Source organism: Loktanella fryxellensis (genome assembly GCF_900110065.1).
GTDB lineage: Bacteria > Pseudomonadota > Alphaproteobacteria > Rhodobacterales > Rhodobacteraceae > Loktanella > Loktanella fryxellensis.
Map to the genome: position 1 here is coordinate 1 of NZ_FOCI01000014.1, position 56,781 is coordinate 56,781.

Here is a 56,781-nt window from a genome sequence, read left to right on the forward strand (position 1 = left end):
CTGAAGTCAGGCACGACCCAGTCCAGCCCCGTGAGCCGCAGCAGGCTCTCGACGAAGCCCGTCGTCTGCCGAAGCGCCATCCCGAAAAGCACTTTCATGGTCAGACACGTCTGGATGGCGGCGTCACTGAAGGTCCGCGACCTGCCCCTCTTGCCGGAAGGTTCGGCATCCCAGTTCATCTCGGGATCGAACCAGATCGTCAGTGATCCGCGGCGCTTCAGCGCCGCGTTGTAATCAGCCCAGTTCGTCGTCTTGTAGGTAAGTGATGTCGGTTTGCTCATGCGGGCCAGCTACCACACTGGATTCACAACATGAATCCCTCTCGGATTTGTGCAACAGAGCCGCGGACAGGCCAACTTCTTCCTCCGGCAGGTCCTCTGCACGTTCCACCAATTCGTGGATGGTCCGATCTCGATCCGTCGGGCTCTTGCCATGGATCTTCGGAATCTTGTCCATGGTGTCGGCGTATTGGGAAAGATCCGACTGAGTCAGATCGATCAGAAATCTGGCCGAAATCGCCTGGGTGAAATGACGCAGCACTGATTTCCTCTGCCTGACGTCCTTGGCAATCTTCTTGGCCTCGCCCGCGCACTTCGTCGGCTTGTCCCTGGCAGCAAGATGAGCAGTGATCAGGTCTGCGATACAGTCAATGCGCGCATTCTGCACCGTGCGTCCGACGTTGGCCTCTCGGGGCGTGCCGCCGTGGATAGCGGCGACCCGTGCAACATCAGCCTGATGCATTCCGACAGTTGTCGGCTGAAGAGGCTCTGCCTCGGTGCCCAGATTGACGTGTTCGTAGCACGCTTTCTCATCAAGAAGGCGGAAGGGGCCGGCATTGGCGCGACGGTCCGAGGCCTCGATCGCCATGGCCTGCGCGCGCAGCCGGAGGGCCACGGTGGCACGGACATCGGGCTGCGAGAGGTCATTCCTTCCGATGACCGTCTCTGCCGCATCCTTCACGCCGCGAAGGAAGTCTGGTGACCCGAGTTCAGCCCGCAGGATATCGATCTCCTGGCAGATCGTCAGAAGATGCCCTTCCGTGTAGCCATGTTGCACGAGATCACGGCGATCTTCTTCGATCAGGCAAGCACCGGCACCGCGCGCCGCCACGATACGCAGGGCGACAGACCGGCACTTCTCGGCAAAGTACCGGGTCCGCCACTCTTCGGGTGACGTCGCTTCGGGCTCGAAGTAGCGTTCCTCGTCGATCCGGGTCAGGGCCAGGGCCACTTCCGCCGCAAGGAAACGCTGAGCCTCTGCGTGGGAGATGCGCTCGCTTTTCACGGCAAGGATGAATGCCAAGAATTTTTCGTTTACAATGGCTGCGAGGCGATTTGCCGACGAAAAGTTTGGGGTTCTCAGACTGACCTGTAGGAATCGACCTTTGCCGCACGCCTTCGGTAGCCTCCGGCGCCAGACGTAGACGGCGCCACGGCGGTGGACATGATTGATTCCGTGCATCTTCATCTTCCCATCTTCGGGAGATGCGGATTTGCGCGCGAACGACGGCCTGTATCACACCCGTGTTGCACACCCATGTGATGCACTGGGGAGAAGATCGCCATTCCACGGCGGAATTCACATTAATATCAACACTTCGCGGGGACGCTGGCTGGGGTGGTAGGATTCGAACCTACGGTACACGGTACCAAAAACCGATGCCTTACCGCTTGGCTACACCCCATCAGCACGGCGGTGGATACGCCAAGCATCAGGGGCCTTCAAGCCCCCGTGGGCGCTTTTTTTATCCGGCGCATGGTCCTTGCGAACACGGTGGCAAAGCCCGTTTTCAGGGGCGACGCGGCTAGAGCGGAGAAGCGTGGACAACCTTTGCAAGCGGACCCGGCGCACCGCCGCACGCCACGCCGGACGGGCTGCGTGCAGACATTCGGCGTCACGGTTTCACGGCAGATCCGGTCATGGCCAACGGCACGCAGTCGCCTTGTGCTATCCCACCAGCCGTGATCGCCGGTTCCTGTCCCTGCAACACACTTTACGGTTTTTGGGGATCGCCGACACGACCCCTGCACCTCATGCCTTCAGCAGCCGCAACCCCTTGGTCACGTCGCCGCGCACGGCCAGTCGCAACCCCGGTTCGTCCCCCGCCTTCAACGCCGCCAGGATCAGACGGTGATGCACCGGCGGATCGGTGCGGTTCAGCCGACCATAGAGGGCACGCATCGTCGGCCCCAGCTGCAGCCAGACCGTTTCCGTCAGCGCAAGGATCGCCGGCGCCTGCGCCCGCAGATAGAGCGTGCGGTGAAATTCGAGGTTCATGCGGATGTATCCGCTGGCGTCCTGCCGCACGACCATCTGGCTAACGCCCTGGTTGATCGCCTCCAGCCGGTCGATCAGCGCGAAATGCGCGCGTGGCAGCGCGCGCGACGCCAGTTCCGGTTCCAGCAGCGCACGCAGCGTCGCGAGTTCCTCGATCCGCTCGTTCGACAGCAGCGGCGTGCTGATCCGCCCGGTCGCGGACAGGATCACCGCACCCTCTGCCGCCAGACGTCGCACCGCTTCGCGCGCGGGCGTCATCGAAACGTCGAAATCCTGCGCGATTCCCCGCAGGGTCAGGGTCGTACCGGGGGCGATCTGGCCATGCAGGATCTGGGTGCGCAACGCCTTGAACACCCTGTCGTGTGCCGCCCCCGGTGCGGGTGCGGGACGGGGCCGGATCACCGCCGCCCCCGCGGAGGCATAAGGTCACTCATCGAAGCGGACCCTGTGCAACTGATCGCCGTTATCGCGCAGCCACTGACGGTGGCGGGCATAATCGGGCACCAGCCCGGCGACCACGTTCCAGAAGGCGCTGGAATGGTTCATCTCGGCCAGATGCGCGACCTCGTGGGCGGCGACGTAGTCCAGCACCACGGGTGGCGCCATGATCAGACGCCAGGAATACATCAGTGCCCCCGCCGACGTGCAGGATCCCCAGCGCGAGCGGGTGTCGCGCAGAGTGATCCCCGCATAGCTGCGTCCGATCCGCGCCGCGTACCCGTCGGACGCAGCGACCAGCGCGTCCCGCGCCTGCGCCCGCAACCAGCCGCGCAGCAACGCGGGGCCGCTGCGTTCGGGCACCAGCAGGGTGTCGCCCTCGACCCGGACGCCGCGCCCTGCCCCGGCCACGATCCGCATCTGCTGCCCCCGGAACAGCATGGCACCGCCGACGGCCGCCACCGCCGTGGGCGTCACATCGACCAGATGCCCCCGCAGCCAGTCCTCGCGCTCCTGCAAAAAGGCCAGCGCCTCGCGCTCCGGCGCGCGGGGCGGCATCGTCAGCGTCACGCGGCCATCCAGCCGCGACACCCGCAGGCTCAGCCGCCGCGCCCGTGCGGACCGGCGCAGGTCCACCGCGATCGGGGGGTTGCCAATATACAGATCGCGGGCCATATGCATCCTTTGCCGACGCTGCGGGATTGGTCTTTGACAGTGTCCCGGCCATATGGCAGGGGACGCGAGGCCGCTGCAAGGGTGGCACCGACATATCAGAGGGGGAAACCCATGCCGAAAGAAGAATGGGGCACCAAGCGCCTGTGCCCCGAGACGGGCAAACGCTTCTACGACCTCAACAAGCAGCCCATCGTCAGCCCCTACACGGGCAGCGTCGTGACCATCGAGACCGGCAAGACCCGGACCATGGTCGCCGACCTCGAGGATGCGCAGACCAAGAAGATGAAGATCGCCGACGAGGATGACGATCTGGTCCTCGAGGACGACGACGCCGAGGACGAGGATGTCGATCTGGGCGACGACGTGCTGGAAGACGACGACGACGACACGGTCAGCCTCGACGACATCGGCGACGTGGGCAAATCCGACGACGACTGACCCCCTCTCGGGTCGAGACGAAAAGATGCCACCGGAACGCGATTTCCCGCTTGATCTCGTTCCGGTCGCTGCATAGACAGCGGCACACGACGACGCAGGCGGACACGCAGCGTCACACGGTTCGGGGCCTTAGCTCAGCTGGGAGAGCGCTTGCATGGCATGCAAGAGGTCAGGGGTTCGATCCCCCTAGGCTCCACCAAACCACACCATTCCCGATGCACCGGACAGTTTGCGACGATTGCGTCACAACCCGGTGCAATCGTGCGGTGCGACAGCGGTGACCACATCGTCATGGCCGGGATCGTGGCATGATGGGGCCTGATCACTGCAAGAGGCGCGCACCATGTTCAAGACCATCCTGATGTCCTTCGACGGCTCCGGCCCCTCGGTTGCCGCCCTCGCGGTGGCGCTCGATCTGGCGCAGACCTATGGTGCTGCGCTGCATATCGTGCACGTGACCGATGCGGCGCAGGGCAGCACATCGGCCGACACGGATGTGTTCTTTGCACCTGCCGAGGCGCTGATCCACAAATCGCATGCGGAGGATCTGCAGGAGCAGTCCCAGATCGTGCTGCATCAGGCCCGTGTCATCGTCGGTCGGACAGAGGCGACCAACGTCACGACCACCCTGCTGACCGGCGCCCCGGACGATGCGATTCTGAAACATGCGGATGCCATCGGCGCCGATCTGATCGTGGCGGGCCGTCGCGGTCTGGGCACCTTGCGCGGCCTGTTGATGGGCAGCGTGTCGTCGCGGTTGACCGCCCATGCCCGTTGCCCGGTGATGACCGTCGCCTGACCGGCGACGGTCCCCGCCCGCCCTCAGCGCAACCGCGCCAGCAGGTCCAGCGACGGCTCTCCGGTCACGGGCAGGCCGTTGCGGGATTGATACGCGCTGATCGCGGCGCGGGAATTGGTGCCCAGCACGCCGTCGGCCCCCTGCGTGTCGAACCCCGCCGCCGTCAGCCGCTGCTGCAGCGCCTTGCGCTGGTCGGCGGTCATGCCGTAGCGGTCCGGGGGAAAGCTGCCCTGGATCGGGCCGCCGCCGATGATCCGGTCCGACAGGTGCCCGACCCCGATCGCGTAGCTGTCGGAGTTGTTGTAGCGCTTGATCGCGTTGAAATTCGGACCCACCACGAACACCGGGCCGCCCGCCTGCGGCTGGATCCGGGTGCTGCCCGCGGCGGCACCGGGCGATCCCGCCTCGCCACCCCACGGCTGGCCGCGCCGCCAGCCGGAGCGCGACAGGTAGGCCGCGGTGCTGGCCAGCGCATCGGTCGGATCGTCGGACCAGATGTCGCGGCGACCGTCGCCGGTGAAATCCACGGCATATTCGAGGTATGATGTCGGGATGAACTGGGTGTGCCCCATCGCCCCGGCCCAGCTGCCGGTCATGCGGTCCGGGGTGATGTCGCCGTTCTGCACGATGCGGAGCGCCGCCAACAGCTGCGCCTCGAAGAAGGCACCGCGGCGCCCCTCGTAGGCGAGGGTGGACAGCGCAGAGACGACGGGCACGTTGCCCCTGCGCTCTCCGAACATGCTCTCGAGGCCCCAGACGGCGGTGACGACATGCGCCTCGACGCCGTAGCGGGCCTCGATCGCGGCCAGCGTGTCGCGGTAACGGGCAAAGTTGGCACGCCCCTTCTCCACGCGTTCGTCGGACGCGGCGATGGCGAGGTATTCCTCCAGCGTGCGGGTGAACTCGGTCTGGTTGCGGTCGCGGTCGATCACGTCGGGCAGGAACCCCGCCCCGGCAAAGGCGCGGCTCAGCGTCGCGTCGGAAATGCCCTGCCCGGCGGCACGGCCCCGGAACGACGCCACCCAGGCGTCCCACGCCGGATTGGGGACCGCCTGCATCACCGTCTCGGCCGGACGCGGTGCGGCGCTGGCACGGCCCAGCGACCGGGTGCCGCTGCACGCGGACAACGCCGCTGCCATTGCGCCAAGGGTAAAGATGCGTCGTGTCGCCTGCATGTGCCTGTCCATTTCTTGGATTGCTTTCGGACGATCCTAACGGAAGCTGCCTATCAATCCTAGGTGCCGCAGCCCGGCTGGGTCCCGGGGGGCGTCATTCTGCCGGGACCGTGATCATGCGACAAGCACGGGCGCGGCGGACGAATCGTTGCGGGGGATCGGCCATGTTCCTATTTTGTTCGAAACCGGAACAGGCCACCCCCATGACTACACCCACCGACCCGGCGGTTGATGCCGCGCGCCTCTACCTCGACTTCGACAGCTTCTTTGCGTCCGCTGAACAGCACTTCAATCCCGCCCTGCGCAACAGGCCAGTGGGCGTGGTGCCGCTGGATGCCACGCATACTGGCTGTATTGCCGTCAGCCGTCAGGCCAGGCGGCTGGGCGTGCGGTCCGGCATGACGATCAAGGATGCCCGCGCAATCATCCCCGACATGGCTTTCGTGGTGGCGCGCCACGATGTCTATGTCCGCCTGCACCAGCGCATCCTGTCGGTCATCGACGGCTGCGTCCCCATCGCCCACGTCCGGTCCATCGACGAGGTGGTGTGCCACCTGCTGCCCGCCGAGGCGCAGAATGCGCTGGCGCTGGCGGCCACGATCAAGGCGCGGCTGGCGGCTGCCTTCAGCGAAGGGCTGACCTGTTCCATCGGCATCGGTCCGACGGAACTGCTGGCCAAGATCGCTGCCGAGATGGACAAGCCCGACGGGACCGTGATGCTGCGCACCGCCGATCTGCCGCAGCGGCTCGCGGACCTGCCGCTGGGCGATCTGCCCGGCATTTCGAAGGGGATGCAGGCGCGGCTGGCGGCGGCGGGGGTGCAGGATTTCACCGGGCTGTGGGGGTTGGCGGCAAAGCAGGCGCGGATGATCTGGGGCAGCGTGGAAGGCGAGCGGTTCTGGAACGGGTTGCACGGCCATCATTCTGAGCGGCCCACCACGCAAAAGGGCATGTTCGGCCACAGCCGCATGCTGCCCCGCGACTGGCGCACACCGGACCGCATCGCCATCTGTGCCCGCCTGCTGACCGCCAGCGCCGCCCGCCGACTGCGGCGCGCCGACATGCGCGCCACGCGGCTGACGCTGGGCCTGCGCGGTGGCGGCCATCCGGGCGCGCGCGGGGTGCGACCGCAGGGCGACAGCTGGCACTGGGAGACAGGGTTGCCGCCGACCCGCGACGACCACGGCCTGCTGCTGGCGCTGGCACAGGGGCTGGAGGCGGCGCGCGCGCAGGTCCGGTTCCGCCCGCGCAGCGTCAGCGTCATGCTGCACGGCCTGATCGCGGAAGGTGCGATGATCGCCGACCTGTTCGGCACCGCCCCCGGTGCGGACGGGGCGGCGTCGGACGATGCGGTGCGCGCCCGCTGGGAACGGGTCAGCGACCTGATGGACGCGCTGCGCGCCAGCCACGGGCCGCAGGCGATCACGCTGGGTCCGCCCGCGCAGATGCCGGGTGGCTACCTTGGGGCCAAGATCGCGTTCGGGCGCATCCCGGACGCCGCCGATTTCAGCCACGCCCCGGTGGCCGACGATGCCACGCAGTTCGTCACCGTCTGACAATTGCGTTTCGCGGATGCACCGGGCGGCGTTTGCCGCTAGACCCGCGCCATGATCGATACCACATTCGAAATCTTCGCCACCGCCCCGCCGGGTCTGGAACCGCTGCTGCTGGCGCAGGTACAGGCGGCGGGGTTCGCGGGCGCGCAGGCGGTGCCCGGCGGCGTCACATTTCCCGGCGACTGGCCCGACGTGTGGCGCGCCAACCTGCAGTTGCGCGGTGCGGGCCGCATCCTCGTGCGCTTCGGCAGCTTCCTCGCGTTCCATCTGGCACAACTGGACAAGCGGTCGCGCAAGTTCTCCTGGACCGACACCCTGCGGATCGACGTGCCCGTGCGGGTCGAGGTGACGACGAAGGCCTCCAAGATCTATCACGCGGGTGCTGCCCAGCAGCGGATCGAGACGGCGCTGCGCGAAGAGGCCGGCATCACCATCGCCGCCGACGCGCCCCTGACGCTGAAGGTGCGGATCGACGACAACACGGTCACGCTGTCGGTCGATACGTCCGGCGAAAGCCTGCACAAGCGCGGCCACAAGGAAGCGGTCGGCAAGGCGCCCATGCGCGAGACGCTGGCGTCCCTCTTCCTCGCGCACTGCGGCTACACCGGGACCGAACCCGTCGTCGATCCCATGTGCGGGTCGGGCACCTTCGTCATCGAGGCGGCGGAGATCGCGCGCGGCCTCGCCCCCGGCCGGTCCCGCGATTTCGCGTTCCAGCAGCTGGCGAGTTATGACGCGGCAGCCTTTGCCCGACTGCGGGACGCGATGCCGGGGCGGGACACCGCGCTGCGGTTCTATGGGTCGGACCGCGACACGGGCGCGGTGCGCAACGCGACGGAGAACGCGGCGCGGGCGGGTGTGGGCGATCTGACCACATTCGCCCACCATGCGATCAGCGATCTGGCCCGGCCCGCAGGTCCGCCGGGGCTGATCATGGTGAACCCGCCCTACGGGGCGCGGATCGGCAACCGCAACCTGCTGTTCCCGCTTTATGGCGCGCTGGGGGCCACGCTGAAGGAGCGGTTCCGCGGCTGGCGCGTGGGGCTGGTGACGAGCGAGCCGGGGCTGGCCAAGGCGACCGCCCTGCCCTTTCTGCCCGACCGGCTGAGCGTGCCGCACGGCGGGCTGAAGGTGACGCTCTTCAAGACCGCTCCGCTGTAGCGGTCAGGACCGCTCCGCTGGCGGCAAATGGGCGATGGCCTGTTCCACGATCGCCTCCGGCGTCTGGTCGAGATCGACGATGAAGCCTGCCTCGTCATGGGCCAACTGCTCCAGCGTGTCCAACTGGCTGTCGAGCAGGCTGGCGGGCATGAAATGGCCGGGGCGGTTGCCGACACGCGCCTTTAGCACCGCCCGGTCGCCCGCGAGGTGGACGAAAATCGCGTCCGGCGCGTGCCGCCTGATCCGGTCGCGGTAGCTGCGTTTCAGCGCGGAACAGGCGATCACGTCGCATTGATCCGCCAGTGCCTGCCCCACCAGATCCAGCCAGGGGGCGCGGTCGGCGTCGGTCAGGGGGTCGCCACGGCGCATCTTCTCGACGTTGGCGGGCGGGTGCAGGCCGTCGCCGTCGCGGTAACGCAGCGCCATCTGCCGCGCGAGCAGCTCGGCGATCGTCGACTTGCCGCAACCGGACACGCCCATCACGACGATCTTCGGTGGTGTCTGCATCGGATTCTCCTCTTGGTGCGGACTATCCATTGGGGGTCGCAGCACCGCAAGGCGCGATCAGACCCAGACGCCCAGCCGCGCCGCATGATGGTCGCAGGCAGCGCGCGTGGCGTCGTGCACCGGGCCGTGACGCGGCGCGTCCTGCAAGGTCGCGATCCAGTGCGGCGGCGGGGTGGGATAGCGGCGCTGTCCGTCCCAGCGCAGGGCGGCCAGCACCGCCTGCGCGGGCGGTGGCAAAACCTGTGGGATGGGCAGGTCGTTCAGGATTGCCCAGTTGCCGGACCACAGGCGTCCCACGCTCCACGGGTTGTAGCCGCCGCCGCCCAGCACTATCAGGCGCGGCGACAGGGGGCGGATCATCCGCAGGATGTCCCAGTGCGCGTTATTGGACAGCGACAGACGGGCCTGCGGGTCCTCTTCGACCGCGTCGGCGCCGCATTGCAGCACGATGGCGTCGGGGCGGAAGGCCGTCAGTGCGGGCAGGATCACCCGGTCGCGCGCCAGCGCCATGTCGCAGTCGTTGGCACCGCGCGGCAGTGGCACGTTGAACACGTTGCCCGCGCCATGATCGTCCAGCGCACCGGTGCGGGGCCAGCGACCATCCTCGTGGGTCGAGATCAGCAGCGTGTCCGGATCGTCGCGGAACGCATGGTCCACCCCGTCGCAATGATGCGCGTCGATGTCGAGATAGGCGATCCGCGCCACGCCCGCCCGGCGTAGCGACAGGATGCCAAGCACCGGATCGTTGAGATAGCAGAACCCCCCCGCCCGGTCGGGAAAGCCGTGATGCGTGCCGCCTGCGGGCGTGAACACGGTGCCCGGATCGCGCAGCAGTTCGCCCGCCAGCAGGGTGGCACCGGCAGAGGTGGCGGGGCGGCGGAACATCTCGGGGAACACGGGATTGCTGGCGGTGCCGAGGTGATGGCGCAGGCGGTCAGCGTCCGTGACGGCCTGCACCGCCTCGGCCCGTTGGAGGGCCGCGATATACTCGGGCGTGTGGAACGCGGTCAGTGCGGCAGGCTTGGCGCGGGGTGCGGTGCGGTATTGTCCCGGTGCGATCCAGCCCAGCGCACGGCACAGGTCCATCACCGTGGACACGCGCGGCACCCGCAGCGGGTGGAACGGACCATAGGAGGAATGGCGATAGATTTCCGACCCGATGAAGACCGGGCGGTGCGGGGGCCGAACGGCCTTGCGCGGATCGGGGGGGTGTGGAACCACGGGGTGCATGATGTGGGATGTAAGCGCCTTGACCGACGACACCAGCCCCCCGCCGACAAAGCAGCCGACACAGCAGCTGCCCCCCCGCGCGCAATTGCCGCTGAAGCTGCGCGGCGGCAAGACCGCCGTGCGCGGTCAGTTCGCGGCGCTGTGCTGGCGCAGGGATGCGGATGGCGCGGTGGAGGTGTGTCTGGTCACCGGGCGCAGGTCCGGCCGCTGGATCCTGCCCAAGGGCTGGCCGATGCACAACCAGACCCCCGCCGACGCCGCCGCGACCGAGGCCTGGGAGGAAGCGGGCTTGCGCGGCACGCCCAGCGACCGCTGTCTTGGCGTCTATGCGGACGTCAAGCCGCTGTCGCGGCGCGGCACGCCGGTGGTCGTGCTGGTCTATCCGCTGGAGGTGCACCACGCTGCCGTGATCTGGCCGGAGGTGCGCGAACGCAAGCGGCGCTGGTTCCCGCAGGGACATGCCGCTTCCCGGCTGTCCAATCCCACCCTGCGCCGCATCGTGGAACAGTTCGATCCCGACATGGCATGACTTGCCGACCTGCCGGCGACAGGTCATTGCAACCGGGTGGCCAGACCCTACCTTGGCGCGACGGAGCCTGCCCCCGCCCTGACACCGGACGACACATCTTGATCCGCTACACACTGATCTGCGACGCATCGCACCGCTTCGACAGCTGGTTCCGGTCCGCCGACGCCTATCAGGCGCTGGCGGATGCGGGGCAATTGTCGTGCACGACCTGCGGATCGCCACGGATCGCCAAGGCCGTGATGGCCCCCGCCGTGGCGGCGACCGGCGCGCTGAGCGCACCGGACGTCGCACCGCTGGAGAGGCTGCGCGCCCGGATCGAAGCCGAGAGCGAGGACGTGGGCGGCAATTTCGCCGTCGAGGCGCGGGCGATCCATGCGGGCGACGCCCCGGCCCGCCTGATCCGGGGCGAGGCCACGGGGGCCGAGGTCCGCGATCTGCTGGCCGACGAGATTCCCGTGATGCCGATGCCGCCCAAGCGCAGGACGCACTGACGGGACCTGGACGCGAAGGCAGAGGGGGCCAGCCCCCCGCCTGCGGCGTCCCCCGGGATATTTCTGACCAGAAGAAGCCCCGAAGGAACGCGCGACGGGTCCCGCGTGCCACAGGTCGATGTCCGTGAGGTCGCATGGATTGCCCTTGCGTGCGGTGTGACGTATGGGGCGGCGGACGCGCGACAGGGGAACCACCATGCCCATACTTGTGATGAAATTCGGCGGCACGTCGGTGGCCAACATCGACCGGATCATGCGCGCCTCCAAGCGGGTCGCGCTGGAGGTGGCCAACGGTTACGATGTGATCGTGGTCGTGTCCGCCATGTCCGGCAAGACCAACGAACTGGTCGGCTGGGTGAACGAAACCTCGCCCCTGTATGATGCGCGGGAATACGATGCGGTGACCGCCAGCGGCGAGAACGTGACGGCGGGCCTGATGGCGCTGCGCCTGCAGGAAATGGATATCCCCGCGCGCAGCTGGCAGGGCTGGCAGGTTCCGGTGCAGACCACATCCGCCCACGCCAACGCGCGGATCGAGGCGATCCCGACGCAGAACATCATGGACCGCTTTGCCGCCGGCATGAAGGTCGCTGTCGTCGCGGGCTTTCAGGGCGTCAGCACGGAAGGCCGCATCACCACGCTGGGGCGCGGCGGGTCGGACACCACCGCAGTGGCGTTCGCCGCGGCCTTCGGCGCGGAGCGCTGCGACATCTATACGGACGTGGATGGCGTCTATACCACCGATCCGCGCATCGTGCGCAAGGCGCGCAAGCTGGACCGCATCGCCTTCGAGGAGATGCTGGAGCTGGCCTCATTGGGCGCCAAGGTGCTGCAGACGCGGTCCGTGGAGCTGGCGATGCGGTTCGGCGTCAAGCTGCGGGTGCTGTCGTCGTTCGAGGAACCATCAGACAACGCGGGCACGCTGGTGTGCGCCGAGGAGGACATCATGGAAAGCAATGTCGTGGCCGGTGTGGCCTATTCCCGTGACGAAGCGAAGATGACGCTGATCTCGGTCGCCGACCGGCCCGGCATCGCCGCCGCGATCTTTGGCCCCCTGGCGGCTGCCGGGGTCAACGTGGACATGATCGTGCAGAACATCTCGGAGGAGGGGCGCACCGACATGACCTTCTCCTGCCCGATGGATCAGGTGATGCGCGCGCAGAAGGCGATGGAGGATGCCAAGGCCGACGCATCGATCAATTTCCACGATCTGGTGGTGGACGAGGGCGTGGCCAAGGTCAGCATCGTCGGCATCGGCATGCGCAGCCATGCGGGTGTGGCGGCCAAGATGTTCGCCGTGCTGCGCGACGAGGGCGTGAACATCAAGGTCATCACCACGTCCGAGATCAAGATCAGCGTGCTGATCGACCGCAAGTACATGGAACTGGCCGTGCAGGCGCTGCACGACGCGTTCGATCTGGACAAGGCGAGCTGATCCACCGCAGGACATAATTCCGCCCCGCCGACCTGAGATCCGGCGGCGGATCCAGATGGAGCAGGTGGCACGATGCGCAGACTGGTGGCAGGCCTTGGGCTGGCAATGGGGATCGGACTGGTGGCCCTTGCGCTGCTTCCGGCCCTGCCGGACATCCGGGCCGGCGGGGCAAGTGTCCTGACAGCTGGCCAGCAACCCGGCGTGCTCACGCGCATCGACGGCACCCCCCTGTCACCGCGGTTTCCGGCGCGTGATGCGGACTACGCGCCGCCCGTAGGTTTCACACGGACCATCGCCGCGACCGGGATGGTCTGGCACACCCTGCCGCAGCCGCCGCAATCGGACCGACCGGCGGCCATCGTGCTGCTGCACGGGTCGGGACGCGACGGGCGCGCGATGGTCGACATGTGGCAAGGCATGGCCGCGGATCACGACATTCTGCTGATTGCCCCGGATGCGGCCGATCCGCAGGCGTGGTCCATGCGCGACGAACCTGCGGCCGCACTGATGGCGCTGCTGGACGATGTGGCGCTGACGCATCCCTTCGATCCGGACCGCGTATATCTGTATGGCCATTCGGCGGGTGCGAACCATGCGCTGGCGCTGGCGCCGGATGGTCCGTGGCGTGCGGTCGCAGTCCACGCCGGCGATATCGGGACGGTGCAGCCCACCGGCCCAGCACCCATACCGGTGCGCATTCAGATCGGGACCGACGACCTGTCCTACCCCCTCGACGTGGTGACGCAGGCGGCGGAGCGGCTGGCGGAGGCGGGCCACGACGTCGATCTGCTGGTCATTCCCGGCCATGACCACTGGTTCTACGACATCGGGCCGCGGCTGGCGGCGGATGCGTGGAGCTTTTTCGACCACCCCGGTGCGCAGGCGGACTGATCCTTGCGTCACACCCGACCACGCTGCCCAAAGACCATGCATATCCCCCCAGGCCGCAACCTGCGGTAGTCCGCAGCCATGCGCGGGGTGCATTGCCTCTCCCCTTTGCTGGCGAAACCGCCTAGGACTGGACCCGCAGGACAGGGGGGTGTCATGGCGGACAGGATCGAAAGCGAAAGCCGCAAACTGCTGGGTCGCCTGCGCGTGGCGCTGGCAGAGGGGACCGCAGGACAGGAACGGCTGGACCGCATCGTGGCCCTGATCGCGGCCTCGATGCAGACCGAAGTCTGCTCGATCTATCTGTTCCGCGACGCCGAGACGCTGGAGCTATGCGCGACCGAAGGCCTGCAGGCGGAATCCGTGCACCAGACCCGGATGCGGCTGGGCGAGGGCCTGGTGGGGCGTGTCGCGCGCACCCGGCGTGTCATCAACGCAGCCGATGCGCCGTCTGCCAAGGGGTTCCGCTACATGCCGGAAACCGGCGAGGAGCGCTTCTCGTCGTTCTGCGGCGTGCCGATCCAGCGGCTGGGTGACGCGCTGGGCGTGCTTGTCGTGCAGTCGAAGGATGCACGCACCTTTACCCCGGACGAGGTCTATGCCCTCGAGGTCGTGGCCATGGTGCTGGCAGAGATGACCGAGCTGGGCGCGTTTCTGGGCGAAGGGGCGGCGCTGTCCGCCCGTCACCAGCGGCCCGTGCTGTTCCGGGGCAGCATCGCGCAGGAAGGGGCCAGTTCCGGCCACGTCTATCTGCACGAGCCGCGCGTGGTGGTGACGAACCCGATCTCCGACGATCCCGAGCGGGAGCTGGAGCGGCTGCGCGAGGCGGTCGAGACGTTGCGCCGCACGGTCGACGATCTGCTGAGCGGGCAGAAGGCGCTGTCGCCGGATCAGGTCGAGATATTCGAGGCGTACCGCATGTTCGCCAATTCGCGCAGCTGGATGCGCCGGATGGAGGACGACATCGCCACCGGCCTGACCGCCGAGGCGGCGGTGGAAAAGGAGCAGTCGCTGGCGCGGTCCCGTCTGGGGCAGGCCCCCGACGCCTACATGCGCGAACGGCTGCACGATCTGGACGACCTGTCGAACCGCCTGCTGCGCATCTTGACGGGACAAGGCAAGAACACCGGCGCCGAGATGCCGGAGAACGCGATCCTGATCGCCAAGAACATCGGCCCCGGCGAGTTGCTGGATTACGGCAAGACCCTGCGCGGGATCGTACTGGAAGAAGGATCCGTCGGCAGCCACGCCACCATCGTGGCGCGCGCCTGGGCCATTCCGCTGGTCATCAACGCCAAGGGAATCACGACCGAGGCGCTGAACGGCGACGCGATCCTTGTCGACGGCGAACAGGGTGTGGTCCATCTGCGCCCGGACGACAGCGTCAAGGCCGCGTTCGCCGACAAGCTGGCGATGCAGACGCGCGCGCAGGAACGCTATGCCAGCCTGCGCGACCTGCCCGCCACGGGCACCTGCGGCACGCGCATCGCATTGCAGATGAATGCGGGTCTGATGGCCGACCTGCCATCACTGGCGGGGTCCGGGGCCGAGGGTGTCGGGCTGTTCCGCACGGAGTTGCAGTTCCTGATCCGCAGCCAGATGCCGAAGCGGTTGGAACTGTCCGCGCTTTATGCACGCGTCATGGCGGCGGCGGGGGGCAAGCGGGTCGCGTTCCGCACGCTGGACATCGGGTCCGACAAGGTGCTGCCCTACATGAAGCCCAACGACGAGCCGAACCCCGCGATGGGGTGGCGAGCGCTGCGCGTGGGCCTCGACAAGCCGGGCATCCTGCGGATGCAGTTGCAGGCGCTGGTGCGCGCGGCACAGGGCGCGCCGCTGACGGTCATGTTCCCCTTCGTCACGCTGGAGGCAGAGTTCAGCATCGCCCGCGCCGAGCTGGACAAGGTGCTGGACCGCGAGTGCAAATTGGGCAACCCGGTGCCATCGAAGCTGGAGGTGGGTGCCATGCTGGAGACGCCGTCGCTGGCCTATGCGCCAGACAGCTTCTTTCGCGCGGTCGACTTCATCTCGGTTGGTGGCAACGATCTGAAGCAGTTCTTCTATGCCGCCGACCGCGAGAACGAGCGCGTGCGACGTCGTTACGACATGCTGAACGGCAGCTTTTTGACGTTCCTGTCGCAGGTGGTGGCCCGCTGCGAGACGGCGGGCACGCCGCTGTCGTTCTGCGGCGAGGATGCGGGCCGTCCGCTGGAGGCGCTGGTGCTGGCGGCGATCGGGTTCCGCAGCCTGTCCATGCGGCCCGCATCCGTGGGGCCGGTCAAGCATCTGATCCGTCAGGTGAACCTGATCGAAGCTGGCAAGGCGGTCGCGACGGCGCTGGCGTCAGGCGAACAGGACATCCGCGAGATGATGAACGCCTGGCTGGTGGACAATCACGAGGTGGCGCGCGCCACCACCTGAGCGTTGCCCAGACGGGCGTGGAACAGATCGAGCACCGCATCCTCGCCATGGGTGCGGACCATCTGGCGCAGGCCGAAATGCACATGCGCCATTTCGACGTAATATTGTGTAAAGGCGTAGTTGGTGCCAGCCCCCGCTGCCGCGCCAAGGAGCGGTACGGCCTGCGACGCGAGTTTCTGCGTGAGCACGGTGGCAAACCGGGGGGCCACACGCCCGATCAGCGTATGCACCGCCGCCCCGGACAGGCCCAGCCGCGCCCCGATGAAGGATGTGTCGATCCCATCCGCGGGCTTGCCGTCCACGGGCGCACCCGCACCGAACACCGCCAGCGCCTGCAGGCGCGTTTCGGACGAGGTGGGGTCCTCGCCATACTGCGCGGCAACACCCTGCACCGCGCGAAAGATCATGGTGGTGGCGACGGGCAGTTCCGCCAGCGCCGTGGGCAGGCCGCCGAGGCCGCCCAGCGCGCCGGACAGCGTCGCCATCACCTTGTGCATCCGGTCGGTGTTGACCGCCTGCCCCACTGGGCCACCGCGCGACTTCGCCGCCAGCTCGTAGCTGTTTTCCAGGGCCACCCGCGCCGCGCCGTCGATCTGGGTGCGGACCGCCTTGGGCAGGATCTTCAACGTATCCTCGACCTGACCGCCGACGAAGTTGATCGCCCGCATCAAAAGTCCGTTCGCCCGCCGCTGGCGGTCGGCAAGGGCCGTGATCCGGTCACGGTCGGCATCGGTCAGCGGCGTCAGGTCGGTGATCTTGGCATCAACTGGCATGGGGTCCGACCTGTGGTTGGTATCAGGTTCAACATATGCAGACGTCGGGCGTTTTCAATCCGCTGCGCGTGTCACCGGCCCCACGACACCGTCCCAGCCGTCCTTGCGCAGGGCGATGCCCAGCACCCGGTCCGGATTGGTCGGCGGCGGCATCTGGACGCCCTCCAGCCGCTGGAAACCGAAGCGGCCGTAATAGGGCGCATCGCCCACCAGAAGGATGCGGGGGTGACCGGCCTTGGCCGCCACCTCCAGACAGCGCCAGATCAGCAGGGCGGCGATGCCTTCGCCCTGATGGGTGGGGTGGACGGCGACGGGGCCGAGCAGCACCGCGTCCCGCCCGCCCACCCGCACGGGCCAGTTGCGGATCGCACCGGCGACCTGACCGTAGCTGTCGCGCGCGACGAGGCACAGGTTCGCGATTGGGGGCACGTCGTCGCGCAGGCGGTAGGACGACAGCGCCGTGCGGCCCGGCGCAAAGCAGGTGTCGAACAGGGCCTCCACCTCCCACCAGTCGTCGGGCTTTTCCCGTGCGGTCGTGATATCCATCGGGGAACGGTCTTTCGTCTGGTCCGGCGCGTCTGGCCAAGCTAGCTGTTGCACCGACCGGATGAAAGGGACCACGACCGATGTTCTACCAACCAGATCCACGGACAGGGGCTGGCCACGGCCTGCCGCACAACCCGTTCAACGCGATCGTCACGCCGCGCCCGATCGGCTGGGTTTCAACGCGTGGGGCGGACGGGTCCGACAACCTCGCGCCCTATTCCTTCTTCAACGCCGTCAGCTATTTCCCGCCGCAGGTCATGTTCGCCAGCACCGGGGCCAAACCCGACCGCGACGGCACCAAGGATTCGGTCACCAACATCCGCGAGACGGGCGTGTTCGCTGTGAACGTGGTCAGCCATGCGCTGGCCGACGCGATGAACCACTCCTCCGGCCCGTGGGAGAAGGAGACCGACGAGTTCACGCTGACCGGCCTCGACAAGGGCCAGTGCGAGAGCATCGACTGCGGCTACGTCACCGCCGCACCCGCCACGCTGGAATGCCGCATGACCGAGATCGTGACGCTGAAGGGCGATCACAACATCATGGTCTTGGGCGAGGTGACGGGCATCCGGCTGGCCGACGACTGCATCCACGACGGCATCTTCGACGTGCTGCGGTTCAACCCGGTGTCGCGCCTCGGCTACCGCGACTTCGCGTCCGTGACCGAGGTGTTCAGCCTGAAGCGACCCGGAGAGCGTTAACGGGCGAGCGTTAAGCCGTCCGGTCCGCCCAGCCCGCGAACACCCGCTCCAGCGCGACCACGATGTAGTAGAGGACGATCCCGAGCACCGCGAGGGCGATCAGCACCGCGAACATCAGCGGATAGTCCGAGTTGGTCTTGCCGCTGTCGAACAGCGCCCCGAGGCCGCGACCATGGGGGCTGACGATCTCCATCAGGTTGGTGCCGATGAAGGCCAGCGTGACGCTGACCTTCAGCGCGCCGAAGAATTCCGGCAGGGTCTTGGGCAGGGCGATCTTCCAGAAGATGGTGGCCTGCGACGCACCGAGGCTGCGCAGGATGTCGCGGTATTCGGGTTCCAGCGTGGACAGGCCGATGCTGACCGACACGGCGATGGGGAAGAAGCTGATCATGAAGGCGATCAGCACCGTGTTGAAATCGTGCCAGCCCACGAACATCAGCGCCACGATGGGCACCACCGTCGCCTTTGGCACCGCGTTGAAGCCCACCAGCAGCGGATAGAGCGCGTCGCGCATGGTGCGCGAGAAGCCCATCACCATGCCGAGGGCCACGCCGAAGATCACCGCCAGCATCAGCCCCAGCACGGTGCGCCACAGGGTCTGCCAGCCCATCGTCAGGAACAGCGACCAATAACGCTCGTAGGCCGGGATCAGGTCGGTGGGGCTCGCCATCTTGTAGTTGGGCCAGCCCATGACCCAGACCAGCGCCTCCCACGCGATCAGGAACAGGGCGACAGCGGCCAGCGGGACAAGAACTTGACGCGCCTTCATGCCGCCACCCGCCCTTGGGCCACTTCGATCTGGTGGCGCAGGATGTTCAGCCGTTCGGCGGCGATGGGGGTATAAAGGTCTTCCAGCGTGCGCAGGCCGGTGTCGGGGATGTCCATGACGAACTGCGTCCGCGCGGGACGGCCCGACAGCACGACGACCTGATATGCAAGGAAGATCGATTCGCGCAGATCGTGGGTGATGAGGACGCCGGTGAACGGCTCTTCCGCCTTTACCCGGTGCATGATCTGCCACAGATCCTCTCGCGTGAAGGCATCGAGCGCGCCGAAGGGTTCGTCGAGGATCAGCACCTCCGGCTGGTGGATCAGCGCCCGGCACAGGGACGCGCGCTGCTTCATGCCGCCGGACAGTTCCGACGGCTTCTTGCCCTCGAACCCTTCGAGGCCGACGAGAGCGAGGAGTTTGCGCGCCCGCTCCTCGCCCTGCGCGCGTGACAGCTTGGTCGGCACGATCTCCAGCGGGAGCATCACGTTCTGCAGGATGGTGCGCCATTCAAGCAGCACCGGATTCTGGAACGCCATGCCGACGTTGCTGCGCGGTGCGGTGACCCGCTTGCCGTGCACCCTGACCTCGCCTGCGTCGGGGATCAGCAGCCCCGCCACCAGACGGGTCAGCGTGGATTTCCCGCACCCAGAGGGTCCGACGACGGCGACGAAGCCGCCTTCGGGCACCTGCACGTCAAGCCCGTCCAGCACCGGCAACGGGCCGCTGGCGGTGCGGTAGCTGTGTCGCACCCCCGCAATGTCGATCAGGCTGTCCATGGTCATTGCGTCAGCTTGAAGCCGCCCTCTGGCAGGTAGGCGTCGGTGAAGTAGAGCGCCGCATCGGGGGGTGTCGCGAATTCGTAGGTGGTGGCGATCTGCGCGAGGCTGCTCTGCATGCGGTCCGCGTCGATGCCGCCGAACCCGTTGGCCTGCACCCAGTCCGTGTTCACGTTGTCGCGGATCGACAACTCCAGCCGTTCCTGCTCCAGCGCGGCATCCGCTGCGGGGTTGCGTTCCATCAGCATCGGCATGACGGCGGCGGGGTCGGCGATGGCATCGTTCCAGCCAGCGGCGACGGCGGCGAGGAAGCCTTCGATGACTTCAGGGTTTTCGGCGGCATAGTCCGTGTTCACGATCACCGCGTTGCCATAGAGGTCGACGCCGTAGTCGGCCATCAGCAGCGTCACCAGATCGTCGGCGGGCACGCCGAGGCGGGCGGCGTTCAGGGTCGAGGTGAAGGAGAACCCGGTGATCGCGGCCACGTTGCCTTCGGCCAGCATCGGCTCACGTGTGGGAAAGCCCACGGGTTCGACCGTGATCGCGGCCATGTCGAGGTCGTTTTCCGCGGCAAAGATCGGGAACTGCGCCCATGCGCCGTCGGGCGGCGGCGCGCCAAGCACCTTGCCTTCCAGCGACTTGGGATCGCTGATGCCCAGCGACGTGCGCCCGATGACGGCGAAGGGCGGTTTGTCATAGACCATCATGGCCGCGATCACCGGCGCGCCGGGGTTCTGGTCGAGGAACTTGATCAGACTGTTGATGTCGGCGAATCCCACCGGAAAGGCGCCGGTGGCGACCTTGGGAATCGCCTCGAGCGAGCCGTTGCCCGCCTCGAGCGTCACGTTCAGACCGGCCGCTTCGAAATGGCCGTTGTCGATGGCGGCGAAATAGGGGGCGGCGGGCCCCTCGAACTTCCAGTCCAGCGCGAAAGGCAGGTCGGTCTGGGCGTGCGCCGTGCTGGCCAGCAGCAGGGCGGCGGTGAACATGCGGTAGAACATCGGTGGGGTCCCCGTCAGGTGATGCAGTTGCGACGACTATCGAAGCGTCGCGGCGTTCTGACCAGCGGGAACCCGACTTGCGCGACCCAAAATCGTGCAGGTGCCGCTTTATCGGGCAGTGAAGCCCCCGGCCACCGCTGCCGCCTTGTGATCGCAGGCAGGAATTGTCGCGTCAACGGCAGCGTCTGTGGTTGCGCCGCCGCGCCGCACAGGCCAGAAACGGCGCGTTGCGGAGGCATGGTGCCTCCGGCCCATCCCACGGTCGACCGCCGACCGCCGCCTGTGCCAGAGGATCCCATGAAGACCGTTCAGGACTACATCCGCACGATCCCCGACTTTCCCCATGCGGGGATCATGTTCCGCGACGTGACCACGCTGTTCGCCGACCCGCGCGGGTTCCGCATGGCCATCGACCAGTTGCTGCACCCCTACGCGGGCCAGCCCATCGACCGCGTCGTGGGGCTCGAGGCGCGGGGTTTCATCCTGGGTGGGGCCATCGCGCACCAGCTGTCGGTCGGCTTCGTGCCGATCCGCAAAAAGGGCAAGCTGCCCGCCCGCACCATCGAACAGGCTTACACGCTGGAATACGGCGAGGCCGTGGTCGAGATCCACGACGACGCGCTGCAGCCGGGTGAACGGGTGCTGATGGTCGACGACCTGCTCGCCACCGGCGGCACCGCCGAGGCGGGCATCAAGCTGATCGAGCGGCTGGGGGCGCAGGTCGTGGGCTGCGCGTTCATCATCGACCTGCCGGAGTTGGGCGGGCGGGCCAAGCTGGAAGGGTTGGGCATGGATGTCCACGCCCTGTGCGCCTACGACGGTCACTGACCGGGGATCGCCGGACCGCCCGGTGGCCCGCGGCGGCGCGACCGGATCCGCCCGCGCCGCCGCGATACGGATCACCGACCGCTGCGCCGGTTTTTCCGACATGCCCCCTTCGAGGGTCGCAGCAACAGGCCTACTGACCCGAGTGCGGGATCGACGTGCACCGTCCCGCAGTCCTCTTTTGAACGGTAATGACTAATGATCCGTTAAGTCCGGCAGCACGGCGCCGGGATTCATGATGCCGCGCGGGTCGAGCGCGGTCTTGATCGCCCGCATCATCGCGAGTTTCGCAGGATCGCCGTAGCGCACCAGATCGCCGACCTTGGCCCGCCCGATGCCGTGTTCGGCGCTGACCGACCCGCCCATCGCGTGGGTCAGGTCGTGGACGCAGTCCTTGATCGCGCCGCGCAGGTGCGCATAGGCATCGCGGCTTTGCCCCTGTGCCGGGAACACGTTGTAATGCAGGTTGCCGTCGCCCAGATGGCCGAAGCAGTTGATCCGCACGTCGCCGATCCGCGAAAGCCGCGCCCCCGCCTGTGCGATGAAATCCGGCACCTGCCCCAAGGGCAGCGCGATGTCGTGCGACACGATGGACCCGATGCGGCGGTTACCCTCCGGGATCGTCTCGCGGATGTGCCACATCGCGTCGCGGTCGGGCCCGGACCGGGCGATCACGCCGTCGGTCACGAGGCCCGCATCCGACGCGGCGGCGAAAAGATCCTCGAGCGCCGCATCGGGCGACTGGCCAGCGGTCAAGCCCACGTCGATCAGCACCATCCAGGCAGGCTGGTCCGCAAACGGCGCGCGGAACGCCAAGCCGGCCTCGCGCAGGAAATCGAGGCCCTGGCGGTGCATCAGCTCGAACGCAGAGATGCCGTCGCCGAGGCGGTCCTGCGCCAGCCCCAGTAGGTCGAGCGCCGCACGGGGCGACGGCACGGCCAGCATCGCGGCCCCCACCGCAGCAGGGCGCGGCACGAGGCGCAGCGACGCGGCGGTGATGAGGCCGAGCGTGCCTTCGGCCCCGATCATCAGGTCACGCAGGTCGTAGCCGGTGTTGTCCTTGCGCAAGCGGCTCAGCCCATGCCAGATGCTACCGTCCGGGCGCACCACCTCCAGCCCCAGACATTGCGCGCGGGCGTTGCCATAGCGCAGCACGTTCACGCCCCCCGCATTGGTGGACAGAAGCCCGCCGATCCGCGCAGACCCCTGCGAGGCGAGCGACAGGGCGAACATGCGCCCTGCCCCCTCTGCCGCCGCCTGTACGTCGGTCAGGATCGCGCCGCCTTCGGCGATCAGCACGGATTCGGCGGGATAGACCGCGCGGATCGCGGTCATGCGTTCCAGCGACACGACCAGGGGCGGCACGTCGCCGCCCATCACCTGACCGCCGACCAGACCCGTCCCGCCGCCGTAGGGCACGATGCCGATGCGGCGGTCGTGGCAGAAGGCCACGATCCGGGCGACCGTCGCGGTGTCGCGGGGGGCTGCGACGATCCCCGTGCCCGCATACCGCCCGCGTGGTTCGCGGAAATAGGGTGCGGTGTCGTCGCGGAAGGTGTCGTCGGCCAAGGCCGCGCGCAGGTCGGACAGGGTGGCGGGGGTGGCGGGGGTCAGCATGGGGCAGCTCCTGTTGCGCCCCACAGGTAACGGGTGCGGCGCGTCTGTCCAGCCCGATCCCGCGTGCCGGATCGGGCCGCCCAATCCGGCTGGCAGGATCGGTGACCGTCGCTCAGCGCAGGCGGAAGGGGCGGCCTTCGGCGAAGTCGAGCATGTCGGTGAACACGTCGGGCCGGGTCAGGAACAGCAGATGCCCCTGCCCCGGATAGCCAAGGATCGGCACGCCCCCCAGCTTGCGCGAGAAATCGGTGGTCTGCCGGGTGGAAAAGACCGGATCGTTCAGCCCGATGAAGAACGCGACGGGGATGCCCGACAGGTCCAGATTCTGCGGCAAGGTCCAGCCCGGCAGCGACAGCATGTGCGAAAACGCGATCTGCGTATCGAGCGGCGCGCCGACCTTGGCCCCTTCGGCAATGGCGGCCAGCAGTTCGGGGGACGGCACGGGATCCTCCAACGCTTCCGGTCCAAAGAGGAGGCCGGCCCAGAACCGGGGCCACAGCTTGTTCTTGTCCAGACTGCCCGTGGCGCGCACGGCCTGCAGCGCATCGCCCGCCCCGCGGATCAGCGTGCGCGGCCCGCCGCCGTGTTCGACCGCGGGCGACATGGCCGCGATGCGGACCTGACGGGCGGGATCGATCTGGGGGGCGGCCTCGAGCGCGATCAGCGCGCCTGTCGAATAGCCGACCAGCGTGACGGTCTTCCCCTCCATCTCATTGGCAAAGGCGGCGACGTCGCGCGCCGCCGTGGCCGGGTCCAGCCGGTGATCGACAGGCAGACCGTCGAGGCCCGGATAACGGTAGAAGGCGCGGGCGTAACCCGCCTCCTCCCACGCCTCGGTCGCCTTGAAGACCATGACGGAGGACAACGCACCGGGGATGAAGATCACGACCTTGTCGGCCTCGGCCAGTCTGGCGGCGCTAGTAATCATGGGATCGGTCGCACCGCTGGTGCGCAGCAGGGCGGGGCTGCAACCGGCAAGGAACACAAGGACGATCAACCACCGCATGAGGGTCAGATTTCCCATGCCGTGCACAGGGTCAAGCACACATTGCCGTGCATGGGGCCTCTTTGCCGACCGAATCCACCGACGGGGGACTGCCGATCAGCCGACATCCGTGCGCCCGCGCCGGTCGTGGCGCAGGTTGGCATAGAGGACATGGTTGCGCCACCGCCCGTCGATCTGCAGATAGCTTTGCGCCACGCCTTCGTATTTGTAGCCGCAATTCTCCAGCAGGCTGCGCGAGGGCGTGTTTTCCGGCAGGCAGCCCGCCTCGATCCGGCTGAGGTCGAGCGTGGTGAAAGCGTAATGCACCAGCCCGCGGACCGCCTCGCGCATGTAGCCCTGCCGCGCGAAGGGTGCGCCGATCCAGTAGCCCGTTGTGCCCGCCTGTGCGGGGCCGCGCCGGATGCTGTCCAGCGTGATCGCCCCCAGCAGCTCGTCATCCGCGCGCCGGATCAGGAACAGCGGCACGGCAGTGCCGCTCTGGATCGAGCGTTGCGACCAATAGACCCGGTTGGTAAAGGACTTGCGGCTGAAGTGGTCCGGCGCCCACGTCGGCTCCCAAGGCTGCAGGAACGCGCGGCTGTGGCCACGCAGGTCGCACCATGCGCGGAAGTCGCCGTGCTGTGGCGGGCGCAGGATCAGGCGGTCCGTGTCCAGCCGCAGACCGCGCCCGCGACCGAACACGTTACGCAACCAGCCGTGCGCGCAGCGCCTCGAGGGTGGGTGCCGCCTCTGCCGGACCATAAAGCGTCATCGCCGCCCCCGCCTGCGCCGTGCGGGCCGCGAAATCCTTCACGTCGCCGGTGGTCACGGCGTCAATGCGTTCCACGGTTTCCGCGACCGACGGGATGCGATCCCAGATCGCCAGCAGGCGGGCCAGCCGTTCGGCGCGGTTGCCGGGGCTTTCCAGCCCCATCAGCAGACCGGCCTTCATCTGCGCCCGCGCCCGCGCCACCTCTGCCGCCGTCATGTCGTCGGCGGCGCGCTTCATTTCGTCCATCGTGACGGTGGCGAGTTCGGCGATCTCTTCGGCGCTGGTGCCCGCATAGATCGTGGTCAGGCCGGTATCCTCGTATGCGCCGGCATTGGCGAAGATCGTATAGCACAGGCCGCGCTTTTCGCGGATCTCCTGAAACAGGCGGGACGACATGCCGCCGCCCAAGGCGGTCGCATAGATCTGCGCGGTGTAGATCGCGGGGTCGGCGTAATGCGGCCCCTCGAACGCCATCGCGAAATGCACCTGCTCGAGCTTCTTCAACTCGCGCCGCTCGCCGCCGACAAAGCGGGCGGGCACGATCAACCCCTCGCGCGGGCGGGCGGGCAGATGGCCGAACAGCGCCTCGGCCTGCGCCACGAGGGCGTCGTGATCGACGGCCCCTGCGGCTGCGAGGATCATCTGGTTCGGCCCGTAATGCGTGCCGACGAAGCCGGTCAGGTCGTCGCGGGTGAACTTCTCGACCCGCTCCTCCGGGCCCAGAATCGTGCGGCCGATTGGCTGGTCGGGATAGGCCACCTCTTGCAGCCAGTCGAAGATGATGTCGTCGGGGGTGTCCAGCGCCTGACCGATCTCTTGCAGGATCACGCCACGCTCCGTCTCGATCTCGTGATCCTCGAACAGCGGGTTCAGCAGGATATCGGCGATGACATCGAGGCCGAGGCCCACGTCCGATTCCAGTACGCGGGCGTAGTACGCCGTCGCCTCACGGCTGGTGTAGGCGTTGATGTAGCCGCCCACATCCTCGATCGCCTCGGCGATCTGCAACGATGTGCGGGTCGCGGTGCCCTTGAACGCCATGTGTTCCAGAAAATGCGCGATGCCGTTCTGCGCCGCTTCCTCGTGCCGCCCGCCCGCATTCACCCAGATCCCGACCGAGGCGCTGGCGAGGCCCGGCATGTGTTCGGTGACGATGCGAAAACCGTTGGAGAGCGTGTGCAGTGCAATGGTCAAGACGTGATCCGGTCCCTGATGATGTTCTGGATGGCGCCCAGATCGCGGGCGCTGCGTGTGATCCGTTCGGTCCGGTCATACAGGTCGGCCATGCGGGGGGGCAAGGGGGGGTGGATGCCCGTGGCCCGTTCCACCGCGGCAAGAAACTTGGCCGGATGCGCAGTGGCGAGCGTCACCATCGGGACCGTGCCCAGATGCTGCCCCGCCACATGCGCACCGACCGCCGTGTGCGGGCACAGAAGCTCGCCGTGCTGCGCCAGATAGGTGCCGATCGTGTCCGACGTCTCCTGCTCGGACACGCGGCCAGAGGCGTAGGTGTCGCGCAGGGCGTCGATGGCCCCCTGACTGACGGTGAAGCCGCCCCGCGTGAGGTCGGCCATCTGGCTGGCCACCGCAGCCCCGTCCTGACCGTAGGCGTAGAACAGCGCACGCTCGAAGTTCGACGATACCTGGATGTCCATCGACGGGCTGATCGTGGGCGTCACGCTGTCCTTGATATAGGCGCCGGTTTCCAGCGTGCGGTGCAGGATGTCGTTGCTGTTGGTGGCGACGATCAGTTGCGCGATGGGCAGGCCCATGCGTTTGGCGATGAAGCCCGCGAACACGTCGCCGAAGTTGCCCGTAGGCACGGTGAAGCTGACGGGGCGGTGCGGCGCACCCAGCGACACGGCAGATGTGAAGTAATACACCACCTGCGCCAGAACACGCCCCCAGTTGATCGAGTTCACGCCCGCCAGCCGCACCGCATCGCGGAAGGCGAAGTCGTTGAACATCTCCTTGACCAGCGCCTGACAGTCGTCGAAGTCGCCGTCCACCGCGATGGCGTGGACGTTGGATTCGGTCGGCGTGGTCATCTGGCGGCGCTGCACCTCGCTCACTCGGCCATGGGGGTAGAGGATGAACACATCGACGGCGGCGAGGCCACGGAACGCCTCAATCGCAGCGGACCCGGTGTCGCCCGATGTCGCGCCCACGATGGTCACGCGGTTGCCGGACCGGGCGAGTGCGGCCTGAAACATCTGACCGATGAGCTGCATGGCGAAATCCTTGAACGCCAGCGTGGGGCCGTGGAACAGTTCCAGCAGGAAGTGATTGGGGGCCAATTGCACCAGCGGGGCACGGGCGGCATGGCCGAAGCCCGCATAGGCGGCGGCGATCAGGTCGCGGAACTGCGCATCGGTGAACGTGTCGCCGACGAAGGGGCGCATGACGGTATAGGCCACCTCCTCATAGCTCTGTCCCGCCATCGCGGCGATCTGGTCGGGGGACAGGGTCGGGATGCTTTCGGGCACATAAAGGCCGCCGTCACGGGCGAGGCCGGTCAGCATCGTATCCTCGAACGACAGCACCGGGGCCTGTCCACGGGTCGAGATGTAGCGCATGTCTCAGGCGTCCTTCTTCAGCGTGCGGCGGATCAGCAGGCCGGACATCAGCGCCCAGCCTGCGGCCAGCATGAACCATGTGATTGCATAGCCCAGATGATCGTTCGGAATGCCTGCGATGCCGACGGGCATGGGCACCGTCGGGCTGGCGGGCGAGATGTCGCGCGCGACGACCATCACCGGGTCGACCCCCAGCGCCAGCGCCATCGCGGGCAGGTCGCGGGCGAACCAGATCCCGGTGGCGGCGTCCGGCGCGGGCGTCCAGCCGTCCAGCTCGTCGGGCCACAGCAGGTTGCCGGTCAGCGTCACGGGGCCGGTGGGCAGCGGCGCACCGCGGTCGTCCAGCGACAAAAAGCCGAGGTCGGCGACGATGTCGCGCCCGTCAGAGGTGCGGAACCCGGTGATCGTGCGATAGCCTGCGCCGTTCGCCTCCGTGCTGACCAGAACCGAGAGGGTCTGGCCGGTGATTTCACCGCTGACGGTGACCGGCAGATAGGTGTCGGTGGCGGGATCGGGTGCGTCAGGCAGCGCCACGGGCGGGGCTGTGATGGTGGCCTCGATCCGGTCGAGGATCGTCGTCTTCCACGTCAGACGCTGCACCTGCCAGACGCCCAGCGCGATCAGAATGCCGCATCCGACCACGCCCAGCAACAGGGGGAACAGGATCTTGCGCAGCATGTGGGGCGGGTCCTTCGGTCGGGTGCGCCTGTCCTATCCCCTTTGGTCTGCGGGGTGAAGGGCGGGTGCCACATGAAAGAGGCGGCCCGGGGGGCCGCCTCTCGGGTCGGTGATACGGGGTGGCTCAGCTGCCCCAGACGTAGATCGAGGCAAACAGGAACAACCACACGACATCGACGAAGTGCCAGTACCAGGCCGCCGCCTCGAAGCCGACATGCTTTTCCGGGGTGAAGTGACCCTTGTAGACGCGGATCAGACAAACGCCGAGGAAGATCGTGCCGATGATGACATGTGCGCCGTGGAAACCCGTCGCCATGAAGAAGTTCGCGCCATAGACGTTGCCGGCCAGACCGAAGGCGGCATGGCTGTACTCATAGGCCTGCAGCACGGTGAACACCGCACCGAGCGCCACGGCCAGCATCAGGCCCCACTTCATGTCCTGACGGTTGTTCTCGTGGACCAGCGCGTGGTGCGCCCAGGTCGCGGCCGCGCCGGAGCACAGCAGGATGAGCGTGTTGATAAGCGGCAGGTGCCAAGGGTCGAACACCTCGATGCCTTCGGGCGGCCAGACGCCGTCGACGATGGGGCTGAGCGGGCCCATGGGATACATCGCGTTCTTGAAGAACGACCAGAACCATGCGGCGAAGAACATGACCTCGGACATGATGAACATGATGAAGCCGTACCGCAGGCCGATCCGCACGACGGGTGTGTGATCGCCGACCTGGCTTTCGGTCACGATGTCGGACCACCATGCGAACATGACGTAAAGGACCAGCGCCAGACCGATCAGGAACGCCCACGGGCCACTGCCACCCATCCACAGCACCGCGCCGAACAGCATGATGAACGCGCCGACGGACCCCGCAAACGGCCAGATCGACGGCGGAAGGATATGGAAATCGTGGTTCTTTTCGTGAGCCATGGCGGTCGTCTTTCCCGTGCTGCTGGTCGCGCTGTCAGTTCGTGTCTATGGCGGGGGTCGGCGGCGTTGTCAAAAGGTTCGCGTCGACCGCGGCCTGCTCCGTCTCTTCGGGGACATCCTGTTCGTAGAACGTATAACCCAGCGTGATCGTGTGGACGTATTTCGCGTCCCGGTCGTTCACGATGGCCGGATCGACGAAGAAGTTCACCGGCATCATCACCGTCTCGCCCGGTTGCAGGGTCTGTTCGGTGAAACAGAAACACTCGATCTTGTCGAAGAACCCGCCCGCCTCGTAGGGGGTCACGTTGTAGGACGCGCGACCTGTGACGGGACGGTCCGTCGGATTGTGCGCCTCGTAGAATGCGAGGGCCGATTCGCCGATCCGCAACGTCATCTCCCGCTGTGCGGGCTTGAACGTCCACGGCATGTCACGGTCCAGCGATGCGTCGAAGCGGACGGTGATCGTCTGTTCAAGGATTTCATCGGGCGCCATGGACGCCACATTCGTGGCGCCGCCGAAGCCCGTCACCCGACAGAACCATGAGTAAAACGGCACAGACGCCCAGGCGAGGCCGGTCATCAGCACCACGGTTCCAACGGTCTGGAATAGGGTGCGCTTCGTTCCGGTGATCTTGGGAAACAGCATCAGTTCGTCCCCCCTGGCGCGGCCTCGATGGCGTCCGGCAGCAGCTGCGGGCGCACGACGTGATCGAACGTCTCGAACGCGCGGATATCCTGGAGTTGAAGCACCTTCACCACGGTCAGGCCGAAGACGATGCCGATGAAGCCGACCAGCAGCAGACCGACGCCGGTGTTGCGGCCACGGCGACGGGTGTGGATCTCATGCTCGACTTGGATTGCCATTCAAAGGCCTCCTGCAAGGTTGCTGCGCAAGGCCGCCTCAATCAGAAGCGCGCCGAAATGCGCAAAAAGGTAATAGAGCGACACCTTGAAGGTCTTGATCTCGACCTTGTATTTGTCCGCCTCGGCCTGCGCCTCGTCCCGGCGCCAGATGTCGTAGCAGCCCTTCAGGAACCACGCGTTGAACACCACGGCCACCGCCAGATAGACCCATCCTCCGATCGAGGTGAAGCCGAGCCCCAGCGCCACGGCCACCAGCGGCACGCAATAGGCCAGTACGTGGTTGCGGGTCACGCGGCGCCCGTGCGTTTCTGTCAGCATCGGCACACCGGCGTCGCCGTAGTCGGTCTTGACGAACAGCGCGAGCGCCCAGAAGTGCGGCGGCGTCCACATGAAGATCAGCCCGAACATCAGCACGGATTCGATGCCGATGCCGCCCGTGGCGACCGCCCAGCCGATCATCGGCGGGAACGCCCCAGCAGCCCCGCCGATCACGATGTTCTGCGGCGTCGCCCGCTTCAGCCACATGGAATAGACGACGGCATAGAAGAAGATGGTGAAGGCCAGCAGCGCCGTCGCGACCCAGTTGGTCGCAAGACCCAGCAGCAGGATGGAAAAGCCCGACAGGGCCAACCCAAGGCCCAGCGCCTCTCCCGGTGCGACGCGGCCATCGGGGATCGGACGCTTGGCCGTGCGGCGCATCCGGGCGTCGATGTCTGCATCCCACCACATGTTCAGCGCACCCGATGCCCCTGCCCCCACGGCGATACACAGGATCGCCACGAAACCGATGAACGGATGGACGGGCACGGGAGCCACCAGCAGACCGACCAGCGCCGTGAACACCACCAGCGACATCACCCGCGGCTTCAGCAGGGCGAAATAATCGCCCATCTGCGCCTCGTAGGCGGTCTCGGGGGCCGCGTCGTGCAGGCTGAGGTCAGTCATGTGCAAGCTGCCTTTCGGCGGTTCGGATCAGTTCTGTACGGCCCGGCCGGATGCCGGATCGTGCGACGTGCTCGCATCGGATCGGACTGGCGATCAGACGCCGTTCTGAACCTTGGCCTCTTCCAGCCAGGTGGCATAGGCCTCTGGGCTGACGACCTTGACCGTGATCGGCATGTAGGCGTGGTCCTGACCGCAGATCTCCGAACACTGGCCGAAATAGACGCCTTCCTGTTCGGCGTTGAACCACAGTTGCGCCAGACGACCGGGCACCGCGTCCTGCTTCACGCCAAAGGCGGGGATCGTCCACGAGTGGATCACGTCCGCACCCGTCACCTGCATCACGATGGTCGCACCCACCGGCACGATCACGGCCTGATCGGTCGCCAGCTTGTACAGGTTGTCGGCATAGCCGTAGTCGGCCAGCTCTTCCTCTTCCAGCATGAAGCTCTCGAAGGCGACGCCTTCGTCCACATACTCATAGCCCCAGTACCACTGATAGCCGGTCACCTTGATGGTGATGTCGCCTTCCGGGATTTCCTGCTGGTTGAACAGCACGGGAAGGGAGAATGCGCCGATAAACACTAGGATCACGATGGGCACCACGGTCCACGCGATCTCCAGCGGAGAGTTGTGGGTGAAACCGGCGGGCTTGGGGTTGGACTTGGCGTTGTACTTGATGAAGACCCAGATCATCAGGCCGGTCACGAACAGGGTGATCGCGGTGATGATGACCAGCAGCATCCCGTCCAGCCAGTGCACGTCGCGAGCGATGCTGGTCGCGGCCGGCTGAAAGCCGATCCCGCCGGGCGTCGGCGCGCCGATCACCGGCAGATCGCCACTGACGTCCTGCGCACGGGCGCCGGCACCCGCCAGAATCAGACCCGCCGACACCCAGGCCGTCGTGGCAAGGCTGCGCGGCATGTCCAGCAGGGCTACCTTGGCGAAATGGCTTACTCGCATGTTTCTTCCTCTTGATCCCGCGCCGGACGGTCAGCGGCGGCGTGACGATTTGACGATGGCCCCAATGCGGGTGCGGTCGCGAAATCCCGTTGTATCCGCAGATGCATGTCCCATATCCTGACACACAACTCAAGAACCCCGATTGCGGCAAAGGGACGCCCGCTGGCGTTCCGCAGGGTCCGCGTCGCCCGAAAGCCGCAAGGGCAACATCCAAAGGCCCCCATCAAAAGGATCGTCCCGTGAGCCATGACCCCTTCCGCCCGTTCGAGACGCATCTGGACCGGGACGCGGCCCTGCGTCACCTGCAGGCCGCCACCAGCGGGGCCGACGATGGCGAGCTGTTCCTCGAGCGCCGCCGGTCCGAAAGTCTCGTGCTGGACGACGGGCGGGTCAAGACCGCCAGCTACGATGCGTCAGAAGGGTTCGGTCTGCGCGCCGTGCGCGGCGAACGCACCGGCTACGCCCATGCCACCACCATCGACGAGGCTGCGGTGGGGCGCGCCGTGGCCACGACGCGGCTGGCGGTGGGGGATGGCGGCGGCACGCTGGCACCGGGGCCGGTGGGGACGAACCTGCGGCTCTACAGCGACGTGGACCCGGTGGCAGAGGCCGCGTTTCCCGCCAAGATCGACCTCTTGCGCGCCATCGACGCATTCACCCGCGATTTGGACAGCCGCGTGGTGCAGGTCAGCGCCAGTCTGGGCGCGTCCCTGCAAGAGGTGGCGATCCTGCGCCCCGACGGTGCGCTGGTCACCGACATCCGCCCGATGAGCCGCATCAACATCAGCGTGATCGTCGAACATGGCGGGCGGCGCGAAAGCGGCAGCATGGGCGGCGGTGGCCGTGCGTCCCTGATCGGGCTGATCGCGCCAGATCATTGGCAGGGCGTCGCGCGCGAGGCGCTGCGCATCGCACTGGTGAACCTCGACGCCGTTGCGGCCCCTGCGGGGGTGATGGACGTGGTCCTCGGTCCCGGCTGGCCGGGCATCCTGCTGCACGAGGCCATCGGCCACGGGCTGGAGGGGGATTTCAACCGCAAGGGATCGAGCGCGTTCGCGGGCCTGATGGGTCAGCGCATCGCGGCCCCCGGCGTCACCGTGCTGGACGACGGCACGATCCCCGACCGGCGCGGGTCGATCACCGTGGACGACGAAGGCACGCCGTCAGCCAAGAACGTGCTGATCGAGGATGGTGTATTGGTCGGCTACATGCAGGACCGCCAGAACGCGCGGCTGATGGGCGTGGCGCCCACCGGAAACGGGCGGCGCGAGAGTTATGCCCATGCGCCGATGCCGCGCATGACGAACACCTACATGCTGGCGGGCGACGCGGCCCCCGCCGATCTGCTGACCGAGATGCGCGACGGCATCTATGCGGTGGGGTTCGGCGGCGGTCAGGTGGACATCACGAACGGCAAGTTCGTGTTTTCCTGCACCGAAGCCTACCGCGTCACGGATGGCGTCGTGGGCCAGCCGATCAAGGGCGCGACCCTGATCGGCGACGGCGCCACGGCCCTGCAGAGGATCCGCGGCATCGGCAACGACCTGGCGCTCGATCCGGGCATCGGCAATTGCGGCAAGGCGGGCCAGTGGGTGCCGGTCGGCGTGGGGCAACCCAGCCTGCTCATCGGCGGGCTGACGGTGGGCGGGTCCGCCTGATCCGGCACCGCGATTTCAGCGTCGGCTGTTCAGCTTTCGTTAAGCCTTTCGGTCCTAAGATCGAGGGGCAGCAAGGCGAAGGTTGGCCCGGTGGTTCGTAACGTGTCCGCACACCAGAGTTCCCCCCAGGACGATCCGTGGTTCCATGACCTTCGCCTTCTGCGTTCGCGCCGCGTCGGCCCTGCGACCTATCGTCGGCTGATCGCGGAACATGGATCGGCGCAGGAGGCGCTTGCCGCCCTGCCCGATGTCGCCGCCGCAGCGGGCATGACCGATTATCACGTATGCCCCCCCGGCGTGGTGATCGCCGAATTGCAGGCGGGCCGCGCCGCTGGCGCACGCTTGCTGCGCCAGGGCGCGTCAGACTGGCCCACCCCCCTCGACGAGATGACCGACGCGCCGCCGCTGCTGTGGGCGCTGGGGCGAATCGACCTGCTGCAACGGCCCATGGTGGCGTTGGTGGGCGCGCGCAACGCATCCTCGCTGGGCACGCGGATGGCGCGGGCGTTGGCGCATGATCTGACGGCGGCGGGATTCGTCGTCGTGTCCGGCCTTGCGCGCGGGATCGACGCGGCCGCCCATGCGGCGGCGCTGAATGGCGGCACCGTCGCCGTGCAGGTGGGCGGCGTCGATGTGATCTATCCGACCGAAAACACGGACCTTGCGCATCAAATCGCTGCCACGGGGCTGCGCGTGTCGGAAATGCCGATGGGCCTGCAGCCGCAGGCACGGCATTTCCCGGCCCGCAACCGCATCATCGCGGGCCTGTCCCGCGCCGTCGTGGTGGTAGAGGCGGCGGCGAAATCCGGCAGCCTGATCACGGCGCGCAACGCGCTGGACCAGCACCGCGACGTACTGGCGGTGCCGGGGCACCCGTTCGATGCCCGCGCGGCCGGCTGCAACATGCTGATCCGCGACGGCGCGACCCTCGTGCGATCCGCCGCCGACGTGATCGAGGCGCTGGGCACCCTCGGTGCGCTTGCTGTCACAGCCCCCGAACTGCCGCTGCCGCCTGTGCCGCAGGCACCGCCCGCAGCGCCGCGCAGCCTGCGGGACATGGCGGCGCTGCACAACCTGATCCTCGATCGGCTTGGCGCCTCTCCGGTGGCGGAAGATCAGCTGATCCGCGATACGGGCCGCCCTGCCCCGCAGGTCGCACCGGCGCTGATCGACCTCGAACTCGACGGTCGGATCGCCCGCAGTGCGGGCGGTCTGTTGTCGCGGATCAACTGAAGGACGCAACACATAAGGAAATCATCGCAACTTATCAGTATCTTGAGAGATCATTACCTGATCGTCGCTGGTGAAACCGGCGCTGATTGACAACGTCCGGCCTTGCCGCCCATGTTGCGCGATCATAGAGGGTCATGCGTTCCGGCCCCCGTTACAGCAAGGTTTGCCATGCCCGTCGTCGTTGTCGAATCCCCGGCGAAAGCCAAGACGATCAACAAGTATCTGGGCAGCGACTATACCGTGCTGGCCTCTTACGGTCACATCCGCGACCTGCCCGCCAAGAACGGATCGGTGCTGCCCGACGATGACTTTTCCATGATCTGGGAGGTGGCGTCCGACAGCAAGAAGCACATCAAGGCCATCGTGGACGCGCTGAAGGAGGATCCGAACCTGATCCTTGCCACCGACCCCGACCGCGAGGGCGAGGCGATCAGCTGGCACCTGCAGGAGGAGTTGGGCAACAAGCGCGGGTTGAAGATCGAGAGCGCATCCCGCGTCGTGTTCAACGCGATCACGAAGTCCGCCGTGACCGAGGCGATGAAGAACCCGCGTCAGGTCGACATGCCGCTGGTTGATGCCTACCTCGCCCGGCGGGCGCTGGATTATCTTGTGGGCTTCAACCTGTCGCCGGTGTTGTGGCGCAAGCTGCCGGGGGCGAAATCGGCTGGTCGCGTGCAGTCTGTCTGCCTGCGCCTGATCGTCGAACGCGAGATGGAGATCGAGGCGTTCCGCAATCAGGAATACTGGACGGTCCGCGCGATCCTGCAGAACCCGCGCGGTGCCACATACGAGGCGCGTCTGACGACGCTGGGCGGCAAGCGGTTGGACAAGTTCGATCTGGGCAATGCGACGCAGGCGGAAATGGCCGTGCAGGCGGTGAACAGCCGCGACCTGACCGTCGTCAGCACCGAGGCGAAGCCTGCGAGCCGCAACCCCAGCCCGCCCTTCATGACCTCGACTCTGCAGCAGGAGGCGAGCCGCAAGTTCGGCATGGGCGCGAAACAGTGCATGGGCGTGGCGCAGCGCCTGTATGAGGCCGGGTTCATCACCTACATGCGGACAGACGGCATCGACATGGCGCCGGAGGCCGTGACGGGTGCGCGCGACGCGATCAAGGCGCGGTTCGGCGACAGCTATGTCCCGAAGGAGCCGCGCATCTACAAGAACAAGGCCAAGAACGCGCAGGAAGCGCACGAATGCATCCGCCCCACCGACATGATAGTGGGCGTGGAACAGGCCGACATCAAGGACGCGGATCAGCGCAAGCTCTATGACCTGATCTGGAAACGCACGCTGGCCAGCCAGATGGAAGCGGCCCGGATGGAACGCACCGTGGTCGAGATCGGGTCGCGCGACGGTCAGGTGGGCCTGCGTGCGAACGGTCAGGTCATGCTCTTCGACGGGTTCCTGCGCGTCTACGAGGAGGGCCGCGACGACGTGGAGGGCGACGATGACAAGCGTCTGCCGCAGATCGCGCAAGGCGAGGTCGCGAAAAAGGAGTCGGTGGACAGCGAGCAGCATTTCACCCAGCCGCCCCCCCGCTATACCGAAGCGACGCTGGTGAAGCGGATGGAGGAGCTGGGCATCGGCCGCCCGTCCACCTATGCCAGCATCGTGACCACGATCCAGGATCGCGGCTATGTGGAAAAGGACAAGAACCGTCTAATTCCGCAGGACAAGGGGCGTCTGGTGACGGCGTTCCTGTCGAACTATTTCCACCGCTACGTGGAGTATGACTTTACCGCCGACCTCGAGGATCAGCTCGACCGGGTGAGCGCGGGAAATGCCGACTACAAGGCGCTGCTGGCGCGGTTCTGGCGCGACTTTTCCGCCGCGATCGCGGAAACCGCCGATCTGCGCATCGGCGAGGTGCTGGACAAGATCAACGATGTGCTGGCCCCCCACCTGTTCCCCGATCCCGGCGACGGCACCGATCCGCGCCTGTGCCCGAACTGCGGTCAGGGCCGGTTGTCGATGCGCACCGCGCGGGCCGGTGGTGCGTTCATCGGATGCTCGAACTATCCCGAATGTCGTTATACCCGCCCCTTCGGCCCGCCGGACCCGGAGGCCGAGAAATCGGCGATTCCGCCCGACGGCAAGCTGCTGGGCACCGACGGCGACGACGAGATCCGCATCTTCAAGGGCCGTTTCGGACCCTTCGCCCAGCGCGGTGCCGCGACGGAAGAGGTGCCGAAGCCCCTGCGCCAGTCGGTGCCCGCCGACTGGGAACCCGAAGGCGTCACACTGGAACAGGCCGTGCGCCTGTTGGAACTGCCGCGCCTGATCGGCCCCCACCCCGAGGACGGGGTGAACGTGTGGTCGAACATTGGCCGCTATGGCCCCTACATCAAGCACGCGGAGACGACGTCGGACCGGGGCGGCACGAATGCCAACCTCGAGACGCTGGACGACGTGTGGACCGTCGGCATGAACCACGCGGTGCAGCTGCTGGCGGAAAAGGTCGCCAGCCGCGGTACGCGCGGCAAGGCGGTCGCCGCCCTGCGCGAGCTGGGCGAACACCCGTTGGCCGGTGGTCCCGTGGGCATCTATGACGGCAAATACGGGCCTTATGTGAAGTGGGACAAGCTGAACGCGACGATCCCCGACACGGTGACGCCAGAGGATCTGACGCTGGCGCAGGCCGTCGATCTGCTGGACGAACGCGCCGCCAAGGCGGGCAAGCCCAAGCCGGGCGCGGGCAAGAAGGCTGCGGCAAAGAAGGCCGCACCAAAGAAGGCGGCGGCGAAACCGGCGGCAAAGGCTGCGGCTGGCAAGACGCCGGCGGCGAAGAAGCCTGCTGCGAAACCTGCGGCCAAGACGCCTGCCGTGAAGAAACCTGCGGCGAAGGCTGCGAAACCCGCCGTGGCCGACGACACCGACGGGGACGTGTTCGAGTAGGGCCGAACGGCCCCACCTCGCGTTGACATTGCCCGTGACCGCCTGCACCTTCACCCCCGAAACGACGGGATGAGGGTGCACGATGAAGAAGGTCTATGGCTCTGCCGCGGAGGCGCTGGACGGGCTCCTGCGCGACGACATGCTGATCGCGGCGGGCGGGTTCGGGCTGTGCGGCATTCCTGAACTGCTGCTGGACGCGATCAAGGCATCGGGCGTGAGCGGTCTGACGTTCGCATCCAACAATGCGGGTGTCGACGACTTCGGCATCGGCATACTGCTGCAGACGCGGCAGGTGAAGAAGATGATCTCCTCCTACGTGGGCGAGAATGCGGAGTTCATGCGTCAGTATCTCGCCGGAGAGCTGGAGGTGGAGTTTAACCCCCAAGGCACGCTGGCGGAACGGATGCGCGCGGGTGGCTGCGGCATCCCCGGCTTCTACACCAAGACCGGCGTCGGCACCCAGATCGCCGAAGGCAAGGAACACAAGGACTTCGACGGGCAGACCTACATCCTCGAACGCGGGATCGTGGCGGATCTGAGCATCGTGAAGGCGTGGAAGGCGGACGCGACCGGCAACCTCGTGTTCCGCAAGACCGCCCGCAACTTCAACCCGCCCGCCGGGATGTGCGGCAAGATCTGCGTGGCCGAGGTCGAGGAGATCGTGCCGGCCGGCAGCCTTGACGGAGACGCGATCCACCTGCCCGGCGTCTATGTGCATCGGATCATCCAGGGGACGCACGAAAAGCGCATCGAACAGCGCATGACCCGCAAGAAGGAGACCGCATAATGGCCGAAGCGATGGGCTGGGACCGCAACCAGATGGCGGCACGGGCAGCGCAAGAGTTGCAGGACGGCTGGTATGTGAACCTCGGCATCGGGATTCCGACCATGGTCAGCAACCATATCCCCGAGGGGATCGAGGTGACGCTGCAATCCGAGAACGGAATGCTCGGCATGGGGGCCTTCCCGTTCGAGGGCGAGGAGGACGCCGACCTGATCAACGCGGGCAAGCAGACGATTACCGAGCTGCCGCAGACCGCGTTCTTCGATTCCGCCACGTCCTTCGGCATGATCCGTGGCGGCAAGATCGCGATGGCGATCCTTGGCGCGATGGAAGTGGCCGAGAACGGCGATCTGGCGAACTGGATGATCCCCGGCAAGCTGGTAAAGGGCATGGGCGGTGCGATGGACCTCGTGGCTGGCGTGCAGCGCGTCGTCGTCGTCATGGACCACGCCAACAAGCACGGTGAAAGCAAGGTGTTGAAATCCTGCACACTTCCTCTGACGGGTGCGGGCGTGGTGGACCGGATCATCACGAACCTTGGCGTCTTCGACGTGGTGGAGGGCGGTCTGCGCATCGTCGAATGTGCCGACGGCGTCAGCGAGGACCAGTTGCGCGCCGCGACAGAGGCGACGATCGTTGCCTGACGTCCGCCACGAGGTGACGGGATCGAAGGGGCGCTGGGTCATCGACCACGGCGACGGCATCAGCGAGATGACCTATTCGATCCTGTCGCCGGCACAGGTCATCGCCGACCATACGGCGGTGGCTTCAGGGCATGAAGGCGAGGGCGTGGGCCTGGCGTTGCTGGAGGCCTTCATCGCCGATGCCCGCGCCCGGGGTTACCGCATCATGCCGCTGTGCCCCTTCGTGAATGCCCAGCGCAAGCGGCATCCCGCATGGGCGGACGTGTTTGCCGTCTAGGCCGGATTCGAACTAAGACCGGCTGACCGCGAACACGCAGCCGTCGCTGACCAGTTCCGGCGGGGTCAGGCACAGGCCGCGTGCGACGGCAAAAGCCGCCAGCACCTTGGGCACATAGCCGCGCGTTTCGGGGAACGGCGGCACGCCTGCGTTGTCACGCACCGACCCTTCGCCCGCGTTGTAGCCCGCGAGCACGAGGATCGGATCGTTGTCGAACTTGTTCATCAACCAGTCGAGGTAGGCCACCCCGCCGCGGATGTTCTGGGACGGCGACAGGCTGTCGGTCACGTCGAACCGCGTCGCTGTATCCGGCATCAGTTGCATCAGCCCCTGCGCGCCCGCGCGGCTGACCGCCTGCGCATTCCCCGCGCTTTCCACGCTGATGAGGGCGAGGACCAGCGCCGGACTGACGCGGGTGCCGACGGTCGCCTTGAGGATCTCCACCCCGTGGATGGCGGCGATATCCTGCAGCGATTGCAGGCGCGGGGCTGGCACCGCCTGTCCGGCGGGCGGTTCGGCGATGACCTGCAACGCCTGTTCCAGCCGCCCCGGACCGGAGTCGGCGATGCTGGTCGAGATTGTGGACCAGAACCAGTCCAGCCCGGACGGCTGCGGCACGGGTGCGATGGACCCGTCCGGCGTCGCGATGGCCTGCGGGCGGGCGGCGAACATGGTGGCGGGCGGTGCGCTGGGATCGACCTGAACGGTGATGCGCGATCCCCCCGACGCCGGAACCCCCACCCGCTTGAAGGTGAAGTCCGGTTGCAACCTGTCCTGACCCTGCGCCACGGCGCTACACAGGCACAGGACGGCCGCGATGGGCCATGCCGTCTGGTTCATGTTGGTGCGTCCTGCTCGACGTATGTTTTGCGGACAGCATGGCAGATCCGCCAGCTGATTTCCACGTTGCCGTGAACAATGGTGGACAGGCGATGCTATTGCGCACACCCCGGCAACGGGTTGCCCCTCACAATGCGAATTCTGAGATTAAATATATTTTTAATTTCAGTGCCTTATGAACACATTGACGATTTCTGAACGGATCCCGAAATAGCACGAAACACGCCAAATTTCGGACGCAATCGGACGGCTATATCACCTCATCCAAGACGGGGAGCGGGCCAACAAGAGGCCGGCACGCACAGATCCGGCAAGGGATGCAACACATGAGCGATACCCTGAGGAGGGATTACAAATGCTGAACTTCCTGAAAAACTTCCGCAACGACGAAGACGGTGCCGTGACCGTCGACTGGGTCGTGCTGACCGCCGCCATCGTGGCTCTGGGCCTGCTTGTCGGCACGCAGGTGCGGACCGCCGTGACGACGAAGACTACCGCGATCGCGACCGACATCACCCGCACCAACTAAGCGACGCACGCGCGACGTTACAAAAGCCGCGCCCGAAAACGGCGCGGCTTTTCTTCAGATACCGAACCAGGGCCTTAGCTTCACCACAGTTTCGCAATGTTTGTGCGTTACGCAATCTGACATATCGGAGCCCCTCGTCATGACACACTTCTTCTGCACGTTCTTGCGCGACGATGATGGTGCGGTCACCGTCGATTGGGTCGTGCTGACCGCCGCCATCGTCGGCCTTGGCCTGATGGTGATCATAGGCATCACCGCCAGCCTGCAATCCAGGACGGACCACATCACCACGACGATCGTCGCAACGGTGCCGAACTGATCACAACGCGGCGCGTTTCTCAGCAAATGACCAACGGCCTTGCCGCACCTGCCCACCCACCCCGCCACAGGAGCTTCCGATGCGTAGCGTCTTTTCACTCGTCCTCGTCCTCGGGATGGCCTTGGCAGGCTTCGCCGTCTACATGGTCAAGGGCTATGTCGCCGATACCGAACAGGCGCTGATCGCGGAACGCGAGCGTGCTGCATCGAGCGTTGCGACCACGGACGTTCTCGCCGTCAGCAAACCGGTCCTGTTCGGTGACGCCATCACGCCGGAAGATGTGGTCACCGTCAAATATGCCACCGACTTCCTGCCGGAAGGCACGTTCCCGACCCTCGCCGACCTTTTTCCGGAAGGCGAGGCGCAGACACGCAGCATCCTGCGCCCGATGGACGTGAACGAAGTGATCCTGGCCAGCAAGGTCACGGCACCCGGCGAAATCACCAGCATCACGCAGGAACTGCGCCAAGGGATGCGCGCCTTCACGATCCGCGTCGATGCCAGCACCGCCGTCTCGGGCTTTCTGCGGCCTGGTAACCGGGTCGATATCTATTGGACGGGTGCCTTCGGCGATGCACCGGAAGAGACATGGCTGATCGGCAGCGCGATCGAGCTGATCGCCGTGGATCAGAGCACCGACCGCAACAGCGTCGATCAGGTCGTCCCGTCGACCGTGACCGTGCAGGTCAGCCCAGACGACGTGGCACGCTTGGCGCAGGCGCAGGCCGATGGTCGCCTGACACTGTCACTGGTGGGCGCGGATGCAGACCTGACCATCGTGCCGGACGGCGCCCAAGCCATCACCCTGCCAGAGGCACCGGAGGCCCCCGTGATCGTCGCCGACGCCCCTGCCCCCGCCCCAGAAGCGGTGCCGGAAACCTGCTATACCACGGTGCGTCGCGGGACCGAGACCGCACGCATGGAGATTGCCTGCACCAACTGATGGATGGGGGCCACGGATCTGTGGCCCCTACAGGATTGAGTCAGGTCCGGGGGGTCGCATCTGCGGCCCCCCGTGTGCTGTGAAAAACGCGCGCTGTTGCGCGTTATCCACATCAAGTGCGCCGGCCAAACCATTGCCGATTGCTATTTTTCGACACACGCGCGATGCTGGTCGCAATGACGGAAAATAATTTCCGCTGACGCGTGATCGGAGAGGCAGGTCACAATGAGCATCGACAGATTTACGAAGGCTGTCGTGACAGTCTTTGCGTTGGCTGTTGCCTTCGCCCCTGTGACGACATCCGCCGAAACCCTGCGCGTGCTGCGCGGGTCCGCAACCGCGCCGCTGGCCGTTCCCATGAACCGCGCCATCGTCGTCGAAAGCGACGAGCCGTTCACCGAAATCTCGATCGCGAACCCCGGCATCGCCGACATCTCGTCGCTGTCCGACCGCACCATCTATCTGCTGGGCAAGGAGCCGGGCCGCACGACGATGACGATCCTGGGGCCCGATGGCCGCCTGATCAGCAACGTCGAGGTGCAGGTCACGCCCGACATCGCCGAGTTCAAGGAGCGTCTGGAACAGATCCTGCCCGGCGAGCCCATCGAAGTGCGCACCGCCAACAACGGCATCGTGCTGTCAGGCACCGTCAGCAGCACCGCGCGGCTGGACCGCGCGATGGAACTCGCGGAACGCTATGCGCCGGAGCGCGTGTCCAACCTGATGAGCGTGGGCGGCACCCAGCAGGTCATGCTGAAGGTCCGCTTTGCCGAAATGCAGCGCGCCGTCAGCAAATCGCTTGCCTCCTCCTTGACGGCGGGCAGCAACAGCAGTGTCGGCAACCTGTCGGGACTGGGGCCTGTCGCCACGTCCGGCGCCTCGGTGGGCGGATCGGGCGGAATAGCGTCGAACTCTGATTCGAACGGTGCGTTCCTGTTCGGCTTCAACGCGGGCGGGCTCGAGGTCGGCATTCTGCTGGAGGCGCTCGAATCCCGGGGCGTGGTCCGCACGCTGGCCGAACCCAACCTGACCGCCTTGTCCGGGCAAGAGGCGAAATTCCTCGCCGGTGGTGAATATCCCGTGCCCGTCGCGCAGGAAGACGGCCAGATCACGGTCGAATTCAAGCCCTTCGGCGTCGAACTGGTGTTCACGCCACGGGTGGTGGACGGCGACATCATCAACCTCGAGTTGTTGGCGGCGGTGTCGTCCATCGACCCGGCCAACGGGTTCACGGCCAACGGGTTCACGATCAGCGCCTTCAAGCGGCGCGAGACATCGACGACGGTGGAAATGCGCGACGGCGAGAGTTTCGCCATCGCAGGTCTGCTGTCCGACGATTTCACCAACCTCAAGGGGCAGGTCCCGTGGCTTGGCGACGTGCCGGTACTGGGGTCGCTGTTCCGCAGCGTCGAATACAGCCGCCAGCAGACCGAGCTCGTCATCATCGTGACGCCGCATCTGGTCACGCCGACCCGCGGACAGGCGCTGGCCCTGCCCACCGACCGTGTCCAGCCGCCGTCGGAACGCGACATGTTCCTGTTCGGCAATGTCGACGGCCCGACCGCCGGCGGCGCGGGCGAGGTGGCGCGACAGGACTTCAGCGGGTCCTACGGATATGTGATGGAATGAGGGGCACCGGCACCATGAACGCTTTTCCGACGGCCACCGCCCTTGCTGCAGCCCTTGCGCTGGGGGCTTGCGCGCCACAGCCCGGTCCCGCCACGGGGGCCGGTGCCACGCCAGGCTTCGGTGCGGCCACCGCTCTGAACGCTGCCGCGATGACCAACGCCGCCGGAGCGACGGCACATCTGGGGGGCCGCTTTGCAGCCGAGGTGGACACGACGGTGACGTTCGGTTTCAACTCGGCACAGCTCGATGCAGCGGCGCAGGCCACCCTGACACGTCAGGCCAACTGGATCCGCCAGTTCCCGGAGGTGCGATTCCGCGTCTATGGGCACACCGATCTGGTCGGGTCCGACAGCTACAACCAGTCGCTCGGCCTTGCGCGGGCCAACGCGGTCGTGGCCTTTCTGTCGCGGCAGGGCATCAGCCCGACCCGGCTGGAGGCGCTGGTATCCTATGGCGAGACGCGGCCCGTCGTCGCCACGCAGGCGCCGGAACAGCAGAACCGCCGCACCGTGACAGAGGTGTCTGGCTTCGTCGCCGGATCGCCCATGCTGCTGAACGGCAAGTATGCCGCCGTGATCTTTCGCGAATACGTCGCCAGCGCCGTGCCCCCCAGCACCCTGTCGTCGGGTGAAAGCACCAGCGGGGGCGGTGCAGCGCCCGAATGAGCCGGATGCGGCGCACACCGCTGGTGCACGTCGGCACGCCCCTTCGGCGCTGTTCAGAGTAATCGCATAATCACGCGAATTCTGTCCCAATCTCGACACGATTAGCCACCAATGCTGGTTCCACGGGCCCGTCATGTCCTGCGTCATGCAGGTCGGGCGGCAGAACCGGCTGACGGCTTCGGGCATGGTCCCGGCTCCGCACCCCGGCACGCCCGTGCAAAGAGGATGTGTCGCATGAGTAGTCTCGCTGTTTTCAAATCCGAAAGCCCTGCCCTCGTGGCCTGCACCGTCAGCCGTGACGTGCAGAACTTCGATCTGCTGATCGAGGATATGGAGGCGGCGCTGGGGGAACGCTGGGGCGATCTCAGCTTTGACGACGCGGTCGCATTCCTGCGCCAACCCGATGCCAGCGACCTGCAGTTTCTGGCCCTTGCGCTGGATGCCGACGACGAAAAGCGACTGGATGTCGTCATCGCCGTCATCACCGCCGCCAAGGCGCATGACATCAAGGTCATCCTGATCACCGAGGACGTCAGCCCCACGGCGCTGCACCTGCTGCTGCGCGAGGGAGGGGACGAGTTCGTGCCCTATCCGCTGCCGGAAAAGGAGCTTGCGAACGCGATCGAACGTGTCCTGGCCCCCGCCGCAGAGGTGCCGGCCACGCCCGAAGACACCACGCGCCCCAAGACCACCGGCAGCCACGATGGGGTGCTGATCGCGGTGCACGGCATGGCCGGAGGCACGGGTGCCACCACCTTTGCCGTCAATCTGGCGTGGGAACTGGCCCATGTGGACAAGGTTGCGACACCGCGCGTGTGTCTGCTGGATCTGGACCTGCAATTCGGCACCGCGTCCACTTACCTCGACCTGCCACGGCGAGAGGCGGTGCTGGAACTGCTGTCCGACACGGATTCGATGGACAGCACGTCCTTTCTTCAGGCGCTGCTGCCGTTCAATCAGAAACTCCACGTGCTGACGGCCCCCACGGACATGATCCCGCTGGATCTGATCACTGCCGCCGACGTGTCGCGCGTGCTGGAGATGGCACGGACCAATTTCGACTATGTCGTGATCGACATGCCGTCCACCATGGTCGAATGGTCGCAGACCGTCCTCGAGGCGGCGCATGTGTATTTCGCGACGCTGGAGCTCGACATGCGGTCGGCACAGAACACCCTGCGGCTCAAGCGGACCCTGCAATCAGAGGATCTGCCCTTCGACAAGCTGCGCTTCGTGCTGAACAGGGCCCCCGGTTTCACCGATCTGTCCGGCAAGGCGCGGGTCAAGCGATTGGCCGAAAGCCTTGGGATCGCGATCGAGGTGCAATTGCCCGACGGCGGCAAGCAGGTCGCGCAGACCTGCGATCATGGCACGCCGCTTGCGATGAACGCGCCCAAGAACCCGATGCGCAAGGAGATCGTGAAACTCGCGGCCTCGGTTCATGCGGTCAATCAGGCCGACGCCGCCGAAGCCCGCGGCTGAGGACAGGAGCATCGCCATGTTTTCCAAATACAAGAAGCCCGGCACCGCGCACGTCGCCCCTGCAAGCAACGTCGCGGCCCTGAAACCCGCCGCCCCGGCCCCCGTCACGGCACAGGCCCCCATCACGCCCCGCGCATCCCTGATGAAGGTCATGCCCACCCGTGCGGCCGAAGTGGTCCCCGCCGACCGCGAAAAGAAGCGCAAGGAGCGGCTGGGCGAGATCAAGCTCGAACTGCACAAGGCCTTGCTGGAAAACCTGAACCTCGCCGCCCTCGAGAACGCAAGCGAAACCGACCTGCGCAACGAAATCAACGCCATCGCCACCGAGACGCTGGAGGAGATGGGCATCGTCCTGAACCGCGAGGAACGGGCGACGGTGACGCAGGACCTGTTCTTCGAGGTCAAGGGTCTGGGACCGCTGGAGACGCTGCTGAAGGACGACAGTGTCAACGACATCCTCGTGAACGGGCCGCGCCAGATCTTCGTCGAACGCGGCGGCAAGCTGGAACTGACCGACGTCACCTTCAAGGACGAAAAACACCTGCTGCGGATCATCGACAAGATCGTCAGCGCGGTGGGTCGCCGCGTCGACGAAAGCAACCCTTACGTCGACGCGCGACTGGCGGACGGATCGCGTTTCAACGCGATGGTCGGCCCGATCGCCGTGGACGGCAGCCTGGTGTCGATCCGCAAGTTCAAGAAGGAAAAGCTCGGCATCGACGATCTGGTGCGCTTCGGCGCCTTCTCAGAGGAGATGGCCGCCTATCTGCAGGCCGCCGTCGCCACCCGGCTGAACATCATCGTGTCCGGCGGCACGGGTTCGGGCAAGACGACGACGCTGAACGCGCTGTCGTCCTTCATCGCCAACGACGAACGCGTGCTGACCATCGAGGACACGGCCGAATTGCAACTACAGCAGATCCACGTCGGCCGCATGGAAAGCCGCCCGCCCAACGTCGAAGGCAAGGGCGCCGTGACCCAGCGCGACTGTCTGAAGAACGCGCTGCGGATGCGCCCCGACCGCATCATCGTGGGCGAGACGCGCGGCGAGGAAGTCATCGACATGCTGCAGGCGATGAACACCGGCCACGACGGGTCGATGACCACGATCCACGCCAACTCGGCCCGCGACGGCGTGAGCCGCCTGGAAAACATGATCGCGATGGCCGGCATCGAGATGCCGATCAAGGCCATGCGCAGCCAGATCTCCTCGGCTGTGAACCTGATCGTGCAGGCCTCGCGCCTGCAGGACGGATCGCGGCGCATGACGTCCATCACCGAGATCACGGGGATGGAAGGCGACGTGATCTCGATGCAGGAAATCTTCAAGTTCCAGCGCATCGGTCTGACCCCCGAGAACAAGATCATCGGTCACTTCACGGCCACCGGCGTGCGTAGTCACTTCTCGGACCGCTTCAAGCTGTGGGGGTATGACCTGCCGCCGCACATCTTCGAACCCCTCGTTGCAGAGTAAAGCCCCATGATTTCCTCACAGCCGCTGATCTACATCGCGATCTTCGCAGCCGTCATCGTGCTGGTGCAGGGCCTGTATCTGGTCCTGTTCGGGCGTTCGATCACGCAGAACGGCAAGGTCAACCGGCGGCTGGAACTGCTGGAAAAGGGCGGCAACCGCGAACAGGTGCTGGAACAACTCCGCAAGGAGATGACCCAGCACATGCAGTCGCAAAGCATCCCGCTCTATTCGATCCTTGCGGCCAAGGCGCAGCGTGCCAACATCGCGTTTACCCCGCCGCAGCTGATCATGGTGATGGCGGGGGTCAGTGTCATGGCCTTTGCCCTGCTGACGGTCATGACGGCCGTGGCCCTGCCGACCCGTGCCGTCCTGGCCGTCGGCATGGGCATCGGCGGCGTCTATGCCTGGATCAGCGTCAAGGCAGGCAAGCGCATGGCCCTGATGGAGGAGCAGTTGCCGGAGGCTGTCGAGCTGCTGGTGCGGTCGCTGCGCGTGGGGCATCCATTCTCGTCGGCCATCCAGATCGTTGCCAAGGAAATCGCCGACCCGCTGGGGACGGAAATGGGCGTCATCTCGGACGAGGCCGCCTATGGCCGCGACATGGGTGAGACGCTCAAGGCGATGGCCGAGCGCCTCGACATGCAGGATCTGCGGTTCCTTGCCGTCGCCGTCACGATCCAGCAGACCTCCGGTGGCAACCTCGCGGAAATCCTCGATGGTCTGGCAAAGGTAATCCGCGCGCGGTTCCGCCTGTTCCGGCGGGTCAAGGCGATCACCGCCGAGGCGAAGTGGTCCGGCAAGCTGCTGTCCGGCTTTCCCATCGGCGCGCTGGTCGTCATCAACATGATCCAGCCCGACTATTTCGACGAGATCATGGACGATCCGATCTTCATCCCCGCCTGTCTGGTGGTAGCCGGGTTTCTGATCGCGAACCTGATCGTCATGCGTGCCCTCGTGAACATCAAGGTCTGATCCATGAACATCATCGACACCCTCAATGCGCGCATGATCGACGTCCTCGGCCCCTTCGGCGGGCTCATGGTGCTGGGACTGTTCGGCGTCCTGCTGATCCTGATCACCCTGCCGGTGGTCCTGAAACGCCCCACTGATCCGCTCGACCGGATCAAGGCCGCGACCCGCGCCGACGCGGCAAGGGCAGCGGGTCCCAAGACAGAACGCCTGCGCACGTCCAGCGGCAAGAGCAAGCTGGAGCGCTATGCCACCTTCCTCGAACCGCAGGACGCAAAGGAATACGGTGCCGCGCGCCTGAAACTGCTGCAGGCCGGCTACAAGAGCAAGAACGCCGTCCGCTATTTCCACTTTGCCCAGTTCGCGATGGGCATCCTGGGGCTCGTGCTGGGCGGCATCTATGCCCTGCTCGAAATGCAGATGGCCCCCGTCACGCAGAAGAACATGGCGATCATGCTGCTGACGCCAGGTTGCGTCGGGTATCTGCTGCCGAAATACTGGATCACCCGTCGTGTCGCCAGCCGCAAGGAAGCGATCGAGCACGGCTTTCCCGACAGCCTCGACATGATGCTTGTCTGCGTCGAGGCCGGTCAGTCGCTGGATCAGTCGATCCTGCGGGTCGCCCGCGAGTTGAAGTCGGGCTTTCCCGACCTTGCGCAGGAGTTCGAGATCGTCAGCCAGGAGATGAAGGCCGGCAAGGGCAAGGAGGCGGTTCTGCGCGACATGTCCGAACGCTGCGGCGTGCAGGACATCACCAGTTTCTGCACCGTTCTGATCCAGAGCCAGCAGTTCGGCACCTCGATCGGCGACGCCCTGCGCGTCTATGCCAGCGAAATGCGTGACAAGCGCGTGATGAAGGCCGAAGAAGCGGCCAACAAGCTGCCCACGAAGATGACGCTCGCCACGATGATGTTGACGGTGCCGCCGCTTTTGATGATCCTGATCGGGCCCTCGATCGTCGGCATCACGAGGATGATGGGCACCGGAGAATAGCCCAATGACCCATCACCGTCGCGGCGCGGCCGCGGCAATCCTGTGCCTGACGCTGGCCGCCTGCGCGTCGGGCGGCCCGCTTGCCCGCGGCGACGGCGTCTATGCCCCCGGGGTGGCAGGCCGCGCAAAGACCGACGGGCTGGTGGTGGGCCACCGCCTGATGGCCGCCGGTGAATACGAACTTGCGCTGGACGCCTATACCCGCGCCGCAGCCCAGCAGGGGCTGAACGTCGACACGTTGTCGGCGCTCGGGTCCGCCAACCTGCGGCTTGGACGTCTGGGACAGGCCGAAGGCTTGCTGCGGCGCGCCACCGAGGATGCGCCCGACTTTCCGCCCGCATGGAACAATCTGGGTGTCCTGCTGCTGGAAAACGGCGATTTCGCCGAAGCCGCCGAAGCGTTTCGTCGCGCTTATGCCACGGATAGCGGGAATTCCGACGAGATCCGGGAGAACCTGCGCTTGGCGCTATCCAAACGCGACGCGGTTATCTACGATCCCTCCCAACAGAACCAGGACGTTGAACTGGTCGTCATGGGCGATGGGGACACCATCGAACCGCTCTGAGGCAGCAGCAAAGGACGCAGGAACATGCGCCACACCGTATACATTTGTCTGGCCGGGATGCTGGCACTGTCCGCCTGCGGTGCGCGCAACGGTGACGCAGAAGTACAGCGCGCGATGCAGGACCTCGACATCGTGGACGAGACGAACCTGAACGATGTGATGATGACCGTGGGCGACCCCGAGGAGTCCGTGAAATACTTCTCCGGCGCCGTCGCCACCGAACCCGACCGGATCGACCTGCAGCGCGGTCTTGCTGCATCGCTGATCCGGGCCGGACGCGCGGCCGAGGCCGTCACCGCATGGCAGGCCGTGGTGGGCAATCCGCAATCCAATCTGGACGACCGCGTCGATCTGGCCGATGCGCAGATCCGCTCGAACCAGTGGGACGCCGCTGCCGCGACCCTGAACGCGATCCCGCCGACCCATGAAACCTTCGACCGCTACAAGCTCGAGGCGATGATCGCCGACAGCAAGCAGCAATGGGACAAGGCCGACAGCTTTTATCAAACGGCGGCCGGCCTGACCACGACGCCAGCGAACACGATCAACAACTGGGGCTATTCCAAGCTGACGCGCGGGGATCATGCCGGTGCCGAACGGCTGTTCATCGATGCCCTGCGGCAGGACAACAGCCTGTTCACCGCCAAGAACAACCTCGTGCTCGCGCGCGGGGCACAGCGCAAATACGACCTGCCCGTGGTCCCGATGACCCAGACCGAGCGGGCGCAACTGCTCTATACAATGGCGCTGACGGCGATCAAGCAGAACGACGTGGCCACCGGCAAGGGTCTGCTGCGCGAAGCGATCGACACCCATCCCCAGCATTTCGAGGAAGCCGCCCGGTCGCTCCGCGCGCTGGAAGAGGCCTGATCCATGGCACTGTCTGCATCCGCCGCATGGTGGTTCCTGCTGGCCGCCGTGCCGGTGGGCCTTTGGGTTTCGTATACGGACCTGTCGCGGATGAAGATCACGAATGGCGCCGTCCTGACGTTGGTCGCCGCTTATGCGGTGCTCGGGCTGATCGCCCTGCCGATGACCACCTATCTGTGGGGTTGGGCGCATCTGGGAATCGTGCTGGTGATCGGCATCATCCTGAACGCCGTTGGCGGCATCGGCGCCGGTGACGCCAAGTTCGCCGCCGCCGCAGCCCCCATGGTGGCGACCGGCGACCTTGGAATCCTGCTTTATGTCTTTGGCATATGTCTGCTGCTGGGGTGGGCCGTGCACCGCCTCGCGCGCCTGTCGCCGCTGCGCGCCCGCGTGCCGCACTGGGCCAGCTGGACCTCTGGGCGCCGCTTTCCCATGGGCGTGCCGCTGGCGATGACCCTCGTCGCCTATCTGGGACTGGCGACCCGCGTCTAGGCAAAGTGTCCGGATCTGCCACGGGACTGCACGACCCGGTCCTTCTTTCGGCCACAAATGTCCGTCATCCCTGTGCGCAGGCGGGGCCAGCGCCCCGGCCATAGTCAGGGATGACCCGTCTTGAACATGCTTGCCGCCGGGGTGATGTCCCCGCCCCCACCCCGGTCTATCGACGCGATGGCGTTGCCCATCCCCATGATGCGCGACATCCTGATCAAGACGATGTTCCGTATGAACCTGAACCACGTCTCGACCCTGTCGCGCGCAGTCTGCCTGCCGGTGAACGTCACGCAGGAGCTGCTCGACCTGGCCCGCAGCCACCTGCTGCTCGAAGCGACGGGCAGCCTGACCGCCACGGGCAGCAACGAGATGGGCTATCAACTGACCGATGCGGGCCGCGCGCGGGCACAGGACGCCTTGCGGCAGTCGGAATACTACGGCGCGATGCCCGTTCCGCTGTCGGTCTATCGCGAACAGATCGCCCGCCAGTCGATCCGCAACATCCAGATCACCCGCGATCAGCTGACCACGGCGATGGGGCACCTGATCCTGCCGCCCGCGCTGATCTCGAACCTTGGCCCGGCGGTGTCGTCGGGGCGGTCGATCCTGATGTATGGCCCGCCGGGCAACGGCAAATCGTCGATTTCGAACGGCATCCGCGACGCCTTGGGGGACCGGATTTACGTTCCACGCGCCGTGGAATACGCGGGGCAGGTCATCACCGTCTACGACCCGATCGTCCATGCCAGCGCCGAGGATGAAACGCAGGACCCCACCTCTTTGCGCCGCACGACGGGCCGGTTCGACACCCGTTACGTCCGCTGCGAACGCCCGACCGTCATCACCGGGGGCGAGTTGTCGTTGTCCATGCTGGACCTCGTCTACAACCCCGTGGCACGGACCTATCAGGCGCCGTTGCAGATGAAATCCACCGGCGGCATCTTCATCGTCGACGACCTTGGCCGTCAGGCGGAACCGCCGCAGGCGCTGGTCAACCGCTGGATCGTGCCGCTGGAGGAATCGCGCGACATCCTCGCCCTGCAATCGGGCGAAAAGTTCGAGGTACCGTTCGACACGCTGGTGATCTTTTCCACCAACTTTCACCCCAACGCGATCTTCGATCAGGCGGCGCTGCGACGCATCTTCTACAAGATCAAGATCGACGGGCCGAGCCAGGCCGACTATCTCAAGATCTTTTCCATCGTGGCGCGCAAGAAGAAGATGCCGCTGGACGAAGCGACGCTGATCCACCTGCTCAACGACCTCTATCCGACGATCGACAACGTCTATGCCAATTACCAGCCGGTCTTCCTGATCGACCAGATGGTCTCGATCTGCGAGTTCGAGGGCATTCCCTATCAGATGTCGCCCGCCCTGATCGACCGCGCCTGGGCCAACATGTTCGTGCAGTCCGAAGAGATCGTCCGCTGACGTCTTGACCACCCCCAGCCCGCGGACCACATCCGGGGGATGGAACTGCCCCCCGTCATCGCCGATTGGTTCGCCACGCAAGGGTGGTCGGTCCACCCCCACCAGCAGGCGATGCTGGACCGCAGCGATGCCCCCGCCCTGCTGCTGATCGCGCCCACGGGCGGTGGCAAGACGCTGGCGGGCTTTCTGCCGACGCTAGCGGAGTTGGCGGACGGTACGCATCAGGGTCTGCACACGCTCTATGTCTCGCCGTTGAAGGCGCTGGCCGCCGACATCAAGCGCAACCTGACCACCCCCGTCGCCGCCATGGGCCTGCCCATCCGGATCGAGGACCGGACCGGCGACACGTCCGCCACACAGAAGCGGCGCCAGCGGGCCGACCCGCCGCATATCCTGCTGACGACGCCGGAAAGCCTTGCGCTGCTGGTGTCCTACGAGGATGCGCCACGCATGTTCGCCGGTGTGCAGCGGGTCATCGTGGACGAAATCCACGCGCTGGCGGAATCCAAGCGCGGCGACCAGTTGATGCTGGCGCTGAGCCGGGTGCAGGCGATGGCGCCCGATTTGCGCCGTGTCGGCCTGTCGGCCACGGTCGAGAATCCCGCGCGCATCGCCCATGGCCTCGCCCATCATCCGTACCCGTGCGAGATCCTCTTCGCCGATCCGGGCCCGGACCCCGACATCGCGATGCTGGTGACGGACGAACGCCCGCCATGGGCGGGTGGCGGCGCGAAATATGCGATTCCAGCCGTGCTGGAGCAGGTGAAGCAGCACAACACGACGCTGATCTTTCACAACACCCGCGCGCAGGCCGAAATTTTTTTCCACAACCTTTGGCTGGCGAACGACACCGACCTGCCGATCGGCATCCACCACGGCAGCCTCGACCGCGACCAGCGCCAGCGGGTCGAGGCGGCGATGGTTGCAGGGTCGTTGCGTGCCATCGTCTGCACGGGCTCGCTCGACCTCGGCATCGACTGGGGCGACGTGGATCTGGTGATCCAGGTCGGTGCGCCGAAGAACGTAAAACGCCTGATCCAGCGCATCGGCCGCGCCAATCATCGCTACAACGCGCCCAGCAAGGCGCTGCTGGTGCCCGCCAACCGGTTCGAGGTGGTGGAATGCGTGGCCGCCTTGCAGGCCGCGCGGGACCACGACCTCGACGGCGACCCGCCCGGGCCCGGTCCGCGCGACGTGCTGTGCCAGCACATCCTGATCCGCGCCTGCGCGGGTCCCTTCACCGCCGACGACCTGTTCGCGGAAATCCGCACCGTCGGCGCCTACAGCCGCCTGTCGCGGGCGGACTTCGACGCCTGCCTCGATTTCTGCGCGACGGGGGGCTATGCGCTGCGGGCCTATGACCGCTGGAAGCGGCTGCAGTTGCGCGACGGGTTGTGGCACCTGCGCGATCCGCGCGCGACCCGCGACCTGCGCATGAACATCGGCACGATCCAGGACACCGACACGTTGAAGGTGCGGCTGAAGGGCGGTTTCAAACCCTTGGGCGAGATCGAGGAAGCCTTCGCCGCCACCCTGACCCCCGGCGACACGTTCCTGATCGGCGGAGAGATCGTGCGTTACGAGAGCCTGCGCGAGATGGCGGTCGAGGTCACGCGCCGCGCCGACAAGCCGCCCAAGATCGCCACCTTCATGGGGACCAAATTCGCCACCTCGACCCAACTTTCGCAGCGGGTGTTGCGGATGTTCCGTCAAGACGACTGGCCCGACCTGCCCGCACACACCGCAGAATGGCTGCACCTGCAGCGCGAGATGTCGAAACTGCCGGAGGCGGATCGCATCCTTGTGGAATCCTTTGTCTACGATGGTCGTCACCAGACCTGTTTCTACGGTTTCGCCGGGCGCAACGCGCAACAGACCCTCGGCCTGCTGCTGACCAAGCGGATGGAGGAGATGGGCCTCGACCCCCTCGGCTTCGTCGCCACCGACTATGCCACCCTCGTCTGGGGGCTGACGCCCGTGGCCGACCCCGCGCCGCTGTTCGAAGATACCGCGTTGCACGACGGGTTTGCTGACTGGCTGGCGGGCAATGCGGTGATGAAACGCACGTTCCGCGCGTCGGCCACCATCGCGGGGCTGATCCAGCGCAACCTGCCGCAGGCGCGCACGTCGGGGCGGCAGGCGACGTTTTCGTCCGATATTCTCTATGACACGCTGACGAAATACGACCCCGACCACCTGATGCTGCAAGTGACGCGCGAGGAGGCGCTGCGCGGCCTCGTGGATTTCGGGCGGATCGAGGAGATGCTGGACCGCACCCGTGGCCGCGTCGATCACGTCATCCTGCCCCGCGTCAGCCCGCTGGCCGCACCCATGCTGCTGGAGGCGGGGCGCATTCCCATTGCCGGTGCCGGCCGCGAACGGCTGATGGAGGATGCGGCCACCCGTCTGATGACCGAAGCCGGCCTCGATACACTCTGACCCTTGCACGCGCCCTCCAATCCCGGCATGGAACGGATCATGAACACGCATGTCTTTCGATTTGGTGAACAGGTTCTGACCGCTCTGCCCTCCGGCGCGCTGTGGTGGGGCGATCGGCGGCTCTTGTGCGTGTCGGACCTGCATCTGGGCAAGGCCGACCGCATCGCACGGCGCACGGGCCGGATGCTGCCCCCCTACGAGACGCGCGAGACGCTGGCGCGGCTGGCCGCCGACATCGCGCTGACCGACCCTGCCACGGTGCTGTGCCTCGGCGACAGTTTCGACGACCTGATGGCGGCGGACAGTCTGGACGTCACCGACACCGCCATGCTCACCAGCCTGCAGGCGGGGCGACGCTGGCTGTGGGCGGAAGGGAACCACGATCCCGGCCCGCTGGCCCTTGGCGGCACCCACGTGGCGCAGCACGACTGTGGCGGGTTGACGTTCCGGCACATCGCGAGTGCCACGCCGCACGAGATTTCGGGCCACTACCACCCGAAGCATGCGATCCCCGGCACCGGCACGGCACGGCCCTGCTTTCTGACCGACGGCAACCGCCTGATCCTGCCCGCCTACGGCGCCTATACGGGGGGTCTGCGGGCCACCGACCCTGTGCTGAGCGGGCTGTTCACGGGACGCATCCTTGCCATCCTGACGGGACGCCGGGCGATCTGCGTGCCGCTTACAGCGTCAGCCCCATCGGTTCGGGCAGGCCGTTGGCCCGGCAGCAGGCGGTAACCGTATTCGCCAGCAGGCAGGCGATGGTCATCGGGCCGACGCCGCCCGGGACCGGTGTGATCGCCCCCGCCACGGCGGCGACGCCCGCGAAGTCCACATCACCCACCAGCCCTGCATCGGTGCGGTTGATGCCCACGTCGATCACCGTGGCCCCGGGTTTGATCCAGTCAGCCGTCACCATGCAGGGCCGTCCCACGGCGGCCACGACGATGTCGGCCCGGCGCACCACGCCCGCCAGATCGCGGGTGCGGGAATGGGCCAGCGTGACGGTGCAATTCTCGCCTAGCAGCAGTTGCGCCATCGGCTTGCCAACGATGTTGCTGCGCCCGATCACGACGGCGTCCAGCCCCGACAGATCGCCCAGATGCTCGCGCAGCATCAAGATGCAGCCGAGCGGCGTGCACGGCACCATCGCCCGCTGCCCCACAGCCAGCAGCCCGACGTTCGAGATGTGGAACCCGTCCACGTCCTTGGCAGGCAGGATGGTCGCCAGCACCCGCGCCTCGTCGATCCCCTTGGGCAAAGGCAGTTGCACGAGGATGCCGTGGATCGCCCGATCGGCGTTCAGCCGCGCCACCAGCGCCAGCAGGTCGTCCTGCGTCGTGTCCGCAGGCAGACGATGTTCGACCGAGAGCATCCCCGCCGCCTTGGTCATGCGCCCCTTGGACCGGACATAGACGTCGGACGCCGGATCGTCGCCGACCAGCACCACCGCCAGACCCGGCGTGATGCCGTGATCCGCCACCAGCCGCGCCACGTGGCCCGCCACCTTGTTGCGCAGGCCTGCGGCAAAGGCTTTGCCGTCGATGATGTCAGCCGTCATGTCACACTCCTTAACGGGACGGTGGGACGCATGCGGGCCAGCGGACCGGACAGCGTCGCACACCGGCCTTAGAACAGACCTTCGATCTGTCCTGCCGCGTTCAGACCGATCCGTTCCGCCGCGGGTGCGCTGGGCAGGCCGGGCATGGTCATGATCTCGCCGCAGATCGCGACGACGAACCCTGCCCCTGCACTCAGCCGCACCTCGCGCACGGGCACGTCGAACCCCGTCGGGGCACCCCTTACACCCGGATCGGTGGTAAAGGAATATGGTGTCTTGGCCATGCAAACCGGCAGATCGCCGTAACCCTCCGCCTCCCACGACAGCAAGCGGTCGCGGATGCGGTCGTC

General features: G+C 66.4%; 58 protein-coding genes, 2 tRNA genes and 1 pseudogene (1 of these 61 only partly in view). 33 read left to right on the plus strand and 28 right to left on the minus strand.

Annotated features, from left to right (window positions below; all coding sequences use genetic code 11):
• From BMX16_RS11425 to BMX16_RS11445, 6 genes and pseudogenes are all read right to left on the minus strand, one after another.
• Positions 1-281: transposase (locus BMX16_RS11425; RefSeq protein WP_177174641.1), on the minus strand; the 281-nt coding region annotated here is incomplete at its 3' end.
• Complete coding sequence (locus BMX16_RS11430; RefSeq protein WP_089903431.1) at positions 235-1,302, minus strand: hypothetical protein; 1,068 nt, start codon at positions 1,300-1,302, stop codon at positions 235-237. The genes BMX16_RS11425 and BMX16_RS11430, both read right to left, overlap by 47 nt.
• 12 nt (positions 1,303-1,314) lie before the next feature.
• Positions 1,315-1,467 (minus strand): annotated as a pseudogene (locus tag BMX16_RS18350) (DUF6538 domain-containing protein); the annotation flags it as partial.
• A gap of 142 nt (positions 1,468-1,609) precedes the next feature.
• A tRNA-Gln gene (locus tag BMX16_RS11435) sits at positions 1,610-1,684 on the minus strand.
• A 347-nt stretch (positions 1,685-2,031) separates the two neighbouring features.
• On the minus strand, positions 2,032-2,679 hold the full coding sequence (locus BMX16_RS11440) for a GntR family transcriptional regulator (protein WP_089903435.1): 648 nt from the start codon (positions 2,677-2,679) through the stop codon (positions 2,032-2,034).
• Positions 2,680-2,703: 24 nt separating this feature from the next.
• Positions 2,704-3,390, minus strand: a complete 687-nt coding sequence (locus BMX16_RS11445; protein ID WP_177174642.1) for a M48 family metallopeptidase — start codon at positions 3,388-3,390, stop codon at positions 2,704-2,706.
• Positions 3,391-3,501: 111 nt separating this feature from the next.
• Between BMX16_RS11445 and BMX16_RS11450 the strand changes: the two genes are divergently transcribed.
• From BMX16_RS11450 to BMX16_RS11460, 3 genes are all read left to right on the plus strand, one after another.
• On the plus strand, positions 3,502-3,828 hold the full coding sequence (locus BMX16_RS11450) for a TIGR02300 family protein (protein ID WP_089903441.1): 327 nt from the start codon (positions 3,502-3,504) through the stop codon (positions 3,826-3,828).
• 123 nt (positions 3,829-3,951) lie between these two features.
• A tRNA-Ala gene (locus BMX16_RS11455) sits at positions 3,952-4,027 on the plus strand.
• Between the two features lie 144 nt (positions 4,028-4,171).
• Entirely contained in the window at positions 4,172-4,627 is a 456-nt protein-coding gene (locus tag BMX16_RS11460; protein ID WP_089903444.1) for a universal stress protein, read from the plus strand.
• A 23-nt stretch (positions 4,628-4,650) separates the two neighbouring features.
• On the opposite strand, the gene BMX16_RS11465 is transcribed toward BMX16_RS11460, so the two are convergent.
• Positions 4,651-5,802 (minus strand): lytic murein transglycosylase, encoded by a 1,152-nt coding sequence (locus BMX16_RS11465; RefSeq protein ID WP_089903447.1) that lies wholly within the window; start codon positions 5,800-5,802, stop codon positions 4,651-4,653.
• 203 nt (positions 5,803-6,005) lie between these two features.
• Between BMX16_RS11465 and BMX16_RS11470 the strand changes: the two genes are divergently transcribed.
• Together BMX16_RS11470 and BMX16_RS11475 are read left to right on the plus strand one after the other, a co-directional pair.
• On the plus strand, positions 6,006-7,358 hold the full coding sequence (locus BMX16_RS11470; protein ID WP_089903450.1) for a Y-family DNA polymerase: 1,353 nt from the start codon (positions 6,006-6,008) through the stop codon (positions 7,356-7,358).
• Between the two features lie 51 nt (positions 7,359-7,409).
• Positions 7,410-8,519: a THUMP domain-containing class I SAM-dependent RNA methyltransferase gene (locus BMX16_RS11475; protein ID WP_177174643.1), complete on the plus strand. Its 1,110-nt coding sequence runs from the start codon at positions 7,410-7,412 to the stop codon at positions 8,517-8,519.
• Between the two features lie 3 nt (positions 8,520-8,522).
• Here BMX16_RS11475 and BMX16_RS11480 read toward each other — a convergent pair whose 3' ends face one another.
• Together BMX16_RS11480 and BMX16_RS11485 are read right to left on the minus strand one after the other, a co-directional pair.
• Complete coding sequence (locus tag BMX16_RS11480; protein WP_089903453.1) at positions 8,523-9,026, minus strand: gluconokinase; 504 nt, start codon at positions 9,024-9,026, stop codon at positions 8,523-8,525.
• A gap of 57 nt (positions 9,027-9,083) precedes the next feature.
• Entirely contained in the window at positions 9,084-10,256 is a 1,173-nt protein-coding gene (locus tag BMX16_RS11485) for an acetoin utilization protein AcuC (protein WP_089903457.1), read from the minus strand.
• A 19-nt stretch (positions 10,257-10,275) separates the two neighbouring features.
• Between BMX16_RS11485 and BMX16_RS11490 the strand changes: the two genes are divergently transcribed.
• The 5 genes from BMX16_RS11490 to ptsP all read left to right on the plus strand — a co-directional run bounded on the left by BMX16_RS11490 (position 10,276) and on the right by ptsP (position 16,020).
• Positions 10,276-10,785, plus strand: coding sequence for an NUDIX hydrolase (locus BMX16_RS11490; RefSeq protein ID WP_245731503.1), 510 nt, complete (start codon positions 10,276-10,278; stop codon positions 10,783-10,785).
• 98 nt (positions 10,786-10,883) lie between these two features.
• Positions 10,884-11,276 (plus strand): DUF1178 family protein, encoded by a 393-nt coding sequence (locus BMX16_RS11495; protein ID WP_089903463.1) that lies wholly within the window; start codon positions 10,884-10,886, stop codon positions 11,274-11,276.
• 196 nt (positions 11,277-11,472) lie between these two features.
• On the plus strand, positions 11,473-12,711 hold the full coding sequence (locus BMX16_RS11500) for an aspartate kinase (RefSeq protein WP_089903465.1): 1,239 nt from the start codon (positions 11,473-11,475) through the stop codon (positions 12,709-12,711).
• Between the two features lie 72 nt (positions 12,712-12,783).
• On the plus strand, positions 12,784-13,602 hold the full coding sequence (locus BMX16_RS11505; RefSeq protein ID WP_089903468.1) for an alpha/beta hydrolase: 819 nt from the start codon (positions 12,784-12,786) through the stop codon (positions 13,600-13,602).
• Between the two features lie 153 nt (positions 13,603-13,755).
• Positions 13,756-16,020: a phosphoenolpyruvate--protein phosphotransferase gene (gene ptsP, locus BMX16_RS11510; RefSeq protein WP_089903471.1), complete on the plus strand. Its 2,265-nt coding sequence runs from the start codon at positions 13,756-13,758 to the stop codon at positions 16,018-16,020.
• Here ptsP and BMX16_RS11515 read toward each other — a convergent pair.
• Positions 15,993-16,793 (minus strand): EcsC family protein, encoded by an 801-nt coding sequence (locus BMX16_RS11515; protein ID WP_089903474.1) that lies wholly within the window; start codon positions 16,791-16,793, stop codon positions 15,993-15,995. The two genes, ptsP and BMX16_RS11515, sit on opposite strands and share 28 nt — an antisense overlap.
• 54 nt (positions 16,794-16,847) lie before the next feature.
• Entirely contained in the window at positions 16,848-17,339 is a 492-nt protein-coding gene (locus BMX16_RS11520) for a GNAT family N-acetyltransferase (RefSeq protein WP_089903478.1), read from the minus strand.
• 80 nt (positions 17,340-17,419) lie between these two features.
• Here BMX16_RS11520 and BMX16_RS11525 point away from each other — a divergent pair, with 80 nt between their 5' ends.
• A complete protein-coding gene (locus BMX16_RS11525; protein ID WP_089903482.1) occupies positions 17,420-18,040 on the plus strand; it encodes a flavin reductase family protein in 621 nt (206 codons plus the stop codon).
• 10 nt (positions 18,041-18,050) lie between these two features.
• Here BMX16_RS11525 and BMX16_RS11530 read toward each other — a convergent pair whose 3' ends face one another.
• Genes BMX16_RS11530 through BMX16_RS11540 form a run of 3 tightly spaced genes read right to left on the minus strand, consistent with a single transcriptional unit; the run spans position 18,051 to position 20,589 of the window.
• Complete coding sequence (locus tag BMX16_RS11530; protein ID WP_089903485.1) at positions 18,051-18,809, minus strand: ABC transporter permease; 759 nt, start codon at positions 18,807-18,809, stop codon at positions 18,051-18,053.
• Positions 18,806-19,588: an ABC transporter ATP-binding protein gene (locus BMX16_RS11535; RefSeq protein WP_177174647.1), complete on the minus strand. Its 783-nt coding sequence runs from the start codon at positions 19,586-19,588 to the stop codon at positions 18,806-18,808. Before BMX16_RS11535 ends, BMX16_RS11530 begins: the two co-directional genes overlap by 4 nt.
• Before the next feature lie 2 nt (positions 19,589-19,590).
• The gene (locus tag BMX16_RS11540) at positions 19,591-20,589 is read right to left on the minus strand and encodes an ABC transporter substrate-binding protein (RefSeq protein WP_089903491.1); all 999 of its coding nucleotides are present in this window, start codon (positions 20,587-20,589) and stop codon (positions 19,591-19,593) included.
• A 297-nt stretch (positions 20,590-20,886) separates the two neighbouring features.
• Here BMX16_RS11540 and BMX16_RS11545 point away from each other — a divergent pair, with 297 nt between their 5' ends.
• Positions 20,887-21,417 carry an adenine phosphoribosyltransferase gene (locus tag BMX16_RS11545; RefSeq protein WP_089903494.1) on the plus strand — a complete coding sequence of 177 codons (531 nt, stop codon included), beginning with the start codon at positions 20,887-20,889 and terminating at the stop codon, positions 21,415-21,417.
• Between the two features lie 192 nt (positions 21,418-21,609).
• Here BMX16_RS11545 and BMX16_RS11550 read toward each other — a convergent pair whose 3' ends face one another.
• The 11 genes from BMX16_RS11550 to coxB form a co-directional block, all read right to left on the minus strand.
• Positions 21,610-23,031 carry an FAD-binding oxidoreductase gene (locus tag BMX16_RS11550; protein ID WP_089903496.1) on the minus strand — a complete coding sequence of 474 codons (1,422 nt, stop codon included), beginning with the start codon at positions 23,029-23,031 and terminating at the stop codon, positions 21,610-21,612.
• A 112-nt stretch (positions 23,032-23,143) separates the two neighbouring features.
• On the minus strand, positions 23,144-24,037 hold the full coding sequence (locus BMX16_RS11555) for an alpha/beta fold hydrolase (protein WP_177174644.1): 894 nt from the start codon (positions 24,035-24,037) through the stop codon (positions 23,144-23,146).
• 96 nt (positions 24,038-24,133) lie between these two features.
• Positions 24,134-24,718 carry a GNAT family N-acetyltransferase gene (locus tag BMX16_RS11560; RefSeq protein ID WP_177174648.1) on the minus strand — a complete coding sequence of 195 codons (585 nt, stop codon included), beginning with the start codon at positions 24,716-24,718 and terminating at the stop codon, positions 24,134-24,136.
• Between the two features lies 1 nt (position 24,719).
• Complete coding sequence (locus BMX16_RS11565) at positions 24,720-25,982, minus strand: M16 family metallopeptidase (protein WP_089903505.1); 1,263 nt, start codon at positions 25,980-25,982, stop codon at positions 24,720-24,722.
• Positions 25,979-27,364, minus strand: coding sequence for a threonine synthase (gene thrC, locus BMX16_RS11570; protein ID WP_089903509.1), 1,386 nt, complete (start codon positions 27,362-27,364; stop codon positions 25,979-25,981). Before thrC ends, BMX16_RS11565 begins: the two co-directional genes overlap by 4 nt.
• Positions 27,365-27,367: 3 nt before the next feature.
• Positions 27,368-28,042: an SURF1 family protein gene (locus BMX16_RS11575; RefSeq protein ID WP_089903512.1), complete on the minus strand. Its 675-nt coding sequence runs from the start codon at positions 28,040-28,042 to the stop codon at positions 27,368-27,370.
• A gap of 124 nt (positions 28,043-28,166) precedes the next feature.
• The gene (locus BMX16_RS11580) at positions 28,167-28,967 is read right to left on the minus strand and encodes a cytochrome c oxidase subunit 3 (protein WP_089903516.1); all 801 of its coding nucleotides are present in this window, start codon (positions 28,965-28,967) and stop codon (positions 28,167-28,169) included.
• Positions 28,968-29,001: 34 nt separating this feature from the next.
• Entirely contained in the window at positions 29,002-29,613 is a 612-nt protein-coding gene (locus BMX16_RS11585; RefSeq protein ID WP_089903518.1) for a cytochrome c oxidase assembly protein, read from the minus strand.
• Positions 29,613-29,831 carry a hypothetical protein gene (locus tag BMX16_RS11590; protein WP_089903520.1) on the minus strand — a complete coding sequence of 73 codons (219 nt, stop codon included), beginning with the start codon at positions 29,829-29,831 and terminating at the stop codon, positions 29,613-29,615. Before BMX16_RS11590 ends, BMX16_RS11585 begins: the two co-directional genes overlap by 1 nt.
• Positions 29,832-30,776: a heme o synthase gene (gene cyoE, locus BMX16_RS11595; RefSeq protein WP_089903523.1), complete on the minus strand. Its 945-nt coding sequence runs from the start codon at positions 30,774-30,776 to the stop codon at positions 29,832-29,834.
• A 93-nt stretch (positions 30,777-30,869) separates the two neighbouring features.
• A complete protein-coding gene (coxB, locus tag BMX16_RS11600; protein WP_425434030.1) occupies positions 30,870-31,736 on the minus strand; it encodes a cytochrome c oxidase subunit II in 867 nt (288 codons plus the stop codon).
• A gap of 239 nt (positions 31,737-31,975) precedes the next feature.
• On the opposite strand from coxB, the gene tldD reads away from it, so the two are divergent.
• The 6 genes from tldD (at position 31,976) to BMX16_RS11630 (ending at position 39,230) form a co-directional block, all read left to right on the plus strand.
• Positions 31,976-33,394, plus strand: a complete 1,419-nt coding sequence (gene tldD, locus BMX16_RS11605) for a metalloprotease TldD (protein WP_089903526.1) — start codon at positions 31,976-31,978, stop codon at positions 33,392-33,394.
• A gap of 102 nt (positions 33,395-33,496) precedes the next feature.
• Complete coding sequence (gene dprA, locus BMX16_RS11610) at positions 33,497-34,627, plus strand: DNA-processing protein DprA (protein WP_245731504.1); 1,131 nt, start codon at positions 33,497-33,499, stop codon at positions 34,625-34,627.
• 168 nt (positions 34,628-34,795) lie between these two features.
• The gene (gene topA, locus BMX16_RS11615; protein WP_089903527.1) at positions 34,796-37,525 is read left to right on the plus strand and encodes a type I DNA topoisomerase; all 2,730 of its coding nucleotides are present in this window, start codon (positions 34,796-34,798) and stop codon (positions 37,523-37,525) included.
• Between the two features lie 82 nt (positions 37,526-37,607).
• On the plus strand, positions 37,608-38,312 hold the full coding sequence (locus tag BMX16_RS11620) for a CoA transferase subunit A (RefSeq protein WP_089903530.1): 705 nt from the start codon (positions 37,608-37,610) through the stop codon (positions 38,310-38,312).
• Positions 38,313-38,323: 11 nt separating this feature from the next.
• Positions 38,324-38,953, plus strand: a complete 630-nt coding sequence (locus BMX16_RS11625; RefSeq protein WP_089903660.1) for a 3-oxoacid CoA-transferase subunit B — start codon at positions 38,324-38,326, stop codon at positions 38,951-38,953.
• On the plus strand, positions 38,946-39,230 hold the full coding sequence (locus tag BMX16_RS11630) for a GNAT family N-acetyltransferase (RefSeq protein ID WP_245731506.1): 285 nt from the start codon (positions 38,946-38,948) through the stop codon (positions 39,228-39,230). Before BMX16_RS11625 ends, BMX16_RS11630 begins: the two co-directional genes overlap by 8 nt.
• 12 nt (positions 39,231-39,242) lie before the next feature.
• Here the strand turns inward: BMX16_RS11630 and BMX16_RS11635 are convergent, their stop codons facing one another.
• Positions 39,243-40,070, minus strand: a complete 828-nt coding sequence (locus BMX16_RS11635; RefSeq protein ID WP_089903533.1) for a lytic transglycosylase domain-containing protein — start codon at positions 40,068-40,070, stop codon at positions 39,243-39,245.
• Positions 40,071-40,425: 355 nt separating this feature from the next.
• Here BMX16_RS11635 and BMX16_RS17630 point away from each other — a divergent pair, with 355 nt between their 5' ends.
• From BMX16_RS17630 to pdeM, 15 genes are all read left to right on the plus strand, one after another.
• Complete coding sequence (locus BMX16_RS17630) at positions 40,426-40,599, plus strand: Flp family type IVb pilin (protein ID WP_177174645.1); 174 nt, start codon at positions 40,426-40,428, stop codon at positions 40,597-40,599.
• Positions 40,600-40,738: 139 nt separating this feature from the next.
• Positions 40,739-40,918, plus strand: a complete 180-nt coding sequence (locus BMX16_RS11640) for a Flp family type IVb pilin (RefSeq protein WP_089903536.1) — start codon at positions 40,739-40,741, stop codon at positions 40,916-40,918.
• Positions 40,919-40,997: 79 nt separating this feature from the next.
• Positions 40,998-41,861, plus strand: a complete 864-nt coding sequence (cpaB, locus tag BMX16_RS11645) for a Flp pilus assembly protein CpaB (RefSeq protein WP_089903539.1) — start codon at positions 40,998-41,000, stop codon at positions 41,859-41,861.
• Between the two features lie 225 nt (positions 41,862-42,086).
• Positions 42,087-43,490 (plus strand): type II and III secretion system protein family protein, encoded by a 1,404-nt coding sequence (locus tag BMX16_RS11650; RefSeq protein WP_089903543.1) that lies wholly within the window; start codon positions 42,087-42,089, stop codon positions 43,488-43,490.
• 14 nt (positions 43,491-43,504) lie between these two features.
• Complete coding sequence (locus tag BMX16_RS11655) at positions 43,505-44,155, plus strand: OmpA family protein (RefSeq protein ID WP_089903667.1); 651 nt, start codon at positions 43,505-43,507, stop codon at positions 44,153-44,155.
• A gap of 234 nt (positions 44,156-44,389) precedes the next feature.
• Positions 44,390-45,637, plus strand: coding sequence for a CpaE/TadZ family protein (locus BMX16_RS11660; protein WP_177174646.1), 1,248 nt, complete (start codon positions 44,390-44,392; stop codon positions 45,635-45,637).
• 16 nt (positions 45,638-45,653) lie between these two features.
• The gene (locus tag BMX16_RS11665) at positions 45,654-47,111 is read left to right on the plus strand and encodes a TadA family conjugal transfer-associated ATPase (protein WP_089903548.1); all 1,458 of its coding nucleotides are present in this window, start codon (positions 45,654-45,656) and stop codon (positions 47,109-47,111) included.
• 6 nt (positions 47,112-47,117) lie between these two features.
• Entirely contained in the window at positions 47,118-48,083 is a 966-nt protein-coding gene (locus tag BMX16_RS11670; RefSeq protein WP_089903551.1) for a type II secretion system F family protein, read from the plus strand.
• Positions 48,084-48,086: 3 nt separating this feature from the next.
• Entirely contained in the window at positions 48,087-49,073 is a 987-nt protein-coding gene (locus tag BMX16_RS11675; protein WP_089903555.1) for a type II secretion system F family protein, read from the plus strand.
• 4 nt (positions 49,074-49,077) lie between these two features.
• Positions 49,078-49,638 (plus strand): tetratricopeptide repeat protein, encoded by a 561-nt coding sequence (locus BMX16_RS11680; RefSeq protein ID WP_089903558.1) that lies wholly within the window; start codon positions 49,078-49,080, stop codon positions 49,636-49,638.
• Positions 49,639-49,662: 24 nt separating this feature from the next.
• Entirely contained in the window at positions 49,663-50,508 is an 846-nt protein-coding gene (locus BMX16_RS11685) for a tetratricopeptide repeat protein (protein WP_089903563.1), read from the plus strand.
• Between the two features lie 3 nt (positions 50,509-50,511).
• A complete protein-coding gene (locus BMX16_RS11690; protein WP_089903567.1) occupies positions 50,512-51,000 on the plus strand; it encodes an A24 family peptidase in 489 nt (162 codons plus the stop codon).
• Positions 51,001-51,126: 126 nt separating this feature from the next.
• The gene (locus BMX16_RS11695) at positions 51,127-52,431 is read left to right on the plus strand and encodes a P-loop NTPase family protein (RefSeq protein ID WP_425434032.1); all 1,305 of its coding nucleotides are present in this window, start codon (positions 51,127-51,129) and stop codon (positions 52,429-52,431) included.
• Positions 52,432-52,470: 39 nt separating this feature from the next.
• Positions 52,471-54,870: a ligase-associated DNA damage response DEXH box helicase gene (locus tag BMX16_RS11700; protein WP_089903573.1), complete on the plus strand. Its 2,400-nt coding sequence runs from the start codon at positions 52,471-52,473 to the stop codon at positions 54,868-54,870.
• Between the two features lie 39 nt (positions 54,871-54,909).
• Positions 54,910-55,608: a ligase-associated DNA damage response endonuclease PdeM gene (pdeM, locus tag BMX16_RS11705; RefSeq protein WP_089903574.1), complete on the plus strand. Its 699-nt coding sequence runs from the start codon at positions 54,910-54,912 to the stop codon at positions 55,606-55,608.
• Here pdeM and BMX16_RS11710 read toward each other — a convergent pair.
• Both BMX16_RS11710 and BMX16_RS11715 read right to left on the minus strand, forming a co-directional pair.
• Positions 55,553-56,431, minus strand: coding sequence for a bifunctional methylenetetrahydrofolate dehydrogenase/methenyltetrahydrofolate cyclohydrolase (locus BMX16_RS11710; RefSeq protein WP_089903577.1), 879 nt, complete (start codon positions 56,429-56,431; stop codon positions 55,553-55,555). The two genes, pdeM and BMX16_RS11710, sit on opposite strands and share 56 nt — an antisense overlap.
• A 68-nt stretch (positions 56,432-56,499) precedes the next feature.
• Positions 56,500-56,781, minus strand: the end of a protein-coding gene (locus BMX16_RS11715; RefSeq protein WP_089903580.1) for a formate--tetrahydrofolate ligase. It continues 1,389 nt past the right edge of the window; only the last 282 of its 1,671 coding nucleotides appear in the window; its start codon lies off the right edge, out of view — the gene reads right to left on this strand; it ends in the stop codon at positions 56,500-56,502.

Coding starts and splice junctions, on each gene's coding strand:
- BMX16_RS11585 (WP_089903518.1), bottom strand. CDS start 29,613: ATGCTGTTTCCCAAGATCACCGGAACGAAGCGCACCCTATTCCAGACC.
- BMX16_RS11690 (WP_089903567.1), top strand. CDS start 50,512: ATGGCACTGTCTGCATCCGCCGCATGGTGGTTCCTGCTGGCCGCCGTG.
- BMX16_RS11525 (WP_089903482.1), top strand. CDS start 17,420: ATGTTCTACCAACCAGATCCACGGACAGGGGCTGGCCACGGCCTGCCG.
- BMX16_RS11535 (WP_177174647.1), bottom strand. CDS start 19,588: ATGGACAGCCTGATCGACATTGCGGGGGTGCGACACAGCTACCGCACC.
- BMX16_RS11540 (WP_089903491.1), bottom strand. CDS start 20,589: ATGTTCTACCGCATGTTCACCGCCGCCCTGCTGCTGGCCAGCACGGCG.
- BMX16_RS11620 (WP_089903530.1), top strand. CDS start 37,608: ATGAAGAAGGTCTATGGCTCTGCCGCGGAGGCGCTGGACGGGCTCCTG.
- BMX16_RS11660 (WP_177174646.1), top strand. CDS start 44,390: ATGAGTAGTCTCGCTGTTTTCAAATCCGAAAGCCCTGCCCTCGTGGCC.
- BMX16_RS11555 (WP_177174644.1), bottom strand. CDS start 24,037: ATGCGGTGGTTGATCGTCCTTGTGTTCCTTGCCGGTTGCAGCCCCGCC.
- BMX16_RS11485 (WP_089903457.1), bottom strand. CDS start 10,256: ATGCACCCCGTGGTTCCACACCCCCCCGATCCGCGCAAGGCCGTTCGG.
- BMX16_RS11640 (WP_089903536.1), top strand. CDS start 40,739: ATGACACACTTCTTCTGCACGTTCTTGCGCGACGATGATGGTGCGGTC.
- BMX16_RS11695 (WP_425434032.1), top strand. CDS start 51,127: ATGCTTGCCGCCGGGGTGATGTCCCCGCCCCCACCCCGGTCTATCGAC.
- BMX16_RS11450 (WP_089903441.1), top strand. CDS start 3,502: ATGCCGAAAGAAGAATGGGGCACCAAGCGCCTGTGCCCCGAGACGGGC.
- BMX16_RS11500 (WP_089903465.1), top strand. CDS start 11,473: ATGCCCATACTTGTGATGAAATTCGGCGGCACGTCGGTGGCCAACATC.
- BMX16_RS11470 (WP_089903450.1), top strand. CDS start 6,006: ATGACTACACCCACCGACCCGGCGGTTGATGCCGCGCGCCTCTACCTC.
- BMX16_RS11635 (WP_089903533.1), bottom strand. CDS start 40,070: ATGAACCAGACGGCATGGCCCATCGCGGCCGTCCTGTGCCTGTGTAGC.
- BMX16_RS11675 (WP_089903555.1), top strand. CDS start 48,087: ATGAACATCATCGACACCCTCAATGCGCGCATGATCGACGTCCTCGGC.
- BMX16_RS11550 (WP_089903496.1), bottom strand. CDS start 23,031: ATGCTGACCCCCGCCACCCCCGCCACCCTGTCCGACCTGCGCGCGGCC.
- BMX16_RS11665 (WP_089903548.1), top strand. CDS start 45,654: ATGTTTTCCAAATACAAGAAGCCCGGCACCGCGCACGTCGCCCCTGCA.
- thrC (WP_089903509.1), bottom strand. CDS start 27,364: ATGCGCTACATCTCGACCCGTGGACAGGCCCCGGTGCTGTCGTTCGAG.
- BMX16_RS17630 (WP_177174645.1), top strand. CDS start 40,426: ATGCTGAACTTCCTGAAAAACTTCCGCAACGACGAAGACGGTGCCGTG.
- BMX16_RS11625 (WP_089903660.1), top strand. CDS start 38,324: ATGGGCTGGGACCGCAACCAGATGGCGGCACGGGCAGCGCAAGAGTTG.
- BMX16_RS11445 (WP_177174642.1), bottom strand. CDS start 3,390: ATGGCCCGCGATCTGTATATTGGCAACCCCCCGATCGCGGTGGACCTG.
- BMX16_RS11590 (WP_089903520.1), bottom strand. CDS start 29,831: ATGGCAATCCAAGTCGAGCATGAGATCCACACCCGTCGCCGTGGCCGC.
- BMX16_RS11505 (WP_089903468.1), top strand. CDS start 12,784: ATGCGCAGACTGGTGGCAGGCCTTGGGCTGGCAATGGGGATCGGACTG.
- BMX16_RS11710 (WP_089903577.1), bottom strand. CDS start 56,431: ATGACGGCTGACATCATCGACGGCAAAGCCTTTGCCGCAGGCCTGCGC.
- BMX16_RS11680 (WP_089903558.1), top strand. CDS start 49,078: ATGACCCATCACCGTCGCGGCGCGGCCGCGGCAATCCTGTGCCTGACG.
- BMX16_RS11650 (WP_089903543.1), top strand. CDS start 42,087: ATGAGCATCGACAGATTTACGAAGGCTGTCGTGACAGTCTTTGCGTTG.
- BMX16_RS11480 (WP_089903453.1), bottom strand. CDS start 9,026: ATGCAGACACCACCGAAGATCGTCGTGATGGGCGTGTCCGGTTGCGGC.
- BMX16_RS11475 (WP_177174643.1), top strand. CDS start 7,410: ATGATCGATACCACATTCGAAATCTTCGCCACCGCCCCGCCGGGTCTG.
- BMX16_RS11515 (WP_089903474.1), bottom strand. CDS start 16,793: ATGCCAGTTGATGCCAAGATCACCGACCTGACGCCGCTGACCGATGCC.
- BMX16_RS11465 (WP_089903447.1), bottom strand. CDS start 5,802: ATGCAGGCGACACGACGCATCTTTACCCTTGGCGCAATGGCAGCGGCG.
- cpaB (WP_089903539.1), top strand. CDS start 40,998: ATGCGTAGCGTCTTTTCACTCGTCCTCGTCCTCGGGATGGCCTTGGCA.
- BMX16_RS11545 (WP_089903494.1), top strand. CDS start 20,887: ATGAAGACCGTTCAGGACTACATCCGCACGATCCCCGACTTTCCCCAT.
- ptsP (WP_089903471.1), top strand. CDS start 13,756: ATGGCGGACAGGATCGAAAGCGAAAGCCGCAAACTGCTGGGTCGCCTG.
- pdeM (WP_089903574.1), top strand. CDS start 54,910: ATGAACACGCATGTCTTTCGATTTGGTGAACAGGTTCTGACCGCTCTG.
- BMX16_RS11460 (WP_089903444.1), top strand. CDS start 4,172: ATGTTCAAGACCATCCTGATGTCCTTCGACGGCTCCGGCCCCTCGGTT.
- BMX16_RS11685 (WP_089903563.1), top strand. CDS start 49,663: ATGCGCCACACCGTATACATTTGTCTGGCCGGGATGCTGGCACTGTCC.
- BMX16_RS11575 (WP_089903512.1), bottom strand. CDS start 28,042: ATGCTGCGCAAGATCCTGTTCCCCCTGTTGCTGGGCGTGGTCGGATGC.
- coxB (WP_425434030.1), bottom strand. CDS start 31,736: ATGCGAGTAAGCCATTTCGCCAAGGTAGCCCTGCTGGACATGCCGCGC.
- topA (WP_089903527.1), top strand. CDS start 34,796: ATGCCCGTCGTCGTTGTCGAATCCCCGGCGAAAGCCAAGACGATCAAC.
- BMX16_RS11530 (WP_089903485.1), bottom strand. CDS start 18,809: ATGAAGGCGCGTCAAGTTCTTGTCCCGCTGGCCGCTGTCGCCCTGTTC.
- BMX16_RS11700 (WP_089903573.1), top strand. CDS start 52,471: ATGGAACTGCCCCCCGTCATCGCCGATTGGTTCGCCACGCAAGGGTGG.
- BMX16_RS11580 (WP_089903516.1), bottom strand. CDS start 28,967: ATGGCTCACGAAAAGAACCACGATTTCCATATCCTTCCGCCGTCGATC.
- BMX16_RS11655 (WP_089903667.1), top strand. CDS start 43,505: ATGAACGCTTTTCCGACGGCCACCGCCCTTGCTGCAGCCCTTGCGCTG.
- cyoE (WP_089903523.1), bottom strand. CDS start 30,776: ATGACTGACCTCAGCCTGCACGACGCGGCCCCCGAGACCGCCTACGAG.
- BMX16_RS11670 (WP_089903551.1), top strand. CDS start 47,118: ATGATTTCCTCACAGCCGCTGATCTACATCGCGATCTTCGCAGCCGTC.
- BMX16_RS11520 (WP_089903478.1), bottom strand. CDS start 17,339: ATGGATATCACGACCGCACGGGAAAAGCCCGACGACTGGTGGGAGGTG.